This window comes from Streptomyces sp. 1114.5, assembly GCF_003635085.1.
In the GTDB taxonomy this organism is placed as follows: Bacteria; Actinomycetota; Actinomycetes; order Streptomycetales; family Streptomycetaceae; genus Kitasatospora.
Genome location: NZ_RBXE01000001.1, coordinates 230,687 through 287,715, shown reverse-complemented (window position 1 = coordinate 287,715; position 57,029 = coordinate 230,687). Strand labels below are relative to the sequence as shown.

Below are 57,029 nucleotides of genomic sequence, written 5' to 3'. Positions count from 1 at the left end.
CCGGGAGGCCGTCGCCCGGTTCGTCCGCGAGGCCCGGACGGCCGGCGGCCTCAGCAACCCGCACATCGTGACGGTGTACGACTACGGGCGGACGGCCGCCGGCTCCGGGGAGATCCCGTACCTGGTGATGGAGCTGGTCCGGGGCCGGGCGCTGTCCGAGGTGCTCAGGGGCGGGCCGCCGGACCACGCCAAGGCGCTGCGCTGGATGCGCCACGTGTGCAAGGCGCTGGACGCTGCGCACCGCTCGGGCATCGTCCACCGGGACATCAAGCCCGAGAACGTGATGATCGCGGACGAGGGGGAGCGGGCCAAGGTCCTGGACTTCGGCATCGCCCGACTGGTCACCCAGACCGTCCGGCTCACCTCCACCGGCAACGTGGTCGGCACCGTCCCCTACCTGGCGCCCGAGTGCTGGTCCGGCGGCACGGTGGACGGCCGGGCCGACCTCTACGCGCTCGGCGTCATGCTGTACGAGGTCTGCACCGGCGGGCGCCCGTTCCGCGCCGCCTCGGTCGCCGAGTACATCCACAAGCACCTGGACGAGGTCCCGGCCCGGGTGCGCAGCAAGGACCCGGCACTGGCCGACCTGGTCGCCGCGCTGCTCGCCAAGGAGCCCGGGGACCGCCCGGCCGACGCCGCCGAGGTGCTGGAGCGGCTGCGCGCCGTCCGGCCGGGGATGCTCGGCCCCGGCGACCCGACCGCGGAGCAGCTGCGCCGGCGGGCCGACCGGGCCTGGCAGTACGGCGCGGCGGGCGAACCGGCGCAGGCGGTGGAGATCCTCGCCGCGCTCGTCCCCGAATTCGCCCGGATCTGCGGCCCGGCCGACCCTCGCACCCTGCGCACCTGCCACGACCTGGCGCTCTGGCTGGCCCGGGACGGCAGCCCGGGCGCGGCCGTCGCCCTGCTGGACGAGCTGACGCAGGCGCCGGGCGCCGACCGGCAGGCCCGGGCGGACGCGCGGCGCGACCTCGGGCACTGGCAGCGGGAGGTAGCCCGGCTCGGCCCGGGCCGGCCGCGTGCCCTGAGCCTGGCGGCGCTGCTCGACGTCGGCGCGCAGGCCGGCTGAGCGGCCGCGCCGGAACGCTTGTCAACCGTGCAGCCACCCGAGCCGGGGCCCGGCCCCTGGTGGGAATCGGGAGGATTTCGCCCATCGGGACGGTCTGGTCGGCCCACCCGGGGCGTTGGTATACCTCGTTGCCGGACCCGGGAGCGGTCGCGTACCGCCCCCCGTGAGCTGCGACGAAAGGCTGGTGAAGGATCGATGAAGCTCCTGCGCGTCGGACCCGAGGGCGCCGAACGCCCGGTCGTCCTGGGCGAGGACGGCACCGCGTACGACCTCTCCGGGCGGGCCCGCGACCTCGACGGGGAGTTCCTGGCCGGGCTGGACCCGGTCGCGCTGGCCCGGGACGTGGCCGCCGGCGTCCTGCCGGTGGTGGACCTGGCCGGGCAGCGGGTGGGCGCGCCGGTGGCCCGCCCGGGCAAGGTGGTCGGCATCGGGCTCAACTACCGCGACCACGCGGCCGAGGCCGGGGCGGCGATCCCGGACGAGCCGGTGATCTTCCTCAAGCCGAGCAGCACCGTGGTCGGCCCGTACGACGAGGTGCTGGTGCCGCGCGGCGGCGAGAAGACCGACTACGAGGCCGAGCTGGGCGTGGTGATCGGCCGGACGGCCCGCTACCTGGAGGGGCCGGAGCAGGCCGCCGCGGTGATCGCCGGCTACACGATCGCCAACGACGTCACCGAGCGGGCCTTCCAGTTCGAGCGCGGCGGCCAGTGGGACAAGGGCAAGTCGGCGGAGACCTTCACCCCGCTCGGGCCCTGGCTGGTCACCGCCGACGAGGTGGCGGACCCGCAGGCCCTGGCGCTGCGGCTCTGGGTCAACGGCGAGCAGCGGCAGCACGGCAGCACCGCGGAGATGATCTTCCCGGTGTTCGAACTGGTCCGCTACGCCAGCCAGTTCATGGTGCTGGAGCCCGGCGACGTGATCGTCACCGGCACCCCGGCCGGGGTCACCCTGGGCCGCCCCGGCACGCCGTACCTCGCCCCGGGCGACGTGGTCGAGATCGAGATCGACGGCCTCGGCCGCCAGCGCCAGGTGCTCGGCAAGGCGTGACCGGCTGAGCCCCGACCCTTGGCACGGGGGTCGGGAGCCTCACCACCGCTCGTCGGGAGCCTCACCGCGGCTCCAGGACCTCCCGCAGCCGCGCGGCCCGCGGCGCGTCCGGGCCCTCCAGCGCGAGCAGCCCGGCCAGCACCTGCGCCGTCTGCGGATCGTGCAGCGCCGTCGCCGCCGCCATCGCGGTGAACTGGTCCACCAGCCAGTCGCGCAGCTCGCTCACGGGCAGCGCGCGCCCCTCGTCCAGCCAGCTCAGCGAGGCGCCCTCGACCACCGCGATCCACGAGCGCACCAGCAGCGTCAGCCGCGGCCCGGCCTCCCGCACGCCCAGGTGCCGCAGGGTCCGGCGCAGCGCCGCCCGCCGGACGTCGTCCACGATCGCCGAGGTGCGGGCCGTCTCCACCACCGAACCGCCGCGCAGCAGCGCCGAGTAGCCCGCGTCGTGCTCGGCCACGAACGCGAAGTAGCCGTCCAGCACGGCCGCCAGCTGCTCGGACGGCGTCCCGGTCAGCGGGACGGCGAAGCGGCCGGTCAGCTCCTCGGCCGCGGTGCGCAGCGCGGCCTCGTACAACTGCTGCTTGCCGCCCGCGAAGTAGCGGTAGACCAGCGGGCGGGAGGCCCCGGCGGCCTCGGCGACGTCGTCCAGGCTCACCTCCTCGGGCGGCCGGGAGGCGAACAGCTCCAGGGCGACCGCGATCAGCTGCTCGCGCCGCTGCTGGACCGGCAGCCGCCGGTAGCCGGTGCGGCGCGGGCGCAGGTCCGGTACGGCCGGGGCGGGCACCTGGTCGGCTGCCGGGGTGGGGCGGTCTTCCATGGCGGTCAGCGTAATGGGCGTCGGACGGATCGGATCCTGTCGCGTCCGAACGGATTTCCGCGGGTCGGTGCGCAGGTGTGCGGGCACGGAGCGGCGGCCGCAGCGGGCACGGACCGGGTCGGCAAGGGGGTTGCAAACCGGCCGCACCACGCCATGATGTCCGGATGGTTGAAGAACTGATCACCACCGATGGCACCACCCCGCGCCGCATCGCCGACGGCTACGTCCGCGCGCTCGCCGAACTCGACCCGCTGACCGCGGTCTACCTCGGCCTGAACCCCGAGGACGACCGACTGCCCGACCTCTCCCCGGCCGGTGCCCGGGCGATCGCCGAGCTCGGCCGCCGCACCCTGGCACAGCTCGACGAGGCCGAGCGGGCCGGCGCCGCCGACGACGAGGCCGAGCGCCGCTGCGCCCGGCTGCTGCGCGAGCGGCTGACCGCCGAGCTCGCCGTCCACGACGCGGGGGAGCACCTGCGCGCGGTGCGCAACCTGGCCTCCCCGGTGCACGACCTGCGGGAGTCCTTCACCTTGATGGCCACCGGCACCGGGGCCGAGTGGCAGATCGTCGGCCGCCGCCTGGCGAAGGTCCCGGTCGCGCTGGAGCAGTACCGGCAGACCCTGGCCGAGGGCATCGAGCGCGGCCTGCTGGCCGGCCCGCGCCAGGTGACCACGATGGTCGGGCAGATCGCCGAGTGGCTGGAAGGCGAGGTGCCGGGCGGCTGGTTCGGGCAGTTCGTCCAGGACGCGCCGGAGGCCCTGCGCGCCGAGCTGTCCGGGCACGCGGTCGCGGCCACCGCGGCGCTGGCCGAGCTGCGCGAGTGGCTGCGCGACGTGTACGGCCCGGCCGCGGCCGACACCCCCGACGCGGTGGGCCGTGAGCGCTACCGCCGCTGGGTGCGCTACTGGTCCGGCGCCGACCTGGACCTGGACGAGGCGTACGCCTGGGGCTGGGCCGAGTTCCACGACCTGCTCGCCCAGATGAGGGCCGAGGCCGAGAAGGTCCGCCCGGGCGCCGACCCGATGGCGGCGATGGCCTGGCTGGGGACCGACGGCCCCGCCGTCGAGGGCGCCGAGGGCATCCGGGAGCACCTGCAGGGCCTGATGGACCAGGCGATCCGCGACCTCCAGGGCACCCACTTCGACCTGGCCGAGCCGGTCACCCGGGTCGAGTCGAAGATCGCCCCGGCCGGCAGCGCCGCCGCGCCGTACTACACCCCGCCGTCGCTGGACTTCAACCGTCCCGGGCGGACCTGGCTGCCGCTGCTGGGCCGGGAGCGCTTCCCGCTCTGGGACCTGGTCTCGATCTGGTACCACGAGGGCGTCCCGGGCCACCACCTCCAGCTCGCGCAGTGGAACTACGTCGCCGACCGGCTCTCCACCTACCAGGTGAGCCTCGGCGGGGTCAGCGCCAACCTGGAGGGCTGGGCGCTGTACGCGGAGCGCCTGATGGACGAGCTGGGTTACCTCACCGACCCGGGCCACCGCCTCGGCTACCTCAACGCGCAGATGATGCGGGCGCTGCGGGTCATCGTCGACATCGGCATGCACGCCGGCCTGGACTTCCCGGCGGACTCCCCGTACAAGCCGGGCGAGCCGGTCAGCCCGGAGCACGCCCGCGAGTTCTTCGGGCAGTACTGCGGTCTGACCGACGACTTCCTGGACAGCGAGCTGGTCCGCTACCTGGGCATGCCCGGCCAGGCGATCGGCTACAAGCTCGGCGAACGCGCCTGGCTGCGCGGCCGGGCGGCGGCGAAGGCGGCGCACGAGGCGCGCGGCGAGGAGTTCGACCTCAAGGCCTGGCACATGGCGGCGCTCTCGCAGGGCTCGCTGGGCCTGGACGACCTGGTCGAGGAGCTGTCGGCGCTCTGATCCGCGGGTACCAGACCGGGGTCCTGGGGGGCTCGTCCCGAAGTCCCAGAACCCCGGTTCTTTTGTCCCGATAGTTCGATTTGGTGAGGTTTTTCCTTGCCATGCGATCGGGCCCGGGTATTGGCTGGAATGCGACTGCGTGACCTCTCCGTACCACTCCGGAAGGCTCGACCAGTGACCTCGCAACCCGCCACCGGTCATGAGGGCGCCGACCGCCGCCGCTGGTGGGCCCTGGCGGTCATCGCCATCGCCCAGCTCATGATCGTCCTCGACATCACCATCGTGAACATCGCTCTGCCGTCGGCCCAGAAGGACCTGGGGATCTCCGACGCCGACCGGCAGTGGATGATCACCGCCTACACGCTCGCCTTCGGCGGCCTGCTGCTGCTCGGCGGCCGTCTGGGCGACCTCTTCGGCCGAAAGCGCGTCTTCACCATCGGCCTCCTGGGCTTCGCCCTGGCCTCCGCCGTCGGCGGCGCGGCCGTCACCCCGGCCATGCTGTTCGGCGCCCGAGCCCTGCAGGGCGCGTTCGGCGCACTGCTCGCCCCCTCCGCGCTGGGGCTGCTCTCCACGACCTTCTCCAACCCCAGGGAACGCAGCACGGCCTTCGGCATCTTCGGCGCGATCGCCGGCAGCGGCGCCGCGATCGGCTTCATCACCGGCGGCGTGCTGACCGAGTACCTGAACTGGCGCTGGTGCCTGTTCGTCAACACCCCGATCGCGATCGCCACCGCCTTCGCCGCCCGCTGGGTGCTGGCCCGCGACCACGTCGCCAAGGGCCGGCGGATCAAACTCGACCTGCCGGGCGCGGTGCTCGGCTGCTCCGGTCTGCTCGCCATCGTCTTCGGCACCTCCGAGGCCGTGACCAGGGGCTGGGGCGACTGGCTGGTGCTGGGATCACTGGCGCTCGGCGTCGCGCTGCTGGCCTGCTTCGTCCTGGTCGAGAAGCACACCGACCACGCGCTGCTGCCGCTGCACATCGTCGGCGAGCGCAACCGCGGCGGCGCCGCGCTCTCGGTCGGCCTGGCCATGGTCGGCATGTTCGGCCTGTTCCTGTTCCTGACCTACTACCTCCAGGTGATCAAGCACTTCTCGCCGGTGATGTCCGGCGTCTCGTTCCTGCCGATGACCGCCGCGATCATCACCAGTTCGACGGGCTTCGCGGCCCGGCTGATGAACCGGGTGCCCTCCCGCAACCTGATCACCCCGGGCCTGCTGCTCGCCGCGGGCGGCATGGCCTGGCTGACCCAGATGAAGGTGGACAGCCCGTGGGCCGCCATGGTGCTGCCGGCCCAGCTGCTGCTCGGCTTCGGCATGGGCCTGGTGTTCATGCCGTCGATGAGCCTGGCCACCCTGGGGGTCGCCCCGAACGAGGCGGGGGCCGCGTCCGCCACCATCAACTCGGCCCAGCAGGTGGGCGGTTCCTTCGGTACGGCGCTGCTGAACACCATCGCGGCCAGCGCCACCGCGACCTACCTGTCCACCCGGCTCGCCTCCGATCCGGGGGTACAGGCCCAGGGCGCGGTGCACGGCTACGCGGTCGCCACCTGGGTCGCGATGGGCGTGCTGATCGTCGCCGCACTGGTCGCCTTCGTGATGATCGACCACCGTCCGGCGCCCGGTGAGGCCACCGCCGTCGAGGGTGGCGCCGAGGCGGCCGCGGTACGGGCCGTGGACGGCCGGCCGAGCCCGCGCGCGGCCGCCATGGCCGACGTCAAGGCCAACGTCCGGGCGGGCGGCGAAGTCCGTACGGAAGCGGGGACGGAGGGCCGCCGGCCACCGGCCGACTGACATCCGTCCCGAGGTCCCGCAGTCGACTCCGGCGCCCGCTCGACCCCTGGCTACCAGGGACCGGGCGGGCGCCGCCGTGCTGTCCGGACACACCCGGGTGACGGATTTCTCATCGACCTCCAAGCCTTCGGTAACGACCTTTCCAGGCGGAGGCGGCATAGTCGTTGACCGGACACCGCCACCGAACCCCGGCAGGAGAGACAGGCATGGGTCAGCACCGCCGCAAGAAGTCCGGCCCCCGCCGGCTGCTGGCCCCGTCACTGTTCACCGCGCTGTCCGCCGTCGTCGTGGCCGCCGTGGTCACCGGAACGCACGGGCTGGACCTGAGCGATGCGACGGCCGCCGGGAAGGCCGCCCGCAGCACCCGGGCCGCCGTCGCCCCCGGCTCGGGCCCGACCACGGCGGAACCGGCCTCGCCCGCCCCGGTGGTGGCCCCCACGCCGAGCGAGATCCCGACCGCGGCGGACACTCCGACCGACAGCCCGGCGCCGACAGCCTCCGCGGCCCCCGACACCCGCCGCGCGGCCCTCGGCACCACCGCGCCCGCTCCGGCCGGCGATCCCGAAACCGCCACCGTCGGCGCGCTGTTCACCGGCTCGGTGGGGGCGGGCAACCACTTCTGCACCGCCAGCGTGCTGCACAGCGCCACCGGCAACCTGCTGTTGACCGCCGCGCACTGCCTCAACAGCACCGACGGCGTCACCTTCGCCCCCGGCTACCGGGACGGCTCCGCCCCGTACGGCACCTGGCAGGTGACCGCGATCCACACCACCGCCGGCTGGTCCCAGAAGGGCGACGTGGACGAGGACTTCGCGATCCTGGAGACCGCCCCCAACAACGGCCGCAAGGTCGAGGACGTGGTCGGCGGCAACCGGCTGGGCGCCGACGAGCCCTTCGACGCCACCGTGCGCCTCTACGGCTACCCCGCCGACTCCGAGACGCCCAACCTCTGCACCAACACCACCGGCAGGCAGGGCTCGTACCAGCGGGTCATCGAGTGCCCCTCGTACCCGGGCGGGACCAGCGGCGGCCCCTGGATCAGCACCGCCACCGGCGACGTGGTCGGCGCCATCGGCGGCTACCAGCAGGGCGGGGACACCGACGACGTCTCCTACAGCGCCTACTTCGACCACACCATCGCGACGCTCTACATCCAGGCCGAGGCGTCCGCCTCCTGAACCCGCGGGGGCCGGAACCTCCGGGGCCGGCCCCGAACCCGCCCCCGGACATGACGAAGGCCCAGATCCGTGGATCAACTCCACTGATCTGGGCCCTGGTTACACTCTCGCAATCACTGCGTGAGTGCCCCCGGTAGGATTCGAACCTACGCACCCGCCTCCGGAGGGCGGTGCTCTATCCCCTGAGCTACGGGGGCCTGTCGGCCTGTCGGTCGCTCGCGCTTCCGACGTGAGAACACTATCAGGCTTCGGCCATGGTCCGTGCACGGGTTTCGCGCAGGGGCGTCGGGGCGCCGTGTCGGGCGGGGGAGCGGAAGTGCCCAAAGGCCGGACGGGGTGGCGGGGCCGCGGATACCCTCGGTGAGGTGTCGGGAGTGTCCGGGCGGGTCCTCGTGGTGGACGACAGCGAGGTGATCCGCCAGCTGATCAGGGTCAACCTGGAGCTCGAAGGCTTCGAGGTGGTGACCGCCGCCGACGGCGCCGAGTGCCTGGAGGTCATCCGCCGGGTGAAGCCCGACGTGGTGACGCTGGACGTGGTGATGCCGCGGCTGGACGGCCTGCGGACGGCGGCCCGGCTGCGCGCGACCCCGGACACCAGCCGGCTGCCGATCGCGATCGTGAGTGCCTGCACCCCGGCCGACCTCGACCTGGGGGACACCGTGGGGGTGGACGGCTACCTCGGCAAGCCCTTCGATCCGGCGGACCTGGTGGCCCTGGTCCGCCGGCTGATGCTGCTCGGCGGACCGTCCGCGGGATTTCGCCCTGAGCGAACAGACCGGTCCGATCGCGGCTGAGACCCCCGCCGAGCACGGCGTGGCGGCCCCCGCGGGCGTCTCAACCGGTAAACCGGGTGGCGGGCGGGCACCCCGTCTCGCCTACGCTTGGCGTCGTGACCCCCGCAGACCTTTCCCAGGCAATCCAGGCCGCAGTGAGCTCCGCCGTCGAGGCGGGCGAGCTGGCCGTCGCCGTGCCCGAGCACGTGACGGTCGAGCGGCCCAAGAACAGGGACCACGGCGACTACGCGACCAACGTGGCCCTCCAGCTCGCCAAGGCGGCCGGCAAGCCGCCGCGAGCCGTTGCCGAGGTCCTGACGGAGCGCCTGCGAGGGATCACCGGTGTCGCCAAGGTCGACATCGCCGGCCCGGGCTTCCTGAACATCACCCTGGACACCGCCACTGCCGGCGCGCTGGCGCGCACCATCGTCGAGGCGGGCGAGGCCTACGGCCGCAACGAGGCGCTCAAGGGCCTGAAGATCAACCTGGAGTTCGTCTCCGCCAACCCGACCGGCCCGATCCACATCGGCGGCGTCCGCTGGGCGGCCGTCGGCGACTCGCTGGCGCGCGTGCTGCGGGCCTCCGGCGCCGACGTCACCACCGAGTACTACCTCAACGACGCCGGCGTGCAGATCACCAAGTTCGCCGCCTCGCTGCAGGCCGCCGCGAACGGCCGCGAGGTGCCCGAGGGCGGCTACGTCGGCGAGTACATCGTCGACATCGCCAAGGCGCTCACCGACGCGGTCCCGGGCGTGCTCGACCTGCCCGAGGAGGAGCAGCTGCAGGTCTTCCGCACCGAGGGCCTCAAGCTCATGGTCGGCGAGATCCAGCGCTCGATGGACGAGTTCGGCACCCACTTCGACGTGTGGTTCTCGGAGAAGTCGCTGCACGACTCCGGCGCGGTCGAGAACGCCATCGACCGGCTGCGCGAGCAGGGCCACGTCTTCGAGGACGACGGCGCGGTCTTCCTGCGCACCACCGACTTCGGCGACGACAAGGACCGCGTCCTGATCAAGGCCGACGGCGACAAGACCTACTTCGCCGCCGACGCCGCGTACTACCTGTCCAAGCGGGACCGCGGCGCCGAGGTCGCGCTGTACATGCTGGGCGCCGACCACCACGGCTACGTCAACCGCCTCAAGGCCATCGCGGCCTGCGCGGGCGACGACCTGGACCACAACATCGAGGTCAAGATCGGCCAGTTCGTGAAGATGCTTCGCGACGGCGAAGAGGTCCGCATGTCCAAGCGGGCCGGCAACATCATCACGATCGACGACGTGGTCGAGTGGATCGGCGTGGACGCGGCCCGCTACACCCTGGCGCGCTCCTCCACGGACTCGACGATCACGCTGGACATCAACCTGCTGACCAGCCAGAGCAACGAGAACCCGGTGTTCTACGTGCAGTACGCGCACACCCGGATGTGCGGCGTGGCGCGCAAGGCCGCCGAGCTGGGCGTGGACAAGGGCACGGCCGAGCAGTTCAAACCCGAGCTGCTCGCCACCGAGTGGGAGAACGACATCCTCGGCGCCCTCGGCGAGTTCCCGCGCATCCTGGCCACGGCCGGCGAGCTGCGCGAGCCGCACCGGGTCGCGCGCTACCTGGAGGACCTCGCGGGCAAGTACCACCGCCTGTACGAGAACTGCATGTTCCTGCCCAAGGGCGACGAGGAGATGACGGACACGCACCGTGCCCGGCTGTGGCTGGTCGAGGCCACGCGCACGGTCATGGCCAACGGCCTGACGCTCCTGGGCGTGACGGCGCCCGAGCGGATGTAGGTACCACCCCCAAGCGCACCAGCAGGGGGCGGCTGACGGTCAACGGTGACCGTCGCCGCCCCTCGCCATAGGTCTCGAAGGACGAACCGGACATGAGTCGTTCCGCACACCCCGCAGGTCCCCGGCACGGGGACGTCCTGCCCGAGGGCCACTACCAGGCCCCGCCCGCCGACCTGAACGCGCTCGACCCCAAGGTCTGGTCCCGTACCGTCACCCGCGACGCCGAGGGTGTGGCCACCGTCGGCGGGATCGACGTCAAGCGCCTGGCGGCCGAGTTCGGCACCCCGGCGTACCTGCTGGACGAGGAGGACTTCCGGGCCCGGGCGCGCGCCTGGCGGGACGCCTTCGGCACCGAGGCGGACGTCTACTACGCCGGCAAGGCGTTCCTCTCCAAGGCGGTCGTGCGCTGGCTGCACGAGGAGGGCCTGAACCTCGACGTGTGCAGCACCGGCGAGTTGGCGGTGGCGCTGGCCGCCGGGATGCCGCCGGAGCGGATCGCGCTGCACGGCAACAACAAGTCGGTGGACGAGCTGGAGCACGCCGTGAAGACCGGCGTCGGGCGCATCGTGGTCGACTCGTACGAGGAGATCGAGCGCCTGGCGGCGATCGCCGCCCGTCAGGGCGTCCGCCAGCAGGTGCTGATCCGGATCACCGTCGGCGTCGAGGCGCACACCCACGAGTTCATCGCCACCGCGCACGAGGACCAGAAGTTCGGCCTGTCGCTGACCGGCGGCGCGGCCGCCGAGGCGGTGCGCCGGGTGCTCGGCCACGGCAGCCTGGAGCTGCGCGGCATCCACTCGCACATCGGCTCGCAGATCTTCGACACCGCCGGCTTCGAGGTGGCCGCCCGCCGGGTGGTCGGCCTGCTGGCGCAGATTCGGGACGAGTACGGCGTCGAGCTGCCCGAGATCGACCTCGGCGGCGGCCTCGGCATCGCGTACACCAGCGAGGACGACCCGCGCGAGCCGGCCGAGATCTCGGCCGCGCTGGCCGACATCGTCCGCCGCGAGTGCGCCGCCGCGAACCTGAACGCCCCCCGGCTGAGCGTGGAGCCGGGCCGGGCGATCGTCGGCCCGACGGCGTTCACCCTGTACGAGGTCGGCACCGTCAAGCCGCTGGAGGGTCTGCGCACCTACGTCAGCGTGGACGGCGGGATGTCCGACAACATCCGCACCGCGCTGTACGACGCCGAGTACTCGGTGGCCCTGGTGTCGCGCACCAGCGAGGCCGAGCCGATGCTGGTCAGGGTGGTCGGCAAGCACTGCGAGTCCGGCGACATCGTCGTCCGGGACGCCTTCCTGCCGGCCGACCTGGCCCCCGGCGACCTGGTCGCGGTGCCTGCCACCGGCGCCTACTGCCGCTCGATGGCGAGCAACTACAACCACGCCCTCAAGCCCCCGGTGGTCGCCGTCAAGGACGGTGCCGCGCGGGTGATCGTCCGGCGCGAGACGGAGGAGGATCTCCTGCGTCTCGATATCGGATGACGAAATTCTTGTCTCAGATCATGGAACGACCGGAGATCCGTACGGAAAGTCCCGGAGACTGGTACGGACCGAAGTTCCCGGCGGACCCGGAAAAACCCGCCGGAAACAACGAATCACGATGAATGCAGAGCGGAGTCGGATGATGCGTACGCGCCCGCTGAAGGTGGCGTTGCTGGGCTGTGGTGTGGTGGGCTCCGAGGTGGCGCGCATCATGACGACGACGGCCGACGACCTCGCCGCGCGCATCGGTGCCCCGGTGGAGCTGGCCGGGATCGCGGTACGCCGGGCCGGGCGGGTGCGCCCGGGCGTGCCCGAGCACCTGATCACCACCGACGCCGAGGCCCTGGTCACCCGGGGCGACATCGACGTGGTGGTCGAGGTCGTGGGCGGCATCGAGCCGTCCAAGTCCCTGCTCCTGTCGGCCTTCAAGCAGGGCGCCTCGGTGGTCAGCGCCAACAAGGCGCTGCTCGCCAAGGACGGCACCGAGCTGCACGCGGCGGCCGCCGAGGCCGGGGTGGACCTGTACTACGAGGCCGCGGTGGCGGGCGCCATCCCGCTGCTGCGCCCGCTGCGCGAGTCGCTGGCCGGCGACAAGGTCAACCGGGTGCTGGGCATCGTCAACGGCACCACCAACTTCATCCTCGACAAGATGGACACCACCGGCGCCGGCTACTCGGAGGCGCTGGAGGAGGCCACCGCGCTGGGCTACGCCGAGGCCGACCCGACGGCCGACGTCGAGGGCTTCGACGCCGCCGCCAAGGCCGCGATCCTGGCCGGCATCGCCTTCCACACCGAGGTGACCGCGGCGGACGTCTACCGCGAGGGCATCACCGAGGTGACGGCGGCCGACATCGCCTCCGCCAAGGAGATGGGCTGCGTGGTCAAGCTGCTCGCGATCTGCGAGCGGGCGGCCGACGGCGAGTCCGTCACCGCGCGGGTCCACCCGGCGATGATCCCGCTCTCGCACCCGCTGGCCTCCGTCCGCGAGGCGTACAACGCGGTGTTCGTCGAGGCCGAGGCGGCCGGCCGGCTGATGTTCTACGGCCCGGGCGCGGGCGGCTCGCCGACCGCCTCCGCGGTGCTCGGCGACCTGGTCGCGGTCTGCCGCAACAAACTGGCCGGCGCCACCGGCCCCGGCGACTCGGTCTACACGCAGCTGCCCGCCAAGCCGATGGACGAGGTGGTCACCCGCTACCACGTCAGCCTCGACGTGGACGACCGCGCAGGTGTGCTCGCCCAGGTCGCGTCCGTCTTCGCCGAGCACGGCGTCTCCATCGACACCGTGCGCCAGCAGGGCCGCGACGGCGACGCCTCGCTCGTCGTGGTCACCCACCGTGCCACCGACGCCGCGCTGTCGGCGACGGTCGACAAGCTCCGCGCGCTGGACAGCGTGCGGGACGTGGCCAGCATCATGCGGGTCGAAGGGGAATAAGGAACTGCCATGAACGCCGTTGCCGAGAACGTCGTCCGAGGCGCGCACACCCACCAGTGGCGCGGCCTGATCGAGGAGTACCGGGACCGCCTGCCGGTCACCGCGGCCACCCCGGTGGTCACCCTGCTGGAGGGCGGCACGCCGCTGGTCCCCGCCCAGGTGCTCTCCGAGCGCACCGGCTGCGAGGTCTACCTCAAGGTCGAGGGCGCCAACCCGACCGGTTCCTTCAAGGACCGCGGGATGACGATGGCCATTTCCAAGGCCAAGGAGGAGGGCGCCCAGGCGGTCATCTGCGCGTCCACCGGCAACACTTCGGCCTCCGCCGCGGCGTACGCGGTGCGGGCCGGGATGGTCTCCGCGGTGCTCGTCCCGCAGGGCAAGATCGCCCTCGGCAAGATGGGCCAGGCGCTGGTGCACGGCGCCCGGATCCTGCAGGTCGACGGGAACTTCGACGACTGCCTCACCCTTGCGCGTGAACTGTCCGAGAAGTACCCGGTGGCCCTGGTCAACTCGGTGAACCCGGTGCGCATCGAGGGCCAGAAGACCGCCGCCTTCGAGATCGTCGACATGCTCGGCGACGCCCCGGACATCCACGTCCTGCCGGTGGGCAACGCGGGCAACATCACCGCGTACTGGAAGGGCTACCGCGAGTATGCCGCGGACGGCCTCGCCACCCGTACCCCGCGGATGTGGGGCTTCCAGGCGTCCGGTTCGGCCCCGATCGTGGACGGCGCCCCGGTGCTCAAGCCGCAGACCATCGCCACCGCGATCCGGATCGGCAACCCGGCCTCCTGGGACTTCGCGCTCGCCGCGCGGGACGAGTCAGGCGGCCTCATCGACAAGGTGACGGACCGTCAGATCCTCGCCGCCTACCGGCTGTTGGCCTCACAGGAGGGCGTCTTCGTGGAGCCCGCCTCGGCCGCCTCGGTGGCCGGTCTGCTGGCCAAGGCGGAGGCCGGACTGGTCGACCCGGGCCAGCGGATCGTCTGCACCGTGACCGGCAACGGCCTCAAGGACCCGGACTGGGCGGTGGCCGGTGCGCCGCAGCCGCAGATCGTCCCGATCGACCCCCAGGCGGCGGCCCGCAGCCTCGGACTGCTCGACTGACGACGGGGCCTGACGCACCGACGGGCCGACCCTTTCGGGGGTCGGCCCGTCGAAGTTCTCCGGTGACACTTTTGTGTCAATTCCGCTGTGCATTCCGATCCGCTTTCACCCCGTCCTTTGACAGAGCGGGGTGTGCATTCCGGCCAGAACCGGCAACACACCAGATCGAAGGCCCGCGGGGTGTACCGCTCGGGAACCTCTCTTCGATACTCTGGCTCCGGCCGTGTGGCACATGCCCCGGGCCCGGGACCATCCGGGCCGCGCCGACGATCGTGGCAGCCCGCCCCCGACGGGGCCTGCGGCCCTTTCCCCCACCCTCGCACCGACGACGCGCTCCGCGCCGCCCGATTTCCCCAGGAGAGTCCACCGCATGGCCGGTCCTGCGTTCCGTGCCGCCGCCGTCCGCGTGCGGGTTCCCGCGACCAGCGCCAACCTCGGCCCCGGTTTCGACGCCTTCGGCCTGGCGCTCGGTCTGTACGACGACGTGGTCGTCCGGGTCGCCGACGCGGGCCTGACCGTCGACATCGCCGGCGAGGGCGCCGAGACGCTGCCGCGTGACGAGCGCCACCTGCTGGTCCGCTCGATGCGCGCCGCCTTCGACCGGCTCGGCGGCCAGCCCCGCGGCCTCGAAGTGGTCTGCGCCAACCGGATACCGCACGGCCGCGGCCTCGGCTCCTCCTCCGCCGCCATCTGCGCCGGCATCGTGGCCGCCCGCGCGGTCACCATCGGCGGCCCGTCGGCGCTGGACGACGACGCACTGCTGGCCCTCGCCTCCGAGCTGGAGGGCCACCCGGACAACGTCGCGGCCTGCCTGCGCGGCAACTTCACCATCGCGTGGACCGACGAGGAGTCGGCCAAGGCGGTCGCCCTGGAGCCCTCCGAGCAGGTCGTCCCGGTGGTGTTCGTCCCGGCCGGCGAGGTGCTCACCGAGACCGCCCGCGGCCTGCTGCCCAAGACCGTCCCGCTGGCCGACGCCGCCGTCAACGCCGGCCGCTCCGCGCTGCTGGTCGAGGCGCTGACCCGGCGGCCCGAACTGCTCTTCGCCGCCACCGAGGACCGCCTGCACCAGGACTACCGCGCCGCCGCGATGCCGGAGAGCGCCGGCTTGGTCGGCGCGCTGCGTGCGGAGGGCATCCCCGCGGTCATCTCCGGGGCCGGCCCGACCGTCCTGGCCCTCACCGACGAGGCGGGCGCCGACAAGGTGCTCTCCTTCGCCGGGCACCACGGCCACGGCGGCGACCCGGCGTTCGCCGCGCACCGGCTGGACGTCGACCGCACCGGGGCCGTCGTGCTCCCGCTGGACGCCTGACCAGCCCGTACGGGCCGCCCGTCCGGGCCCGGCGCCGGCACCACGCCGACCCGGGCCCGCCGGACACGATTGGCAAGCACAAGGCTGGGGAATGTCTCAGGGGGTCGGTAGTGTTAATCTCATTGCTGCACCAGGTGCCCTCCGGGGCTCGGTGCGCCGCGTCCCGATCCCAGCACTTCACTGTCGTGGAGTCCCGGCGATGCACGGGGCGACGATTCTCCGGGAGCCCACCGCAGCGCGTACGCAGCCTGCCTGCGCGACATGCGGCCGCATCCCGAAGCCGTGACGGCACCTGACTCCCACCCGCGGCCTCCCACCTTGAGGCCAGGACGGGCGGAGCGCGGGCCACCGTCACGCGACGGGGGCCCGGGATTCGCAGGCAGCGTGGGGGTTACGCCCTCAGGGGAGGTCGACACACGACCGGCCCACGCGCCAACTCAGCACCACCGTGCGTCAAGCACCGCACCTCGCAGCTCTCCCTCGACGGGCTCCCGCCATTCGAGGGATCACCGCCTCGGGCCGACGCAGTCGAGCGTTGGTCAGGACAGCACAACCGGTCGCCGAGCCAGACAGGCCGACGTCCGCTCCAGGGAAGGACCCTTAGTGAGCGACTCCACCGATCTGATGGGCGCGCGCCCGGACGCCGAAGCGTCGGACGCAGCCGCCGCCCCCGCTGCCCCGGCGCGGCGCCGCCGCAGCGCCGCCGCGGGCCTGGACGGCATGGTCCTGGCCGAGCTGCAGAAGCTCGCCGCGGACCTTGGCATCACCGGTACCGGACGCATGCGCAAGAGCCAGCTGATCGAGACCATCAAGGAGAAGAGCGGCGGGGACCCGCTGCTCGCCGCCGGTGGCGCCCCGGCCGCCAAGCGCACCGCCGCCAAGGCGGACGCCGAGGCCCCGGCCGAGAAGCCGGCCCGCCGCACCAAGGCCGCCGCCGCTGCCGCGCAGGCCCCGGCCGCCGCCGAGCCGCAGGCCCAGATCGAGATCCCGGTCCAGGCCGCCGCCGAGACCGCCGCGCCCGCCCGTGCCGAGCGCACCCGCCGCCGGGCCACCTCGGCGGCCGGCGCCCCCACCGCCCCGGCCGCCGCCGAGGCCGTGGCCGAGGCCGCCACCGTGACCGTCGCCGAGCCGAAGCAGGCCGAGGCCCGCCCGGCCGAGACCCGCGGCTTCGAGGGCCGCGAGGACGGCCGCGAGTCGCGCCGCGACCGCCGTGACCGTCGCGAGCGCCGCGACGGCGGCGAGCGCACCGAGCGCACCGAGCGCCCGGAGGGCGGCGAGGGCCAGGACGGCGAGAGCCGCGAGTCGCGCCGTGACCGCCGCAACCGTCGCGAGCGCACCGAGCGCCAGACCCAGCAGGGCCAGCAGCAGGGCGGCCAGGGCGACCAGCAGGGCCGCCAGGCCCCGCAGGCCCAGCAGCCGCAGGCGCAGCAGGGCGGCTACGACGACGACGAGTTCGGCGAGGGCCGTCGGGGCCGTCGCGGCCGCTACCGCGACCGCCGGGGCCGTCGCGGCCGTGACGGTTTCGAGGCCGCGCCCGGTGCCGCCGAGCCGCAGATCGGCGAGGACGACGTCCTGATCCCGGTCGCGGGCATCCTCGACATCCTCGACAACTACGCGTTCGTGCGCACCTCCGGCTACCTGCCGGGCCAGAACGACGTCTACGTCTCGCTCGCCCAGGTCCGCAAGAACGGCCTGCGCAAGGGTGACGCCATCACCGGTGCGGTGCGCCAGCCGCGCGAGGGCGAGCGCCGCGAGAAGTTCAACGCCATGGTGCGGCTGGACTCCGTCAACGGCATGGACCCGGAGAGCGGCCGCGGCCGCCCCGAGTTCAACAAGCTCACCCCGCTCTACCCGCAGGAGCGGCTGCGCCTGGAGACCGACCCGGGCGTGCTGACCACCCGGATCATCGACCTGGTGTCGCCGATCGGCAAGGGCCAGCGCGGTCTGATCGTCGCGCCGCCGAAGACCGGCAAGACGATGGTGCTGCAGGCGGTCGCCAACGCGATCACCCACAACAACCCCGAGTGCCACCTGATGGTCGTCCTGGTCGACGAGCGTCCGGAAGAGGTCACCGACATGCAGCGGTCGGTGAAGGGCGAGGTCATCTCCTCGACCTTCGACCGCCCGGCCGAGGACCACACCACCGTCGCCGAGCTGGCCATCGAGCGCGCCAAGCGCCTGGTGGAGCTGGGCCACGACGTGGTCATCCTGCTGGACTCGATCACCCGCCTGGGCCGCGCCTACAACCTGGCGGCGCCGGCCTCCGGCCGCATCCTGTCCGGTGGTGTCGACTCGACCGCGCTGTACCCGCCGAAGAAGTTCTTCGGTGCCGCGCGCAACATCGAGAACGGCGGCTCGCTGACCATCCTGGCCACCGCGCTGGTCGAGACCGGCTCGCGCATGGACGAGGTGATCTTCGAGGAGTTCAAGGGCACCGGCAACATGGAGCTCAAGCTCGACCGGAAGCTCTCGGACAAGCGCATCTTCCCGGCCGTCGACGTGGACGCCTCCAGCACCCGCAAGGAGGAGATCCTGCTCGGCAGCGAGGAGTTGGCCATCGTCTGGAAGCTGCGCCGGGTGCTGCACGCGCTCGACTCGCAGCAGGCGATCGAGCTGCTGCTGGACAAGATGAAGCAGACCAAGAGCAACGCCGAGTTCCTGATGCAGATCGCCAAGACCACCCCCGGCTCCGGCGACTGACCGTAGCCGGACGGCTGTCGAAGCACGGAACCCCGGATCGCGCGAGCGGTCCGGGGTTCCGTGCGTCCGGGCGGCTTTGTTCCAGAGTCGGGACATCTTGCGGGCGTTTGGATCATCTTGTCCGATTTACTCTGGACCGTATGGCCGAGCACAAGAGGGTTCCGAGTCGCCGCCGCAGGGTCCTGTGGACGGCCGCCTGCGCGTTCGTCGCGCTCGTCGTCCTCGGCGCCGGCGCAGCCGTCTACGCGTACGTCAGGCTCAACGGCAACATCAAGAGCGTCGACATCGACAACCGCCTCGGCGACGCCCGGCCGCCGGCCGCCACCGACGGGTCCTTCAACCTCCTGGTGCTGGGCTCCGACTCGCGGAACGGCGAGAACGGCGACCTGGCCGGCGGGAACACCGGCGACACCGCCCGCTCGGACACCGCGATGGTGGTGCACGTCAACCAGGACCACTCGCGCGCGCAGATCGTCTCGATACCGCGCGACACCCTGGTCACCCGCCCCGACTGCACCGACGCGAGCGGCAAGACCGTGCCCGGTGCCAAGCGCGCGATGTACAACAGCGCCTTCGAGAGCGGCGGCGCGGCCTGCGCGGTCAAGACCACCGAACAGCTCACCGGGCTGCGGATGGACCACTACCTGCAGATCGACTTCGCCGGCTTCGCCCGGGTCGTGGACGCGATAGGCGGGGCCACCGTGACCACCACGGTGGCCATCCACGACAAGGACAGCGGGCTCGACCTGCCGGCCGGGCAGCACCACCTGGACGGGCAGCAGGCGCTGGCCTTCGTCCGCACCCGGCACGGCGTCGGCGACGGCAGCGACCTGGGCCGGATCGAGCTGCAGAAGCAGATGGTGAAGTCGCTGCTCCAGCAGGCCGGCGGGGCGGGACTGCTCACCGACCCGGTCGAGCTGTGGTCGATCGGCGACACCATGACCAAGAGCGTCACCACCGACTCCGCGCTCGGCTCGGTGAACGCGCTGGTGGGGCTCGTCCAGGAGCTCAGGGGGATCGGGCCGGACCAGCTGAGCATGGTCACCCTGCCCGTGGAGACGGCCCCCAGCGACCCGAACCGGGTCGTCGCGCAGCAGCCGCAGGCCGACCAGGTCTGGGCCGCGCTCAAGGCCGACCAGGCCTTCCCGCAGACGGTCGTCTCGGCGCAGCCGGAGAATCCCGCCCAGGCCGCCCCCACGGCCTCCCCTGCGGCCGCGCCGGGGGCCTCCGGGGCGACCTCCGCGGCGACTTCCGGGAAGACCGCGAGCAAGCCCACCCCGAAGGCCACTCCCAAGGCCACCCCGAGCGCCGGCGCCGTGCGCTGAGCGGGCCCGGAATATCCCGGAACGGGACCCGGTTTGGGAAGATGCGGCCGGTCCTGGCAGACTGGTACGTCGGTCCCGGTTCACGTGCGGCACTCCAGCCGCCGACCCGGTGCCCTCCCGAAACCTAGGAGAACCCCTTGAAGCCCAACGTTCACCCCGAGTACGTGGTCACCCGCGTGACCTGCACCTGCGGCGCCGAGTTCACCACCCGGTCCACCGAGACCAGCGGCGAGATCCGCGCCGAGGTCTGCTCGCAGTGCCACCCGTTCTACACCGGCAAGCAGAAGATCCTCGACACCGGTGGCCGCGTGGCCCGCTTCGAGGCCCGCTTCGGCAAGCAGCACAGCGCGAAGGCCTAGCGCTCACTCGGCGCCGGTTCCCGGTGCCCCCGTACTCGTTGTCGGGGGCGCTCGGGGGCCGGCGCCGTTCGCGTCCCCCCGCACGGTCCCGCGCCGTACGCCTCCCAGCCCCGTACGTCCCCTCCTCCGCACGATCCGAGCCCCCGGGAAGAAGGCCACCCCATGTTCGAGGCAGTCGAAGAGCTCCTCGTCGAGCACGCCGACCTCGAAACGAGGCTGGCCGACCCGTCCGTCCACGCCGACCAGAACAACGCCCGCAAGCTGGCCAAGCGCTACGCCGAGCTGACCCCGATCACCCGGGTCTACCGGCAGTGGCGGCAGGCCGGCGAGGACATCGAGGCCGCGCGCGAACTCGCCGCCGAGGACCCGGAGTTCCTCGCCGAGGTGAAGGACTCCGAGGCGCGCCGGGACGAGCTCACCGAGCAGCTGCGGCTGCTGCTGGTCCCGCGCGACCCGAGCGACGACAAGGACGTCATCCTGGAGATCAAGGCGGGTGAGGGCGGCGAGGAGTCCGCGCTGTTCGCCGGCGACCTGCTCCGGATGTACCTGCGCTTCGCGGAGCGGATCGGCTGGAAGACCGAGCTGATCGACTCCAACGAGTCCGACCTCGGCGGCTACAAGGACGTCTCGGTCGCGGTCAAGACCAAGGGCAACGCCGAGCCCGGCCAGGGCGTCTGGGCCCGGCTGAAGTACGAGGGCGGCGTGCACCGCGTGCAGCGCGTCCCCGCCACCGAGTCCCAGGGCCGCATCCACACCTCCGCGGCGGGCGTGCTGGTCACCCCCGAGGCGGAGGAGGTCGAGGTCGAGATCCTGGCCAACGACCTGCGGATCGACGTCTACCGCTCCTCCGGCCCCGGCGGCCAGTCGGTCAACACCACCGACTCCGCGGTCCGGATCACCCACCTGCCGACCGGTATCGTGGCGTCCTGCCAGAACGAGAAGAGCCAGCTGCAGAACAAGGAGCAGGCGATGCGCATCCTGCGTTCGCGGCTGCTGGCCGCCGCGCAGGAGGAGGCCGAGCGCGAGGCCTCGGACGCGCGCCGCAGCCAGGTCCGCACGGTGGACCGCTCCGAGCGGATCCGGACGTACAACTACCCCGAGAACCGCATCTCGGACCACCGCACGGGCTTCAAGGCGTACAACCTGGACCAGGTCCTGGACGGCGACCTGAACGCGGTGATCCAGTCCTGCGTCGACAAGGACGCGGCGGCCAAGCTCGCCGCGGCCCAAGAGAACTGAGACCGGCGCGCACCAGCCCACGGGCAGTCCCGAGCCGGAGCGCAGAAAACGAGGTCGTACGGATGAACCTGCTGCTCGCCGAGGTGGCCCAGGCCACCCAGCGGTTGGCCGCGGCCGGCGTGCCGTCGCCGCGCTTCGACGCGGAGGAACTCGCCGCCTACGTCCACAACGTCAAGCGCAGCCAGCTGCACACGGTGAAGGACGCCGACTTCGACGCCCGCTACTGGGAGGCCGTCTCCCGCCGCGAGGCGCGCGAACCGCTCCAGCACATCACCGGGCGGGCGTTCTTCCGCTACCTCGAACTGGCGGTCGGCCCCGGGGTGTTCGTGCCCCGGCCGGAGACCGAGACGGTCGTCGAGTGGGCCATAGACGCGGTGCGCGACATGGACGTGGCCGAGCCGCTGGTGGTGGACCTGTGCTCCGGCTCCGGCGCCATCGCCCTCGCCCTGGCGCAGGAGCTGCCGCGCTCCACCGTGCACGCCTTCGAACTGGACGAGGGCGCGCTGCAGTACACCCGGCGCAACATCGAGGCCAGCCCGGACCGCGCCCGCGTCACCCTGCACGCCGGCGACGCCACCAAGGCCTTCGAGGACGACCGCTCCTGGGACGGCCGCTTCGACCTGGTCATCTCCAACCCGCCGTACATCCCGCTCACCGAGTGGGAGTACGTCGCGCCGGAGGCCCGCGACCACGACCCGCAGATGTCGCTGTTCTCCGGCGAGGACGGCCTGGACACCATCCGCGGCATCGAGCGGGTCGCCGCGCGGCTGCTGCGCCCGGGCGGCGCGGTGGTCATCGAGCACGCCGACCAGCAGGGCGGCCAGGTGCCGTGGATCTTCAACGAGGAACGCGGCTGGACGGACACCGCCGACCACCGCGACCTGAACAACCGGCCGCGCTTCACCACGGCCCGCAGGGTCGGGTCGTGAAGACCGTCGTGACCGCCGTGAGCCACTTCGGAAGGGGACCGAACCGATGAGCCGCCGCTACGACTGTGCCGATTCCGGGGACCGCGCCACCGGCCTGCGCGAGGCCGCCTCGGCCGTCCGCCGCGGCGAACTCGTCGTGCTGCCCACCGACACCCTGTACGGGGTCGGCGCGGACGCCTTCTCCCCGGAGGCCGTCGGCGAGCTGATGGGCGCCCGCGGGCGCGGCCGCAACACGCCCTCGCCCGTCCTGGTCGGCTCGCCGACCACCCTGCACGGCCTGGTCACCGACTTCTCCGAGCAGGCCTGGGAGCTGGTCGACGCCTTCTGGCCCGGCGGGCTCACCCTGGTCGCCCGGCACCAGCCCTCGCTGCGCTGGGACCTCGGCGAGACCCGCGGCACCGTCGCCGTCCGGATGCCGCTGCACCCGGTCGCCATCGAGTTGCTGAACGCCACCGGCCCGATGGCCGTCTCCAGCGCCAACCGGATCGGCGGGGCGTCCCCGCTGACCTGCGACGAGGCGCAGAACCAGCTCGGCGACGCGGTCTCGGTCTACCTGGACGGCGGGGCGGCCGACCACAGCGCGGCCTCGTCCATCGTCGACGTCACCGGCAAGGTCCCGATCCTGCTGCGGGCCGGCGCGATCAGCGTCGAGCAGCTGAGGGAGGTCGTACCCGACCTGGAGGCCGGCAGTTGACGCCCACCGCCTCGCTCCATGCCGGGCCCGGCATAGCGCCGTACCTGAGCGTGGGCCCCAGGCCGCTGGACCACTTCCGGATCCTGTTCGTCTGCACCGGGAACATCTGCCGCTCGCCGATCGCCGAGCGGCTCACCCGGCGTGAGCTGGACACCCGGCTGAGCCCCCGGGTGGCCGGGCGGATCCTGGTGGAGAGCGCCGGCACCTGGGGCCACGTCGGCGCGCCGATGGAGGACCACGCGGCGACCGTGCTCGACGAGTACGGCGCCGACAGCGGCGGCTTCACCGGCCGCGAGCTGCTGGACGAGCACGTGGTCGAGGCCGACCTGGTGCTCACCGCGACGCTGGACCACCGCGCCCAGGTGATCTCGATGGGCCACGAGGCGGGGCTGCGCACCTTCACGCTGAAGGAGTTCACCCGGCTGGTGCGGACGATAGACCCGGGCACGCTGCCCGACCCCCGGCGCGGCGCCGACGTCACCGAGCGGGCCCGCGCCCTGGTCCGGGCGGCCGCCGCGCTGCGCGGCTGGCTGCTGGCGGCCACCCCGGAGTCGGACGAGGTGGACGACCCGTACGGGGCCCCGATCGGCATGTTCCGCAACTGCGGCGAGGAGATATTCCACGCGGTCGACCCGGTGGTCACCGCGCTCACGGGCGTCCCCGCCCACCGCTGACGCACGCGAACGGCCTGTTCGGCGGGCCGGGCGGCGGTGGCGGTCCTAGGCTGGATCCACCCCACCCGCAGCGCCCGGGAGTCCCGCCATGACCGTCACCGATGCCGCGACCGGCCCGACCGCGACCAGGGGGCGCCCCTGGGCGTCCGAGGCCCTGCACCGGGCCGATCCGCAGCTCGCCGACCTGCTGGCCGCGGAGGCCGAGCGGCGGGCCGAGACGATCCAGCTGCTGGCGGGGGAGAACCTCACCACCCCCGCCGTGCTGGCGGCCCTCACCGGCCCGCTGATCGACAAGTACGCCGAGGGCTACCCGGGCCGCCGGCACCACACCGGCTGCTCGCTGGCGGACGCCGCCGAGCTGCTGGCGATCGACCGGGCCCGCGAGCTGTTCGCCGCCCCGCACGCCAACGTCCAGCCCCGGTCGGTGACTTCGGCGATGCTGGCGGCGTACGCGGCGGTGCTGCGGCCCGGCGACGGGGTGCTGGCGATGTCGCTGGAGCACGGCGGCCACCTCAGCTGTGGCTCGCGTGCCAACTTCTCCGGCCGCTGGTTCGCCTTCACCGGTTACGGCGTGCGCGAGGCCGACGGGCTGATCGACCTGGACCAGGTGCGCGAACTGGCCCGGCTGCACCGGCCGAAGGCCATCGTGGCGGGCTCGATCTCCTACCCCCGGCACCCGGACTGGGCGGCCTTCCGGGAGATCGCCGACGAGGTGGACGCCTATCTGATCGCCTCCGCCGCGCAGACCACCGGCCTGGTCGCGGCCGGTGTGGCGCCCTCGCCGGTGCCGTACGCGGACGTGACGGTGGCGGCCACCCACAAGCTGCTGCGCGGGCCGCGCGGCGGTCTGCTGCTGTGCACCGCGGAGCTGGCCGAGCGGATCGACCGGGCGGTGTTCCCGTTCAGCCAGGGCGGCGCGGCGATGAACGAGGTGGCCGGCAAGGCGGTCGCCCTCGCGGAGGCCTCGACGCCCGCCTACCGGGCGTACGCGCAGCGGACGGTGTCCGGGGCGCAGGTACTGGCCGAGGGGCTTGCAGAGGCCGGAATGCGCCCCCTGACGGGTGGTACCGACACCCACCTGGTGACGGCCGACGTGAGCCCGCTGGGCGTCAGCGGCGCGGAGGCCGAGCGGCGCTGCGCGGCGGCGGGGCTGCTGCTCGGCAAGTGCGCGCTGCCGTACGACCCGGCGCCGCCCTCCGAGGCCTCCGGGATCCGGCTGGGCACGGGCACGGTGACCAGCCAGGGGATGGGCGCGGCGGAGCTGTCCGAGATCGCCGGACTGATCGCGCGGGTGCTCGACGGCGGCGCCGTGGCCCCGGCGGCGGCGCGGGTGCGGGAGCTGGCGCAGGCCTTCGCCGACCGGGCCTGAGCGGCGCCCGTCCACGGCCATCCCGATCTCCTACCCGGGAGTGCGAACCGCGATGCACGTCCCCGGCGTCCGACTCAATAAGGTGTGTGCCGTGGCGACGCACCTCGAACCCCGGGAAGGCAGGGGAGTACCTTCGGTACTTCCCCGTTCGACAGTGATGCAGGAGGCCAGTGGTGCGTGAGTATCTGCTGGTGCTGTTCTGCACCGCCGCGGTCACCTACCTGCTGACCGGCCCGGTCCGGAAGTTCGCCATCGCGGCCGGCGCCATGCCGCCGGTGCGCGCCCGCGACGTGCACCGCGAGCCCACGCCGCGGCTCGGCGGCATCGCGATGTTCGGCGGACTGTGCGCGGGCATCCTGGTCGCCTCGCAACTCGACAACCTGAGCAAGGTGTTCACCCAGGGCACCGACATCCGCGCGCTGCTGTCCGGCGCCGGGATCATGTTCCTGCTGGGGGTGCTCGACGACAAGTGGGGCGTGGACGCGCTGGTGAAGCTCGGCGGCCAGATGATCGCCGCCGGTGTGATGGTCTGGCAGGGCGTCACGGTGATCACCCTCCCGGTGCCCGGCGTCGGCGCGGTCGCGGTGAGCCCGACCCAGGGCATGGTCATCTCGGTCACCCTGGTCGTCGTCATGGTCAACGCGGTGAACTTCATCGACGGTCTGGACGGCCTGGCCGGCGGCATGGTCTGCATCGCCGCGATGGCGTTCTTCCTGTACAGCTACCGGCTCTGGTACGGCTACGCGATCACCGACGCGGCCCCCGCCGTGCTGTTCAGCGTGCTACTGATCGGCATGTGCCTGGGCTTCCTGGCGCACAACATGCACCCCGCGCGGATCTTCATGGGCGACTCCGGCTCGATGATGCTGGGCCTGATGCTGGCCGTGGCCGCGATCTCCATCACCGGCCGCGTCGACCCGGACCTGATCAACAACGAGACCGGTTCGCAGACCGCCACCGTGCACGCCCTGGTGCCGATCTACATCCCGCTGCTGCTGCCGCTGACGGTCATCGCGCTGCCGCTGGCCGACCTGCTGCTCGCGGTGGTGCGCCGCACCTGGGCCGGCCAGTCGCCGTTCGCCGCCGACAAGCGGCACCTGCACCACCGGCTGCTGCAGGTCGGGCACTCGCACAGCCGGGCCGTGCTGATCATGTACTTCTGGGCCGCGCTGATCGCCTTCGGCACGGTGGCCTTCTCGGTGACCAACACCGGCCGCACCGTGGTCCTGACGCTCGCCGGGCTCTGCCTGGTCGGCCTGGTGGTGCTGCTCACCCCGCGGTTCCGGCCGCGCGCCCCGCGGGCGGTGCAGTCCTTCGTCCCGCCGCGCTACCGCCGTCAGTCCTCCGGCCCGATGGCTGAACTCTCGGCGAAGGACAAGCAACTCCTGGGTGAAGCCAGCCGGGAGGGTTCCACCGAGCGGGCCGACCACGGACCGACCGGCGGCCGTCGCTGACGGGTGAGTTGACGATCCGTCAGATGGCTTCACCCGTACGGCGGATCCGCTGCGCCGTCGGTGTGACAGGTGCCACACATTCATGGTAAAGCTCTCATCAAATAGTTTGTGATACCGTTCACGAGTACCGAGAACACGCCGAAAGAACCTGACAGGTGGATGACTTCCGTCCCTGTCGGTCTCCCTCGACGGGCTCGTCGCTCCTGCGGACGGCCCCAACGGCGATGCCTCGGTCCGGTGTCACCCGCCACCGCCCGTGCCCGTCCCCCGCCACATCGACATGCCGCCGGAGCTGCCGACATGCCGTCCAACGACGCCCGGATCCTCCGAGGCGCCGCGATTCCCACTGCGGTCGCCGGGATCATCGCCATGGCGATCTCCTATGCCGTCGCCCAGGGGAAGGGGCTGCTCGGCGCCCTGTTCGGCGCGGTGCTCGTGATGGCCTTCTTCAGCTTCGGCCAGGTCGCGCTCGACCGGCTGACCAGGTCGAACCCGCAGATGATGATGGCCGCGGGGCTGCTCGTCTACACCACGCAGATCCTGCTGGTCGGCATCGTGCTCGCGGTGTTCAAGAACACCGAACTGTTCAACCGACAGGCGTTCGCCTTCACGCTGCTCGGCTGCGCCCTGATCTGGACGGGCTTCCAGGTGCGCGGCGCGCTCAAGGCCAAGACCTTCTACGTCGACACCGACGCCTCGGAAAACAAGGACGACAAGCCCTCCGACAAGGGGCGTCAACAGTGACGAGGCCTCACTGTCCCCCCAACGAGGGGGGCGGTGTTTATGCCGCACTGACGGGCTGCTATCGTCCGTCGCAACAACGGAGTACGGGAAGAGGCCTGGTCTGTCCGAGTAGCGGACGGATCGCCCCCCGGATCCGCGCAGTCTTCGATGATCCCGCTGTGGTGCAGTCCACTGCCGCGCGGGGTCGGCGAGAAACCCATCAAGTTCCAGTGCCGCTCCGTGGCCTCAGGCCACGCCGACACACCGAGGTTGCCGTATCCATGCGTCACGACGAAGGAGTCCGTGGTGAGTTCTGACCTCACGTCCCTCGCCTCAGGCAGTTGCCACTTCGGGGATGCTGGCTGCGGCTTCCCGGCCCCGGGTCTGAACGAGTTCGACTTCAAGCCGATCTTCCAGATCGGCAGCTTCTACTTCAACAAGCCGATGCTGCTGTCGATGATCGTCGCAGTGCTGGTGGTCGTCTTCTTCTGGGCCTCGTTCGCCAAGCCCCGCCTGGTCCCCGGCAAGCTCCAGCTGGTCGGCGAGATCGGCTACGACTTCGTCAAGCGCTCCATCGTGCTGGAGACGATCGGCAAGAAGGGCGAGAAGTACGTCCCGATGCTGGTCTCGATGTTCTTCTTCATCTGGTTGATGAACATCATGTCGATCATCCCGTTCGCACAGTTCCCCGTGACGGCGGCGATCGCGTTCCCGGCCGGCCTCGCCGGCGTCGTGTGGATCACCTACATGACGCTGACCTTCAAGAAGCACGGCTTCGTCGGCGGTCTGAAGAACCTCTGCTGGCCGTCGGGCATCCCCGGCTGGGTCATGTTCATCCTGGTGCCGATCGAGTTCTTCTCGAACATCTTCGTGCGCCCCTTCACGCTCGCGGTCCGAGCCTTCGCGAACATGTTCGCCGGCCACCTGCTGATCGTGATGTTCTCCATCGCCTCCTGGTACCTGCTCAGCCCGACCCTGGGCGCGCTCTACGGCTCGGCCTCGTTCGTCGTCGCCGTCGGCCTGACCGCCTTCGAGCTGCTGGTCCAGTTCCTGCAGGCCTACATCTTCGTGATGCTGGCCAGCAGCTACATCGCCGGTGCCCTGGAAGAGGCGCACTGAGCCCCGAGGCCCTGGCCTCCCGTGAACCACCATCCGGATCGCCCGGTGGCCAATCACCACCGGTTCACCACCCCTTGCAAAGGACACAACTGCAATGACCATGATCGCTGAGGGCGTCGTCGGTTCCATCGCTTCCGTCGGTTACGGCCTTGCCGCCATCGGCCCCGGCATCGGCGTCGGTCTGATCTTCGGTAACGGTGTCCAGGCCATGGCCCGTCAGCCCGAGGCTGCCGGCCTGATCCGCTCGAACATGTTCATCGGCTTCGCGCTGACCGAGGCGCTCGCGCTCATCGGCATCGTCATGCCGTTCGTGTTCGGCACCGGCAAGTAATTCCGGCGTAGCCCCTTTCTGAGGAAGGTCCAGATATGACCATCGCGGCTTCGCTCGCGGCCGAGGAGCAGATGAACCCGCTCCTCCCCGCGTGGCCCGAGATCATCATCGGCCTGCTCTGCTTCTTCATCGTCTTCGGGCTGCTCGGCAAGAAGCTCCTCCCCAGCATCGAGAAGGTGCTGTCGGAGCGCCGGGACGCCATCGAGGGCGGCATGGAGCGCGCCGAGGCCGCTCAGGCCGAGGCCCAGGCCCTGCTTGAGCAGTACCGCGCCGAGCTCGCCGAGGCGCGCCACGAGGCTGCCCGCATCGTCGAGCAGGCTCGCGAGCAGGGTGCCGCCCAGCTCGCCGAGATGCGCGAGGAGGGCCAGCGTCAGCGCGAGGCCATCGTCGCGGCCGGTCACGCCCAGATCGAGGCGGACAAGAAGCAGGCGACTGCCGCCCTGCGCCAGGACGTGGGCTCGCTGGCCACCCAGCTGGCGTCCCGCATCGTGGGTGAGTCCCTTGAGGAGCACACCCGCCAGAGCGGCGTCGTCGACCGCTTCCTGGACGAGCTGGAGGCCAAGGCCGCCGTTGCTCAGGGTGCGGCCAAGTGATCGGCGCCAGCCGCGAAGCGCTCGCCGCCGGCCGGCAGAACCTGGAGAGCCTGACCGACTCCACCTCGGTGGACGCGGCCAAGCTCGCCGAGGAGCTCACCGCCGTCACGGCCGTCCTGGACCGTGAGGTGTCGCTGCGCCGCGTCCTGACCGACCCCTCGCGGTCGGGCCAGGACAAGGCCCAGCTGGTCACCTCGCTGCTGACCGGTCAGGTCTCCGGCGAGGCCGTCGACCTGGTCTCCGGGCTGGTCCGCTCCCGCTGGTCGGGCTCGCGCGACCTGGTGGACGCGACCGAGGAGCTCGCCGCGTACGCCGAGATCATCGCCGCGGACAAGGCCGGCGCCCTCGACGACGTCGAGGACGAGCTGTTCCGCTTCGGCCGGGTGGTGAGCGGCTCGCACGAGCTGCGCTCCGCGCTGACCGAGCCGAAGGCCGGCGCCGTCGCCAAGGCGGAGCTGATCAAGAAGCTGCTCGGCGGCCGCGCCAACGCGGGCACCGTCCGGCTGGTCACCGCCCTCGTGAATGCGCCGCGTGGCCGTAGCCTTGAGCAGGGCCTGGAGTCCTACTCCAAGCTCGCCGCCGCGCGCCGCGGCCGGGTGGTGGCCCTGGTCACCACCGCGGTTCCGCTGTCGGACACCCAGAAGGAGCGCCTGACCGGTGCTCTGGGCCGGATGTACGGCCGCCAGGTCCACCTGAACATCGACGTCGACCCCGAGGTCGTCGGCGGCGTGCGGGTGCAGATCGGCGACGAGATCATCGACGGCACCGTGTCGAGCCGCCTCGAAGGCGCTCGCCAGTCGCTCGAAGGCTGAGCAACCGAGCAGCACATCCGACCCTCGGTCGGGAAACCGGCTCCCCAAGGAGCCGGCAAAACGTACGGCCGGTTCATACGACCCGGCCGAGAGTCGAGTACTTGCGGCCCTCAATGGCGGGCCGAGGATCGCAAACTAGGAGAGCAGGGAAGCCTGATGGCGGAGCTTACGATCCGTCCGGAGGAGATCCGGGACGCGCTGGCCGACTTTGTCCAGTCGTACCAGCCGGACGCCGCTTCTGTGGAAGAGGTCGGCACGGTCACTGACGCGGCGGACGGTATCGCGCATGTCGAGGGCCTGCCCTCGGTCATGGCGAACGAGCTGCTGAAGTTCGAGGACGGGACGCTCGGCCTCGCGCTGAACCTCGACACCCGCGAGATCGGTGTCGTCGTCCTGGGTGAGTTCGGCGGCATCGAAGAGGGCCAGACCGTGCGCCGCACCGGCGAGGTCCTCTCGGTTCCGGTCGGCGACGGCTACCTCGGCCGCGTCGTGGACCCGCTGGGCAACCCGATCGACGGCCTCGGCGAGATCGCGGCCACCGGCCGTCGCGCCCTGGAGCTGCAGGCCCCCGGCGTCATGGCCCGCAAGTCGGTCAAGCAGCCGCTGCAGACCGGCATCAAGGCCATCGACGCGATGACCCCGATCGGCCGCGGCCAGCGCCAGCTGATCATCGGTGACCGCCAGACCGGTAAGACCGCGGTGGCCGTCGACACGATCATCAACCAGCGCGACAACTGGCGCTCGGGCGACCCGGAGAAGCAGGTCCGCTGCATCTACGTCGCCGTGGGCCAGAAGGGCTCCACCATCGCGTCCGTCCGCGGCGCCCTGGAGGAGGCCGGCGCGCTGGAGTACACCACCATCGTGGCCGCTCCCGCCTCCGACCCGGCCGGCTTCAAGTACCTCGCCCCGTACACCGGTTCGGCCATCGGCCAGGAGTGGATGTACGACGGCAAGCACGTCCTGATCATCTTCGACGACCTGTCGAAGCAGGCCGAGGCCTACCGCTCCGTCTCCCTGCTGCTGCGCCGCCCGCCGGGCCGCGAGGCGTACCCGGGTGACGTCTTCTACCTGCACTCCCGTCTGCTGGAGCGCTGCGCCAAGCTGAACGACGCCCTGGGCGGCGGCTCGATGACCGGTCTGCCGATCATCGAGACCAAGGCCAACGACGTCTCGGCGTACATCCCGACCAACGTCATCTCCATCACCGACGGCCAGTGCTTCCTGGAGTCCGACCTGTTCAACGCCGGCATCCGCCCGGCCGTGAACGTCGGTATCTCGGTCTCCCGCGTCGGTGGCTCCGCCCAGATCAAGGCCATGCGCTCGGTCGCCGGCCGTCTGCGCCTGGACCTCGCCCAGTACCGTGAGCTGGAGGCCTTCGCCGCCTTCGGTTCCGACCTGGACGCGGCCTCCAAGGCCCAGCTGGAGCGCGGTGCGCGCATGGTCGAGCTGCTGAAGCAGGGCCAGTACCAGCCGTTCCCGGTCGAGGAGCAGGTCGTCTCCATCTGGGCCGGCACCACCGGCAAGATGGACGACGTCCCGGTCGCCGAGATCCGCCGCTTCGAGCGCGAGTTCCTGGACCACGTCCGCCTGCAGCACAAGGACCTGCTGGCCGGCATCGTCGAGACCGGTCTGCTGGCCGACGGCACCGTCGACGCGCTGACCACCGCGATCGAGGCCTTCAAGCAGGGTTACCAGACCGCTGACGGCAAGCTGCTCTCCGAGCAGGCCTGAGTCCGGTAGCGAGGGAAAGGACGTAACGACCCATGGGAGCACAGCTTCGGGTCTACAAGCGCCGGATCCGCTCTGTCACCGCGACGAAGAAGATCACCAAGGCGATGGAGATGATCTCCGCGTCGCGCATCGTCAAGGCGCAGCGCGCGGTGGCCGCCTCCACTCCGTACGCCGATGAGCTCACCCGGGCGGTGACGGCGGTGGCCACCCGGTCCAACGCCAAGCACCCGCTCACCACCGAGAACCCGAACGCCTCGCGCGCCGCCGTGCTTCTGATCACGGCGGACCGCGGCCTGGCGGGCGGCTACTCGACCAACGCCATCAAGGCCGCGCTGACGCTCACCGAGCGCCTGCGCGCCGAGGGCAAGGACGTGGTGACGTACATCATCGGCCGCAAGGGTGTCTCGTACTACACCTTCCGCAACCTCGCGATCACCGCGTCGTGGACGGGCTTCTCGGACAAGCCCACCTACGGCGACGCGAAGACCGTGGCGGCCGACCTGATCGAGGCCTTCACGGCCGAGACCGGCGGTGTGGACGAGCTCCACCTGATCTCGACCGAGTTCGTGTCGATGCTGACGCAGAACGCGGTGGAGGCCCGGCTGCTGCCGCTGACGCTGGACGAGGTCCAGCTCAGCGACCAGACGCCGGCCAAGGCGGAGATCTTCCCGCTCTACGACTTCGAGCCGTCGGCGGAGGGCGTCCTGGACGCGCTGCTGCCGCGGTACGTCGAGAGCCGGATCTACAACGCGCTGCTGCAGTCGGCCGCTTCCGAGCACGCCGCCCGCCGCCGCGCGATGAAGAGCGCGACGGACAACGCCGGCGAGCTCATCAAGTCGCTCACGCGGCTTGCCAACTCGGCCCGTCAGGCCGAGATCACCCAGGAAATCAGCGAGATCGTCGGCGGCGCCAACGCCCTCGCCGACGCTAGCCGCGGGAGCGAATGAGTATGACCACCACTGTTGAGCCGACCACGGCGACGGGCCGCGTCGCGCGGGTCATCGGCCCGGTCGTCGACGTGGAGTTCCCCGTCGACGCGATTCCGGAGATGTTCAACGCCCTTCACGTCGAGGTGGACAACCCCGACGGCTCGGGCAAGAAGACCCTGACCCTTGAGGTCGCCCAGCACCTCGGCGACGGCATGGTCCGCGGCATCTCGATGCAGCCGACCGACGGCCTGGTCCGCGGTTCGCAGGTCACCGACACCGGTGCCGCGATCTCCGTGCCGGTCGGCCAGATCACCAAGGGCAAGGTGTTCAACGCCCTCGGTGACGTGCTGAACGTCGACCAGAAGGAGTTCGACCAGCAGGTCGAGGTCCGCTGGCCGATCCACCGCAAGGCCCCCGAGTTCAAGGACCTTGAGTCCAAGACCGAGATGTTCGAGACCGGCATCAAGGTCATCGACCTGCTCACCCCGTACGTCCAGGGTGGCAAGATCGGTCTGTTCGGTGGTGCCGGTGTCGGCAAGACCGTTCTGATCCAGGAAATGATCTACCGCGTCGCCGAGAACTTCGGTGGTGTGTCGGTGTTCGCCGGTGTCGGCGAGCGCACCCGTGAGGGCAACGACCTCATCGACGAGATGGTCGACTCGGGCGTTCTGGACAAGACCGCGCTGGTCTTCGGCCAGATGGACGAGCCGCCGGGCACCCGTCTGCGCGTCGCGCTCTCCGCGCTGACCATGGCGGAGTACTTCCGTGACGTCGAGAAGCAGGACGTGCTCCTCTTCATCGACAACATCTTCCGGTTCACCCAGGCCGGTTCCGAGGTGTCGACCCTGCTCGGCCGCATGCCCTCCGCAGTGGGCTACCAGCCGAACCTGGCCGACGAGATGGGCCTCCTGCAGGAGCGCATCACCTCGACCCGCGGTCACTCGATCACCTCGATGCAGGCGATCTACGTCCCCGCGGACGACCTGACCGACCCGGCGCCGGCCACCACCTTCGCCCACCTGGACGCGACCACCGTTCTGTCGCGCCCGATCTCGGAGAAGGGCATCTACCCGGCCGTCGACCCGCTGGACTCCACGTCCCGCATCCTCGACCCGCGGTACATCGCGCAGACCCACTACGACACGGCCATCCGTATCAAGGGGATCCTGCAGAAGTACAAGGACCTCCAGGACATCATCGCGATCCTCGGTATCGACGAGCTGTCCGAAGAGGACAAGATCACGGTTCACCGTGCCCGTCGCATCGAGCGCTTCCTTTCGCAGAACACCTACGTGGCGAAGCAGTTCACCGGTGTCGAGGGTTCGACCGTGCCGCTGTCGGAGACCATCGAGGCCTTCAACGCGATCGCGGACGGCAAGTACGACTCCGTCCCGGAGCAGGCCTTCTTCATGTGCGGTGGCATCGAGGACCTGGAGAAGAACGCCGCCGAGCTGGCGAAGAAGTAGTCGCGGCCGGTAGCAGCTGAGTGACCGTGAGGGGTGGGCCCCAGCCCTGGGACCCACCCCTCGCGTCGCATCGGCTGTGATTCCGGTCAAATCCGTGCCGCCGGTTTCATGCCGGAGGCGCGGGGCCGTTATTCTTACCGAAACTCCCGAGTAATCGGGCGTTGCATGAGCCTAGGAGCCCACGTTGGCTGAGCTGCACGTCGAGCTGGTCGCAGCCGACCGCAAGGTGTGGTCCGGCGCGGCCACCATCGTCGTCGCCCGTACGGCCTCCGGTGACACCGGCATCATGCCGGGCCACACCCCGGTGCTGAGCGTGCTGGAGACCGGTCCGGTCACCATCCGCACGGTGGACGGCGGCACCGTGATCGCCGCGGTGCACGGCGGCTTCATCTCCTTCGCCGACAACAAGCTGTCTCTGCTCGCGGAGATCGCCGAGCTGGCGGACGAGATCGACGTCGCGCGTGCCGAGCGCGCACTGGAGAAGGCCCAGTCGGACCTGGACGCGCACGCCGAGCGGCGTGCCGAGGTCCGGCTGTTCGCGGCGCGCGGCCTCAAGGCCCACGTCTGAGTGTGCCGGACCCCGGCTTGGCGGGGTCGACCGACGGTCCCGGGGACGCGCGAGCGTGACCCCGGGACTGTCGTCGTAGTTGGTAGGTCAGCGCGGTCGCTTGATACGACCGCTACGGGGAACGCGGGTAGCGAGGAGGTAGGTGAGCATGGTCCTCGCGCTTGTGGTGTGTGCGGCGGTCGTGGCCCTGGGTGTGATCGGCCTGATGGCCTTCGCCGTGCGCCGCCGCCTGATCCAGCGGGTGGGCGGCACGTTCGACTGCAGTTACCGGCTCAAAATGCCCGCGGACGCCTCGACGCAGCCCGACCTCGACGAGAACGGCAAACCCACCTCCGCCCCGGTCCCCCCGACCGACGGCAAGGGGTGGGTTTTCGGTATCGGCCGGTACAGCGGCGACTCGATCGAGTGGTTCCGGGTCTTCTCGTACGCCCCGCGCCCGCGCAAGGTGCTGCCGCGCCGGGAGATCGAGGTGCTCGGCCGGCGCTACCCGGAGGGCCAGGAGGAGCTGGCGCTGCTCTCCGGCTCGGTGGTGCTGCGCTGCCTGCACAACGGGGCGCCGCTGGAGCTGGCGATGAGCGAGGACGCACTGACCGGCTTCCTCGCCTGGCTGGAGGCGGCCCCGCCCGGGCAGAGGGTTAACGTCGCCTAACCCGCCGGGCTAGGGTGGCCGCATGGTCAATCTGACGCGCATCTACACCCGTACCGGCGACGACGGCACCACCGCGCTCGGCGACATGAGCCGGACCACCAAGACCGATCCGCGGCTGATCGCGTACGCCGACGCCAACGAGGCGAACGCGGCGATCGGGGTGGCCCTCGCGGTCGGGGCGCTGCCGGAGGACGTGGCGGCGGTGCTGGTCCGGGTCCAGAACGACCTGTTCGACGTCGGCGCCGACCTGTCCACCCCGGTGGTCGAGGACCCGAAGTACCCGCCGCTGCGGGTGCTGCAGTCCTACGTCGACCGGCTGGAGGGGGACTGCGACCACTACCTGGAGCAGGTGGAGAAGCTGCGCAGCTTCATCCTGCCCGGCGGCACGGCCGGCGCGGCCCACCTGCACCTGGCCTGCACGGTGGTGCGGCGGGCCGAGCGCTCCACCTGGGCGGCGATCGCGGAGCACGGCGACACCGTCAACCCGCTGACCGCGAAGTACCTCAACCGGCTCTCCGACCTGCTGTTCATCCTGGCCCGGGTGGCCAACAAGGAGCGCGGGGACGTGCTCTGGGTGCCGGGCGAGAACCGCTAGAGCCGGTCGGCCGGGGCCTTCTCCTCGGCCACCACGCGGCCGTTCTCGACCCGGACGCCCTCCGGCGCCTCCTTGGGCCAGAGCGAGAAGCAGCCGGCCACGACCAGGTTGACCACGGCCGCGATGCCGAGCTTCCAGTACCACTGGGCGAAGGTGGCGTAGTGGGCCGAGCCCGCGGAGAGCGGGACGAGCAGGGTGATCAGGCTCAGCGTGATCGCGGCGGAGACGACGGTGCGGCCGGCGACCTGCCACTCGTACCTGGTCCGCTCCGGGCCGTACTTCGGCGAGGGCAGCGGCTTGGGGCCGCCGGCGAAGCGGTGCGGGAAGTGCCGGTCGGCCCAGCGGACCAGCGAGGGGCCGTAGCCGACCGAGAAGCCGGCGTAGCTCGCGGCGAGCGCGTGCACCCAGCTCGCCTCGGCGCCGCCGCGCAGGTTGAGCACGGTGAGCGCGTACAGGGCGAGGTCGACGGCGGGGAGGCCGAGCAGCAGCACGGTGCTGGTGCGCTGCCACCGCAGCAGGTAGCGGGCGGAGAGGGCGAGGCCGAGCACGATCCACCAGGAGATCTCGGCCGCGACGATGAGGGTGACGATCACGTTCTGCTCCAGGGCGTTCGGCGGTGCCTCCAGCCTCGTGCGCGGGTGCGCCCGTGTCGTCGTCGTGCAGTGCTGTCCGGGCCTGCACCTTTCGATGTAGCGGCCTCCTCCGTGGACCCGAGCCGGGTGGGCCGCCGGGAATGGTGGGATGGGGACGTGCTCCTACCGTCCGTCCCCCCGCGCCGGCTCGACCGGCTGATCGCCCTGGCCGGGCTGCTCGGCGGCGCCGTGCTGATCGCCTTCAAGGTGTACGACCGGGCCGACCGCCTGCCGCTGTGGGCGGTGGCGCTGCCGATGCTGGTGATGGCGGGGCTGGAACTGGTCCGGCGGACCCGGCCGGTGCTCGCGGTGACGGTGGGCGGGCTGGCCTTCGCGGCCAGCGTGTTCTCCGGCAGCCTGCTGGCGACGATGATCATGTACACCGATCTGCTGTACGCGGCGGTGCTCTACGGCACCCGGCGGATGTCGCGGGTGCTGCACCTGACCGGCGGCGCGACCGTGCTGGTGCTCTCCGGCCTGGCCTGGTACGCGGGCGGCACCGCGGCCGGACTGCTGATCGTGGTGGTCGGCTCGCTGGTGTTCCTGGCCCCGGTGTGGACCGGCGACCTGGTGCGCAAGCACCGGCAGGAGGCGGAGACCGAGCGGCTGCGGGCCGAACAGACCGCGCTGCTCTCGGAGCTCGACCGCCGGGAGGCGGTGGGCGCCGAACGGGCGCGGATGGCACGGGAGTTGCACGACGTGGTGGCCAACCACCTGTCGGCGATCGCGATCCACGCCACCGGCGCGCAGTCCGTCGCCCGGCGGCGGAGCCTGCCCGAGGACGACCCGCTGGTGGAGGTGCTGGCGGTGATCCGGGAGAACAGCGTCCAGGGATTGGCCGAAATGCGTCGCATGATCGGACTGCTCCGGGACAGTGGCGGGGGAGAGGTCGACGAGTCTTACGCGGCGCCCGACCTGGCCGCGGTGGACGCCCTGCTGGCCAAGGCCCGGGCGGCCGGCCGGGACGTCGGGCTGGACTTCGAGCTGGCCGAGCACGGTGAGCGCGGGCAGCTGCCGGTGCCGGTCGGGCTGGCCGCGTACCGGATCGTCCAGGAGTCGCTGACCAATGCGCTCAAGCACGCCGCGCCCGGACTGGTCCGGCTGCGGCTGGAGTTCGGGCCCGAGGACCTGCGGATCGCCGTCGACAGCCCGTACCGGGACGAGCCCGGCCGCGGACTGCCCGGCGCCCGGGCCGGATTGGTGGGCATGGCGGAGCGGGCCGGACTGCTCGGCGGCAGCTTCGAGGCCGGGCCGAAGGACGGGTACTGGAGCGTGCGCGCGGTGCTGCCGCGGGCGCAGGAGAGCGAGGGGCGGGCATGACGATCCGGGTGCTGGTGGCCGAGGACCAGGCGGCGGTACGGGCGGCGCTGGTGATGATCCTGCGCGCCGAGCCGGAGTTCGAGGTGGTCGGGCAGGCCGCCGACGGCGAGGAGGCCGTCCGGCTCGCGCTGGAGCTGCGGCCGGACGTGGTGCTGATGGACGTGCAGATGCCCCGGCTGGACGGCGTCTCGGCGACCCGCGAGGTGGTCGCCGCCGGGGCCGCCCAGGTGCTCGTGCTGACCACCTTCGATCTGGACGAGTACGTCTACGGGGCGTTGCGCGCGGGTGCGGCCGGGTTCCTGCTCAAGGACCTGGAGGCGGACACCCTGGTCGAGGGCATCCGGACGGTGGCGCGCGGGGACGGCATGCTGGCGCCCTCGGTGACCAGGCGGCTGATCGGGGCCTTCGCCCGCCCGGAGCGGCAGGTCGGGCCGGAGGCCCGGGAGGCGGTGGCCGGGCTGACCGGCCGCGAGCGGGAGGTGCTGGCCTGCCTCGGGACGGGGATGTCCAACGGGGAGATCGCGGCCCGGCTGGAGATGGCCGAGGCGACCACCAAGACGCATGTCAGCCGGATCCTGGCGAAGCTGCGGCTGCGCAGCCGGGTGCAGGCGGCGATCCTCGCCCAGGACCTCGGACTGACCATCTGACCGTCCGACCGTCCGACCCTCCGATCGGCTACTTGGGCGGCTGACCAGGTCGGTTGCAGATCACACTCTCGATTGCTATTGCGGGCGGGATCCGGGCACTAGAGTCCCGGGGACGAGCGATGCGGCTCTCCGGCGGTCACCCCTGCCCTGAGCCGCCTTCAGGGCCCGCCCGCGAGGCGGCGACGGCATCGGGAGACCCAGCCATGAGCAACGCGTCCAGCAAGCAGATCGCCGTGATCGGTGCCGGCCTGATGGGTGCCGGCATCGCCCAGGTCTCCGCCCAGGCCGGCCACCCGGTGGTGCTGCGGGACGTCACCGAGGAGGCGCTGCAGCGCGGCCTCGCGGGTATCCGCGCCTCCTACGAGAAGTTCGTCGCCAAGGGCAGGCTGAGCGCCGAGGACGCCGAGGCCGCGCTGGGCCGGATCACCACCACCACCGACCTGGGCGCCGTCGCCGAGGCCGACATCGTGGTCGAGGCCGTGTTCGAGCAGCTGGAGGTCAAGGAGGCCGTCTTCCGCGAGCTCGACAAGCTCGCCAAGGACGGCGCGGTGCTGGCTTCCAACACCTCCGCCATCCCGATCACCCGGATCGCCGCCGCCACCCGGCGCCCGGAGTCGGTCGTCGGCGTCCACTTCTTCTCGCCGGTCCCGATGATGAAGCTGGTCGAGCTGGTCCGCGGCTACAAGACCAGCGACGAGACGCTGGCCACCGTCCGCGCCTACGCCGAGGGCATCGGCAAGGAGGTCGTGGTGGTCAACCGCGACGTCGCCGGCTTCGTCACCACCCGCCTGATCACCGCGCTGGTCGTCGAGGCCGCCAAGCTGTACGAGTCGGGCGTCGCCACCGCCGAGGACATCGACACCGCCTGCCGCCTCGGCTTCGGCCACGCGATGGGCCCGCTGGAGACCGCCGACCTGACCGGCGTGGACATCCTGCTGCACGCCGCCCGCAACATCTACACCGAGACCCAGGACGAGAAGTTCGCCGCCCCGGAGCTCATGGCCCGCATGGTCACCGCCGGCGACCTGGGCCGCAAGAGCGGCCGCGGCTTCTACCCGTACGAGGGCAAGTAGCCGACGGGGGCGAACGACCGGGCGGGCCGTGCGATCGGAGCATCGTGCGGCCCGCTCCACCGAGGGCGGGTGAGTTTCCTCACGCCGGGTGCCGCAGACGGGTGATTTGGGCGGTAATCGAGCGTAGGTGTGGAGGCTTCCTGCGTATATTCCCTCGGACGAGTGAAGTTGCTTCAGATCCGGCCGGAACCAGCAACCTGCGGAGCCGGTACACCGTCAGATGAGGGAACCCGGCATTCCGACCGGGTCCGGGTGTCAGGGCCACGGCCCGCCCGGAACGCCCCCGCTCCCGCACCCGGTACGGCCGGGGCGGACCCGCCCCGCACAGGCCGTCCAGGCGAAGGAGGAGAGCATGCGCATCACCGGCGACCACAGGGCGCTGGCCATCGAAGGCCGCCTCGACGTGCGCACCGCTGCCGACGCGCGGGCCCGACTGCACCAGGCCGTGGACGGCGGCTTCGGCGACCTCGTACTCGACCTCGCCCGGCTGGAGTTCTGGGACGCCACCGGCCTCGGCGTGATCATGGGCACCCACCGGCGGGCCGGCCGGATCGGCCGGCGCCTGGTGCTGCGCTCAGTCCCGGCCCAGCTCCAGCGGCTGCTGGTCGCCACCAAGCTGCACCGCATCCTCGCCGTGGACGGCGGCATCGCCGAGGCGCACGGAGTCGCGCTGTAACGTTCCTGGTCAGCGCCGCCCACCGGCCTCCGGCCCCGATCCGCCCTGCACGGGCGGGCCCGGATGTGCGAGAGTCTGCCCGTCAGAAGACGGCGACAGGCCCCGAGACCGCCCGCGGCCGCGACCGGGACGTCAGCCGGTCGGTGCGGAGCGCCGGCGGCCGAGCACGATGCGGAGCAGAACGTGGCACAGCCATCCGGGGAGTTCCGGCAGGAGGCGGTCCGCACCCGCGGCGGTGAACTGGTCTCCGGCGCCCTGCTGGTGGGGGTCGGCGCCCCGGAGGGCTCGGAGGCCCGGCCCTGCCCCGAGGAGTGGCGGCCCCGCCCGCGCCGGATCGGACGCAGCGAGCCCGCCCGCGGCCCGGTCGGCGGCGTCGGCCGGGCCGTCGGCCCGCTCGCGCTCGGCGCCGGACCCGCCGACCTGCCGCTGCTGGACCGCGAGGCCGACATCGCCGAACTGCTCGGCCTGCTCGCCGAGGGCCGCTCGATACGCCTGGTCGGCCAGGCCGGCTCGGGCCGCAGCGCGCTGCTGTCGGCCGTCGCCGAGGCCGCCGCCGACCTCGCCCCCGGCGGAGTCGTCCAGCTCTGCGGCCACCGCCGCACCGCCGCCGACCTGCTCCAGGACCTCTTCGCCGCCACCCACCACGCCCCCGGCTTCCGGCCCGACCCGGCGCAGCTGGCCGCCCACCTCGCCGAGGTCGCCGCGGTCGTCGTGATCGACGAGGCCGAGCCCTCCGGCGCCGAACTGGAGCACCTGCTCGCCACCGCCCCCGGCTCCGCCTTCCTGGTGTCCGTCGCCCCGGGCAGCCCGCCGCCGGCGGCCGGCTCCCGGATGCAGGACCACCTCGTCGCCGGGCTCTCCCGCTCCGCCTGCCTCGCCCTCACCGGCCGGCTGGCCGGACGGCCGCTGGACGTCGCCGAGAAGGCCTGGGCGGTGGACCTCTGGTTCGAGTCCGAGGGCCTGCCGCTGCGCTTCGTCCAGGCCGCCGCCCTGCTGCGCCAGCGGGACGTCTCGGTGGACGCGCTGGTCGCCGCCGAGGACGACCGGATGGACGTCTTCGGCGCGGTCGAGGAGCCCGTCCGCGACGCCGACCCGGCGATCCGCGAGGACGCGTTGCGCCGCACCGTCCCGCTGCCCTCCGTCGCCGAGACCGCCTCGCCCGCCGTCCGCCTCGCCGAGGGGCTGAGCGAGCCCGCGCGGGCCGTGCTGCGGCTCGCCGTCGCGCTCGGCGGCGAGTGCCCCACCGCGCCGCACCTGCCCGCGCTGATCGACGTCGGCCAGGGCGAGGCCGCCCTCGCCGAACTCGCCGACGCCGGGCTGGCGGTGTCCATCGGCGGGCACCACCGGCTGACCGCCGGCGCGCTCGAACTGCTCGCCCCGCACTGGCCGCCGCTCGGCTGCGTCGACGGCGCCGCCCAGCATTTCGCCTGGTGGGTCGGGCACAGCTCGGTGACGCTGGAGCAGATCGCCGCCGAGGCCGAGGTACTGATCGGCGTCCTGCTCGCCGACCGGGACGCCGGACGCCACGAGGCGGTGGTCAAGCTCGCCCGCGCGGCGGCGCCGGCACTGGCGCTGGCGCTGCGCTGGGGCGCCTGGGAGCGGGTGCTGCAGCTCGGCCTGGAGGCGGCCCGCCGGGCCGGCTCGCCGATCGACCAGGCCTGGTTCCATCACGAGGCGGCCGTGCACGCGTTCTGTGTCCAGCAGCCGTCCCGGGCCGTCGCGGAGCTGGAGACGGCACTGACTCTGCGGGCGACCGTGGGGGAGCAGCGCGGGGTCGCCTCCGCGCGCCGGATGCTCGACCTGCTGCGCGCCGACGGACGGCAGCTGCCGCCCGCCGCGCCCGCCGCGGCGCCCAGCCGGCCGGTCATCCGCAAGATCGCGGCCCGGGTGCCGGCCCGGCTGAAGTCCAGCCGGCGGCGCCGGGTGGTCGTGGTCTCCACGGCCGTCCTGACCCTCGGGGTGCTCGGGACGGCGGTGGCGATGAGCTTCAGCGGGCCGCAGGACCGTACCGACAAGGACCCGCACAGTGGCCGGCTGGACGACGGCAGCGCCCAGGACGCGCCGTTCCCGCAGCCCTCCGGCAGCGGCACCGGCCCGGCTGCGCCCGGCACGGTGCCGGGCAGCCCGGCGGCGCAGAGCGGCAGCGCGGAGCCCTCGGCGAGCGGCAGCGCGTCGCGTTCGCCGAGCGCCACGGCGTCGAAGAAGCCGAGCTCCTCGCCGGGGGCGACCGAGTCGCAGGCCCCGCAGCAGCCGCAGCCGCCCGCACCGGGCCAGCCGCAGCCGCCGGCGCCGCAGCCGGGGCAGCCTCAGCCGACCTGGCCGCAGCCGACGAAGACGGCGCCGAGCCAGTCCACGAGTCCGGTGCCGACCCCGAGCAACCCGACGACGTCGCCCTCCGCGACGCCGACGACCCCGAGCGGGACGGCCACCCCGACCTCCGGGACCTGACCGGTCAGAACAGCTTGAGCTTGTCGTCGTCGATGCCGCGCAGCTCGTCGTAGTCCAGGACCACGCAGCCGATGCCCCGGTCGGTGGCCAGCACGCGGGCCTGGGGCTTGATCTCCTGCGCGGCGAAGACGCCCTTGACCGGGGCCAACAGCGGGTCCCGGTTGAGGAGTTCGAGGTAGCGGGTGAGCTGCTCGACGCCGTCGATCTCACCGCGGCGCTTGATCTCGACGGCCACCGTGGCGCCGTCGGAGTCGCGGCAGAGGATGTCGACCGGGCCGATCGCGGTCGGGTACTCGCGGCGGATGAGCGACCAGCCGGCGCCGAGCACCTCCATCCGGTCCGCGAGCAGCTCCTGCAGGTGCGCCTCGACGCCGTCCTTGATCAGGCCCGGGTCCACCCCGAGTTCGTGGGAGGAGTCGTGCAGCACCTCCTCCAGCGTGATGATGAGCTTCTCGCCGGCCTTGTTCTCCACCGTCCAGACCCCGTCGGCCTCCTTCAGGGCGCACGGCGGGGACATCCAGTTGAGCGGCTTGTAGGCGCGGTCGTCGGCGTGGATGCTGACGCTGCCGTCGGCCTTGACCAGGATGAGCCTGGTGGCGGAGGGCAGATGGGCGGAGAGCCGACCGGCATAGTCGACTGAGCAGCGGGCAATTACGAGACGCACGGTCGACCACGCTAGCCCACCGGGGCCAGTTGATGCGATTCCGCGACGACGGGGTGAAGAAAGCGCGAACCCCGCGAACATGGAGGTTCAGCGGTTCCGCTCCCTCCGTCGGGGTCTGGCGCCCATCCCCTCGGGTCGCTACGGTGTGTGACGGCACGCTTGCGGGATCGTTGTCAACGGGGACGGAGACTTCAGATGAACGATCCGACAGGATCCGGCCAATCTGGTTCACCACGGCGTAATTCCGAAGCAATCCACAGGAACGACCGGCCTGTTCCGCCGTTGACTGCCACGCTGTTCTGAGCGCTGTCGGTGTTCGGGACGTCACGTCCCGTGCCGCAGCGGCTGGTCGCGAAGGTGCCGGAAACGCCTGTCCCACGGCGTTCCGGACACCCCACACGATGTCGCCCACCCTCACCTGAGCTTGGACTACGCACGACCACCCGGGCGCCGCGCGGGTGGACCGCGAGAGGAGAATCCATGTCGCTCGACGTCTCACCGGCCCTGCTGGAGAAGGCTGAGCGGGGCGAGGTCGACGAGCGGGAATTCGTCGACTGCGTCCGCGTCTCCCTGCCCTACGCCTGGGACCTGATCAGCTCGCTGGTCGCCCAGGCGAAGGTCGACGGCACCGACTTCGCCGACAACCACGTGCCGCCGCCCAGCGAGCAGGCCCGTGGCCAGCTGCTGCGCGCCCTGGCCAGCGACGCCATCCGGGGCGCCCTGCAGCGCCACTTCGGGGTGCAGCTGGCCTTCCAGAACTGTCACCGGGTGGCGGTGTTCCTGCCGTCGGAGGCCAACGAAGCGCGGTACACGCGCTTCACCTCCGTCCGGGAGCAGCTGCTCAACCAGTCCGAGGAACTGCGGGACTGCTGAACGGCGGTACCACCGCCACGGCGCCGGCCGCCCCCGTCCCCCGGTTGCGGGGGAGGGGGCGGCGGCGTTGCGGTCGCCCCGGTCGCCATCGCCCCGGTCGCGGTCACGCCAGTTGCGGCAGCACCTCGGAGCCGAGCCGGGCGATGTTGTGCAGGGTCGCGTCCTGGTCGCCGCTGCCCTCGGCGAGCAGCGTGAAGCGGCGGATACCGGTCCGCTCGGCGGTGGCCAGCAGCCGGTCGGCGCACTGCCGCGGGGTGCCCACCGCGTGCAGGTCGCAGAGGAGTTCGGTGTACTGGCGCGCGTCACGCATCTTGCGCTCGCGGCCGTCCACGGTGCGGTGCGCGCCCAGCCCGAGGTCGAACCAGCCGGGCATCGCGTTCAGCAGGGTGGAGCGGGCCGCCGCGGCGCGGTCGTCGACCTGCGCCACCCCGGCGGCGACGTGCCGCCGGCTCACCCGGCGCAGCTGTTCCTCGCTGCGCCCGGCGGCCAGCCAGGCGGTGCGGTACAGCTCCAGCATCCGCAGCTTGTCCTCGTCCCCGGAGTGCATGCCGAGCAGCATCGGCAGGCCGCGCTCGGCGGCCAGCCTGACCCCGCCGGGGGAGGTGCAGGCGACCACCACGGGCGGACCGGCCACCGGCCGTCCGGTGACGGTGAGCTCCTCGCCGAGGCCGTCCTCGTCCTGGCGCTGGCGCGGGAAGCGCACCGTGCCGGGACGCTCGCCGAGGCCGAGCCAGCTGCTCAGGGCGGGCCGCCGCACCGGTTCGGTGGCCCGTGGGACCACCGCCACCTCGGGGAAGGAGAACTGGGGGCCGTCCGCGCCCACCCGGGAGCCGCGCAGCCAGCGCAGCAGCAGGTCCAGCCGCTCCGGGAAGCCGTGCTCGAAGGCGTCCACACCGTCGCCGAACACGTCCAGGTCGATCCACGGCCCGCCGCGGCCGACCCCGAGCGTGAAGCGGCCACCGGAGGTGAGGTGCAGCAGCGCGGCCTGCTCGCCGAGGGCCACCGGGTGGCGGGTGGAGAGCACGCTGACCGCGGTGCCGACGCCGATCCTGCGGGTACGGCCGAGCAGCAGCCCGGCCAGCGTGGCGGCGTCCGGGCAGACCCCGTACGGCACGAAGTGGTGCTCGGCCAGCCAGACGCTGTCCAGGCCTGCGCGTTCGGCCTCGACGGCGGAGTGGACGGTGCGCTCCAGCGCCTCGCCGTGGCTCTGCCCGGGGAACTGCGCGGACAGCAGGAACAGGCCGACCCGCACCGGCGCGGTGTCGGCCGGCCGCGCCCCGGCGCGCTGGGCCGTGGGCAGTGGCTCGCCCGCGACGGCCGTCACCGGAGGGACGGAGGTCAGCGACGGCCCGGACGCGGGCGGCCGGACCCCGACGGGTCGACGGGTCTCGGCACGGGCACTGGTCTTGGTCATCCTTGGGCCTCCTCGGGTGCGCGCAGGGTCTGCGGGCCCCGCCTCTCCCCCTGTGGGTATCCGATGTCATGTGCCAATGGCACGCGGAGACCCGAATTTCCCCGATGATCGGGTGGATCTCGGCAAAAACACCGGAGCGTCCGACGGAGCCGTGATAGTGGCCGAACGGGAGGCCGTGCGGCCGTAGGCTGGAACGACCGAGAGCCCCCGGAAGAGAGGCAGTCCGCCGTGTCGCCGCGCCGTAACCGGATCAAGAGCGCCGCCCCCCAGGAGAGCGTCGAGCCGACCGCCCCGCTCGGCGGTTCGCTGCGCCGCACGGAGAGCTATCAGGGCGACGACTGGGTGGTCCAGACGGTCGCCGGGACGTCCGGACGGTCCTACCGCTGCCCGGGCTGCGACCAGGAGATCCCGCCGGGCATGGGCCACGTGGTGGCCTGGCCGATGCACGGCGCGGGGGTGGACGACCGGCGGCACTGGCACCGGGCCTGCTGGGGAGCGCGGGAGCGCCGGGCCTCCAACGTGCTGCGAGGCCGCGGCGCTCCGCGGTACTGACGGCCTGTTACCGACTCCCTTACGCGTCCCGCTTCTTGAGCACCAGCGCGCCGCCGGCCAGGGCTGCGGCCGTCCAGGCGAGGCAGATCAGGAAGCCGGGCCACGGCCCGTAGGGCTGGCCGTGCTGCTCGTACACCAGCAGCATCCGCGAGCCCGCGTAGTCGGGGAAGTAGTGGGCCAGGGTCTTGACCTTCGGCACCGCCGAGAGGATCGGCGAGAGCAGGAAGAAGAACGGCACCAGCACGCCGAGTGCCAGCGTCTGGTTGTGCAGCATGGTGGTGACGCCCGCCGAGAACAGGCAGAGCATCGTCAGGTACAGCGCGGCGCCGAAGACCGCGCGCAGCACGTGCGGTTCGCCGAGGGTGGTGGAGTGCGAGCCGAGCAGCGCCTGGCCGACGAAGAAGGTGACGAAGGCCGTCACCAGCGAGACCACCAGGGCGAGCGCGCCGAGCACCGCGGCCTTGCCGCCGAGCAGGGTCGCGCGCTGGGGGACGGCGGCCAGGGTGACCCGGATCATGCCGCTGCTGTACTCGTTGCCGATCGCCAGCACGCCGAAGACGATGATGGCGAGCTCGCCGAGCATGATGCCGGCGAAGGCCGTGCCGGTGGCGTCGAACGGGGTCTGCTCGTTGCGGCGGAACTCGGTGAAGTTGTTGTTGGTGAGCAGGGACAGCAGCGCGCCGATGCCGACGGTGACGACGAAGGTCAGCGCGAGCGTCCAGACCGTCGAGCGGACGCTGCGGATCTTCGTCCACTCGGAGCGCAGGATCGCCGGGAAGGACGCCATCTCAGTTCTCCTCCTGCCGTGCCGCGGCGGTCTGCCGGGCGCCGTCCGCCTTCCAGCCGGCGCCCCAGACGCCGGCCGCGCCGGCCGCGTCCCGGCCCGGTCCGTCGCCCGCGTGGTACTCCACCGAGTCGGCCGTCATCTGCATGAACGCCTCCTCCAACGAGGCCTGTTGCGGGCTGAGTTCGTGCAGCACCACGCCGTTGGCCGCGGCCAGTTCGCCGAGCCGGGCGAGGTCGCCGTCGACCACCTCCCAGGAGCCGTCCGGGCCCGCTTCGTACCGCAGGCCTGCGGCGGCCAGGACGTCGAGGAGCCGTTCCGGCTCGGGGCTGCGCAGCCGTACGGCGGAGCGGGAGTTGCGCCGGATGAACTCCGGCATCGGCAGGTCGGCGAGCAGCCGGCCCCGGCCGATGACCACCAGGTGGTCGGCGGTGACGGCCATCTCGCTCATCAGGTGGGAGGAGACGAAGACCGTCCGGCCCTCGCCGGCGAGGCGCTTCATCAGGTTGCGGATCCAGAGGATGCCCTCCGGGTCCAGGCCGTTGACGGGCTCGTCGAACATGACGATCTCCGGGTCGCCGAGCAGGGCCGAGGCGATGCCCAGGCGCTGGCCCATGCCGAGCGAGAAGCCGCGGGCCCGCTTGCGGGCGACCGGGGTGAGGCCGACCAGGGCGAGCACCTCGTCCACCCGGCGCTCCGGGATGCGGTTGCTCTGGGCGAGCCAGAGCAGGTGGTCGCGGGCGGTGCGGCCGGGGTGGACGGCCTTGGCCTCCAGCAGTGCGCCGATGTACTTGAGCGGCTCGCTGAGCTGCCCGTAGCGCCTGCCGTCGATGGTGACCCGGCCGCCGGTGGGGCGGTCGAGGTCGAGGATCATGCGCATGGTGGTGGACTTGCCGGCGCCGTTGGGACCGAGGAAGCCGGTCACCACGCCCCGGGGCACGGTGAAGCTGAGCCGGTCCACCGCGAGCGTCTTGCCGTAACGTTTCGTCAGGTCGTGCAACTCGATCATTCGCGCTCCCTTGCTCCTTGGCAGGTTAGGACAAAGCGGATATCGCGGCCCGCTGAGTGGGCCCGCCGGGCGTGCCGGAATACGGTGGGCGCATGACCGAGCTCCCCTCCGCAGTGTCCGTCCGCGAGAGCGGTACCGGAACACCCCTAGTGCTGCTGCACGCCTACCCGTTGAACGCCTCCATGTGGTCGTCCCAGCTGGACACGCTGCCCGGTCCGACCGGGGCCGGGGCCCGGGTGCTCGCCCCCGACCAGCGAGGGTTCGGCGGCACCGAGCTGGGCTCCGACGAGCCCTCGCTGGACCACGTCGCGGACGACCTCGCACTGCTGCTGGACGCCGCCGGGATCGAGCGCGCCGTGGTCGTCGGGCTCTCCATGGGCGGCTACGCGGCGCTGGCCCTCGCCCGCCGCCACCCCGGGCGGCTGTCCGGCCTGCTGCTGGCCAACACCCGCGCCACCGCCGACCCGGACACCGTCCGGGCCAACCGGGAGCGGATCGCGGCCGCCGTCACCGCGCGGGACAGTGTGCAGCTGCTGCTGGACGAGCGGGTCGCGGCCGGGCAGCTCGGGCCCGACTCGCAGCACCTCGTGGAGCGGGTGCAGACGATGGTCGCCGCCGCCTCGCCGGCCGCCGTGGCCTGGGCCCAGCGGGCCATGGCGGCCCGCCCGGACTCGCTGGACGTGCTGGCCGGGCTCCGGGTGCCGGTCGCGGTGGTGACGGGCGCCGAGGACTCCCTGGTGGCGCCGGAGGAGGCCGAACGGATGCTGCGGGCCCGCCCGGACGCCGAACTGACCGTCATCCCCGGAGTGGGCCATCTGAGCGCCCTGGAGGCGCCCGAGGCCTTCGACACGGCCGTCCGCGCCCTGCTGGACCGGGTGGCGGCCGGATGAGCCAGGAGAGCCAGGACGCGGCCGCCTGGGACTTCTCGGCACTGGAGGTGACCGGCCGGATGCCGGTGACCAACCGGGGCGAGGGGCTGCTCGAACTGACCCTCGAACCGCTCGGCGAGGACTACTGGATGCGCCCGGGGGAGACCTTCACCGTCACCTCGTACGGCGACCACGGATCCGGGCACCCCTTCGAGGTGCAGTACTGGCCCGACTCGGTGTCGGTCTGGTGCACCTCCTGGTTCGGCACCGTCTCGGACGACGAGGGCAACCAGCTCAGCAGCGGGCACCAGCGGCCGGACGGGGCCTACCCGAGGTAGTGACGGGCGATAAGCCCGCAGGCCCTCACCCGGGAGGGTGAGGGCCTGCGGTACTGCGGTGCTGCGGGGTCACTGCGCACGAGACAGGGGCACGTGCGGCCGGGACGTCAGCGCGACTGCTGGGCGGGCACGCCCATGGTGTCGTCGTTCGGCAGCGAGGCGGCGGCCACGGCCGCGCCGGTCAGCGTCGCCAGCATCTCGCGGACGTTGGTCAGCTGGGCGTTGATGCTGTCGCGGCGGTTGGTGAGCGCCGCCAGCTCGCGCTCGGATTCGCTGCGGATGCGGTCCGCCTTGGCGTTGGCGTCCGCCACGATGTCCTCGGACTGGCGCTGGGCCGTCTCGACGGTCTGGCGGGCACGGCGCTCGGCGTCGGTGCGCAGCTTCTCGGCCTCCAGGCGCAGCTGCTCGGCCCGGTGCTCGATCTCGGCCAGGCGCTTCTCGGCCTTGGCCTGACGGGCGGCCAGGTCCCGCTCGGACTGCTCGCGGCGCTTGGCCAGGTTGGTCTCGAACTCCAGCGCGGCCTGGGCGGCCTTGGTGCGGGTCTCCTCGAAGAGGGCGTCCGCCTCCTCGCGCTTGTTCTGGGCGTCCTTGTTGGCCTCGGCGCGCAGCTGGGCGGCGTCGCTCTTGGCCTTGTCGACGATCCGCAGGCCCTCGTCCTCCGCCTTGGCCTTGCGGTCCTTGGCGTAGTTCTCGGCCTCGGTGCGGACCTGCTGGGCGGCGGCCTCGGCGAGCTCGCGGTGCTGCTCGGCGGCGCGGTGCGCCTCGTCGCGCAGGTCCTTGGCCTCCTCCTCGGCCAGTCGCAGGATCTTCTCGACCCGGGCACCGAGGCCGGCGTACGAGGGCTCCTGCTCGACCACGGCCGCCTGGGCGGTCTGGGTCTCCAGGTGGAGCTCCTCGATGCGCTTCTCCAGCGCGCTGATCCGGGTCAGGGCACTGTCACGGTCGGCCACCAGCTTGGTGATCCGCTCGTCGACCTGGGCACGCTCGTACCCACGGCGCACCAGGTCGAAGCCGTGAGGGGAGTGACTGTCGCTCATGGGGTTCTGGGCTTCCTGTCGTCAAACCGCTGAGGTGGTTGAGGGAATCCTGACACGGTACCGGAGTGTCGACGGCGAAATGCCGTTGTCCCGCGGACAATGTCCGCTCAATCGGGTGGTGAGCTCTTGGAGCGATTGCCACCCGATCGGGGGGAGCCAACTCCGGCACCGGCCTTGGCACCCCCGTCCTTCTTGGTGTTGCTTCCCCCGTTGGCCTGAGTGACCGGTGACGGTGCCTCGAATGCCTCCAGCGCGGACAGCACGTCCTGGACCCTGGAGATCTCGGTGTTGATGTCCTTGCGGCGGCGCACCAGCTCGTCCAGCTCGCGCCGGCCCTCGTCGGTGACCCGCTTCGCCTCCGCCTTCGCCTCGGCGAGCAGCCGCTCCGCCTCCGCCTTCGCCAGCTCGACCTGTTCGTCCGCGGCCCGGTCCGCGTCCAGCAGCCGCTTCTCCGCCTCGGCGGACGCCTTCTCCAGCCGCTCCTCCGCCTCGGCCTCGGAGGACCGCAGCTTCGCCTCGGCCTTCTCGATGAGCGCCTCGGCGCGGTCGGTGGAGTTGGCGAGCTTGGTCTCCGCCTCCTTCAGCAGGCCCTCCGCCTTGCGGACGGCCGAGAGCCGGACCTTGCTGGCCTCCGCGGACGCCTCCGAGGTGAGCTCGTTCGCGCGGTCCTCGGCGGCGGCGACCAGGGCGGCGGCGCGCTCCTCGGCCTCGGCGACGGTGGCCACCGCCTGCTCCTCGGCCTCGGTCAGCTGCTCCTGGGCGGCCGTCACCAGCGCGTCCACCCGCTCGCCGGCCGACTTCATGGCCGCCGCGTTCTCCTTGCGGGCGCGCTCGTGCAGCGCCTCCACCTCGGCGTCGGTGCGCTCGCGCAGCTCCTCGGCGCGCTCGCGGATCGCGGTGGCGTCCCGGCGGGCCTCGGCGAGCAGGGCGTCGGCGTCGGAGCGGCCCTTCTCCACCTCGGCCTGGCCGGCCGCCTCGCCGGCGGCGACCAGCCGGTCGGCCTCCTTGCGGGCGGCGGCGACCATCGCGTCGGCCTGTTCCTCGGCGGCGGCGGTGGTGGCCAGCGCGGTGGTCTGGGCGTCCTCGCCGAGCGCCTCGGCGTCCGCGAAGGCCTTCTCCAGAACGGAGTTGGCCTGCTCGCGGGTGGCCCGGTCGAACTGCTCGGCGGCCTCCCTGATCTCCGCGTCGAAGGCGTCGGCGCGGGCGTGGGTGGCGCTGTCGTACTCGTCGGCCAGGGTGCGGGTGGCGAGCGCGTACTCCTCGGCCTCGGCGCGCAGGCCGGCGGCCAGCTCCTCGGCCTCGGCGACCGTACGGGCGGCCTGGGCCTCGGCGTCGGCCACCGTACGGGCGGCCTGCGCCTCGGCCTCGGCGCGCAGCTGCTCGGCGGCCTCCCGAGCGGTGCGCAGCTCGGTCTCGGCGTCCGCGCGCAGCTGCTCGTCGTAGGCCAGGGCCTCGGTGCGCCGGCGGTCGAGCTCGGCCTCGGCGGCCTCGCGGTCGGCGGCCAGCTCCAGCTCGGTCTGCTCGCGCAGGGCGGCGGTCTCCGCCTCGGTGCGGGCGCGCAGGTCGGCGCTGTAGGCGTCGGCGGCGGCGCGCTGTTCGGCGGTCTCGCGGTCGGCGAGCTCGCGCTGCTCGGTGGTCTCGCGCTCGGCCAGCTCGCGCAGGTCGGTGGCGTAGGCCTCGGCAGCCGCGCGCTGCTCGGCGGTCTCGCGCTCGGCCAGCTCGCGCAGGTCGGCAGCGGCCTGCTCGGCGGCCTCGCGGAGCTCGTCGGCCTGCTGCTCGGCGGCGGCCTTGAGCCCGGCGATCTGCTCGGCGGCGGCCTCGTGCATGCCGGCCACCGACTGGCGGACCTCGGCGGCCTCCTCCTCGGCGACGGCGATCAGCTCGGCACCCTCGGCCTTGGCGGCGGCGATCAGCTCCGCGCGGTCGGCCTGGGCCTGCTCCAGCTCGGCGCCGGCCTCGGCGCGGATGTCGTCGGCGGTGGCGCGGGCCTCGGACAGCTCGCGGCCGGCCTCGGCCCGGACGGTCTCGGCCTGCTCGTTGGCCAGCGCCAGCTCGGCGGCGGCCTTCTCGCGGACGGCCTTGGCGTCCTTGGCGGCCTCGGCCCGGCGCTGCTCGGCGGTGGCCTCGGCGCGCTCCAGCAGCCGGTCGGCGGCCTCGTGCTGCTCGGTGGCGTAGGCGTCGGCGGCCTGGCGGACCTCGGCGGCGTGCCGTTCGGCGGCTTCGCGCTGCTCGGTGGTCTCGCGCTCGGCCAGGGCCCGCAGCTCGGCGGTCTCGGTGGCCGTACGCTCGGTCAGCTCGGCGGCGGCCTGTTCGGCCTCGGTGCGGACGCGGTCCGCGTAGGCCTCGGCGGCTTCGCGCTGCTGGGTGGTCTCGGTGGCGGTGCGTTCGGTGAGCTCGGCGGCGGCCTGTTCGGCCTCGGTGCGGACGCGGTCGGCGTAGGCCTCGGCGTTCTCGCGCTGCTGGGTGGTCTCGCGCTGGGTCAGGGCCCGCAGTTCGGCGGTCTCAACGGCCGTACGCTCGGTCAGCTCGGCGGCGGCCTGCTCGGCCTGCTCGCGGGCGGCCCGGGCGGCGGCCAGCTGCTCGGCGGTCTCCGCGCGCTCCCGGTCCAGCCCGGCGGACGCCTCCTCGCGTTCGCGGCGGCTCTCCTCGCGCAGCGCCTCCGCGATCGCCTCGGCCTCGGCCCGGGTCCGGGCGGCCTCGGTGTCGGCCCCGGTGCGCACCCGCTCGGCGTCCGCCACCGCGGCGTCCCGGACGGCGGTCGCCTCGGCCTGTGCGTCGGCGGTCAGGGCCTCCGCCGCGGCGGTTGCCTCGGCGCGGACCCGCTGGTCGAACTCCGTTGCCTCGCGCCGCAGTTCGGCGGTCTCGCGCTCGGCGGCGGTGCGGTTCTCGGCGGCCGCGGCCTTGGCGGCGGAGAGCGCGTCCTGGCTCTGCTGCTCGGCGGCGGCGGTGATCTTCGCGGCCTCGGTACGGGCCCGGGCCAGGGTCTGCTCGGCCCGGCCCTGGGTCTCGGCAGCCTGCTCCTGGGCCTGCTCGCGCAGCCGCTCGATCTCGCCGGCCGCGCCCGCGCGCAGCTCGTCCGCGTCGGCCTTGGCCTTGGTGAGCAGTTCCTCGGCGTTCTTCGCCGACTCCTCGATCTGCAGCACGGCCTGGCGGCGGGCGTCACTGCGGACCCGGTCGGCCTCGGCGGCGGACTGGGCGCGCAGCTCCTCGGCCTCGGCCCGCAGCCGGGCCGCCTCGTCCTGCATCTGCTCGATCCGCTCGCGGATCGCGGCGGCGTCGTCCAGCGCGGCGTTCTGGGCCTGCTCGACCGCGGCCTGGGCCTGCTCGCGCAGCCGCTGCGCCTCGGCGGCGGCCTCGGCGCGGATCCGCTCGGCCTCGGCGGCGGCCTCGCTGCGGGTGGTCTCGGCGTCCTGGTTGGCCCGGCCGAGCACCTCCTCGGCGGTCTTGGCGGCCTTGGCGAGGTGGACGGTGGCGTCCTTGGCGCCGGCTGCCCGGCCCTGCTCCTCGGCCTCGCCGCGCAGCTGCTGCGCCTCGGCCTCGGCCTGCGCGCGCAGCGCGGCGATGTCCCGCTCGGCCTGGGCGCGAAGTTCGGCGATCGCGGCCTCGGCCTCGGCGCGCAGCTCGGTGGCGACCGACTCGGCGGTGGCCCGCAGCCGCTCGCTCTCCTCGGCGGCGGCGGCCTTGGCGGCGTCCGCCTCGGCCTGCTTGGTGGCCGCCATGGTGCGTACGGCCTCGGCCTCGGCGCGGATCGCGTCGGCCTCCTTGGTGGCCTGGGCCACCATCCGGGCGACCTCGGCCCGGGCGGTCTGGGAACGCTGCTCGTTGGCGGCCTCGCCGTCGGCGACCTTGCGCTCGGCGGCGGCCTCGGCGTCGGCCTGGAGCTGTTCGGCGGCCTGCTCGGCCTGTGCGCGCAGGGCGGCCGCCTCGTGGCGGGTGCGCTCGGCCTCGGCGATCGCCTCGGCGCGCAGCCGCTCTATCTCGGCCTTGGCGGCGGCGAGCTGCTGCTCGGCCCTGGCCTGCTCGGCGGCGGCCTGCTCCTTGAGCCGACTGATCTCGGCGTGCGCGACGGTCAGCTGCTGCTCGGCGGCGACGTGCGCGGCGGCCAGCTCCTGCTGGGCCTGGCCGCGGGCGGCGTCCACGTCCGCGGCGGCCTGGGCACCGGCCTGCTGGGCCTGCTCGGAGGCGGCGCGCAGCAGGCGCTCGGCGTCGTTCTGGGCCCGCTGGAGGGCGGCCTCGGCGGCGGCCTGGGCCTCGCCGCGGGCGGCGTCCACGTCGGCGGCGGTCTGGGCGCGGGCCTGGTCGGCGAGGGCGACGGCCTCGGCGCGGGCGGCGGCGACCATCCGCTCGGCCTCGGCGCGGGCGTCCTGCAGCAGGCGCTGGGCCTCCTGCTCGCTGCCGGCCCGGGTCTGTTCGGCCCAGCCGTTGACGTGCTGTTCGGCGGTGCGGCGCAGCTCGGCGAGCTCGTCCTCCAGCTGGCGGCGGCGGGCGCTGAGCTCGGCCTCCAGACGGGCGGTGCGCTCGGCGGCCTCGGCCATGATCCGCTGGGTGGCGGCCTGGGAGTCGCGCAGCTGGCGCTCGGCGTCGGCGCGCAGCTGCTGGGCCTGCATCTCGGCGGTGCGGAGCATCTGCTCGGCCTGGCCGGAGACGGCGTCGAAGGCGCGCGGCTGGGCGAGCATCCGGCGGGACTCGTGCAGCTTCGCCCGCAGCACCTCCACCTGGTAGGCGAGGTCCTCGGCATGCTCGACTGCCTTGTCCCGCTCCTTCCGAGTCCGACCCATCTCGGCCTCGAACTGGGAGAGGTGATCGTCAGCCTCGTAGCGGTCGTTGCCCCGCACTCCGCGGTCCCATCCATCTCCTGGTCGCGTCCTCGACCCGGCCGGTCCCGGGCTCCCGATCTTCCGGGGGCCGGTCCGACTGGTCCTTGCATCCGCGGCTGCCGGACGGCCCCTGCCAAGCCGGGGCCACCCGTCGCGGTCGTCGGAGTCCGGGGCGCGGAAGCGCGGGGGTACCGCGTTCCCCCGTCCGGGTGGACTCCTGGGCGAACTCTTGCCTTGTGGAGAATGGTGACAGATCCGTCTAGCGACTGTTCAGCCGTGCCCGCGTAATGGACTCCCCTTGCGACGGGCCGACCGCCGGCGGGCGGACAGGCCAGTCTTCGGCCGTGCCCGTCGCCTCCGTCCCCCGGAGTCTTCGCGCACTTGGGCATTGTAGTGGGAGCGCACTGCGGGGGAATGGCCGCAGGGGGGTTTTCCGGCTGTCCCGGCCAGGTTACTGACGGGTCATGACCGACGGGCCGTCGGGCGCCGCCGGGGCGGGCGGCACCCGGGGGGCCGGTTCGGGGACGATCAGTGCTCCTCGCCGGTGCTCTGCGCGGAGTCGTCGGTGCCGTGCCCGGCGTCGTGGGCGTTCTGCGCGGAGGTGACCAGCTCGGTCAGCACGCCGCCGCAGTCCTTCGGGTGCAGGAAGGTGATCCGCGAACCCATCGAGCCGATCCGCGGCTCGTCGTAGAGGACCCGGATGCCCTTGCCGCGGATGGCCTCGGCGTCGCCGTCCACGTCCGCGGTGCCGAAGGCGATGTGGTGCACGCCCTCGCCGTTCTTCTCCAGCCACTTGGCGACGGTGGAGTCCGGCCGGGTCGGCTCCAGCAGCTGGAGGTACGAGGCGCCGCCGTCGTCCGTCCCGTTGATCCTGAGCATGGCCTCGCGGATGCCCTGCTCCTCGTTGACCTCGGAGTGGAAGACCTCGAAGCCGTAGGTGGCGCGGTAGAACTCGACCGTCTTGTCGAGGTCTCGACAGGCGATGCCGATGTGGTCGATACGGGTCAGCACGGCGACCTCCGGGAGTCGGGAGCAGGTGGCACCCAGTGCAGCGCATGGCCCGCGGCCCACGCCAGTGCCGGACGTGCGAGCCTGCTCACACGGACGGGGTTCACCCGGACCGCGTCGGCGCGGTGTTGACTGGATGGTGCCAGTGCGCTCGATCACACCGTCGCTCCGGTGACGGGCGGGTAACAGGTCAGTACATTGAGCGGCATCCTCACCTGGCCACGACGTGCGAAGGGGCCCGTCCCATGACCAACACCACCTCTGTGATCGTCGCCGGTGCGCGGACCCCGATGGGTCGCCTGCTCGGTTCCCTCAAGGGCTTCTCCGGTGCGGAGCTCGGCGGCGTCGCCATCAAGGCCGCCCTGGAGCGGGCCGGAATCACCGGGGAGCAGGTCCAGTACGTGATCATGGGCCAGGTGCTGCAGGCCGGCGCCGGCCAGATCCCGGCCCGCCAGGCGGCCGTCAAGGCCGGCATCCCGATGAACGTGCCGGCGCTGACCGTCAACAAGGTCTGCCTCTCCGGCCTCGACGCCATCGCGCTCGCCGACCAGCTGATCCGCGCCGGCGAGTTCGACATCGTGGTGGCCGGCGGCCAGGAGTCGATGACCAACGCCCCGCACCTGCTGCCCAAGTCCCGCGAGGGCTTCAAGTACGGCGCGGTCGGGATGCTGGACGCGATGGCGTACGACGGCCTCACCGACGCCTACGAGAACATCCCGATGGGCGAGTCCACGGACAAGCACAACATCCGCCTGGGCATCCCGCGCGAGGCGCAGGACGAGATCGCCGCCATCTCCCACCAGCGGGCCGCCAAGGCGCAGGCCGACGGCGTCTTCGAGGCCGAGATCGTCCCGGTCGCCATCCCGCAGCGCAAGGGCGAGCCGGTCCTGTTCAGCCAGGACGAGGGCATCCGCGCGGACACCACCGTCGAGGGCCTGGCCAAGCTGCGCCCGGCC

Annotated in this window: 50 protein-coding genes and 1 tRNA gene (2 of these 51 running past the window's edge); 41 read left to right on the top strand and 10 right to left on the bottom strand. The window is 72.5% G+C overall.

Annotation, left to right across the window (positions count from 1 at the left end; translation table 11 throughout):
• Together BX285_RS01200 and BX285_RS01195 are read left to right on the top strand one after the other, a co-directional pair.
• On the top strand, positions 1 to 1,066 hold the 3' portion of the coding sequence (locus BX285_RS01200) for a serine/threonine-protein kinase (protein ID WP_097236254.1). 146 nt of this gene lie to the left of the window's left edge; the window shows 1,066 of its 1,212 coding nt (coding positions 147–1,212); the start codon falls outside the window, past its left edge; it ends in the stop codon at positions 1,064 to 1,066.
• Positions 1,067 to 1,261: 195 nt separating this feature from the next.
• Positions 1,262 to 2,113 (top strand): fumarylacetoacetate hydrolase family protein, encoded by an 852-nt coding sequence (locus tag BX285_RS01195; protein WP_121174238.1) that lies wholly within the window; start codon positions 1,262 to 1,264, stop codon positions 2,111 to 2,113.
• 61 nt (positions 2,114 to 2,174) lie between these two features.
• Here the strand turns inward: BX285_RS01195 and BX285_RS01190 are convergent, their stop codons facing one another.
• Complete coding sequence (locus BX285_RS01190; RefSeq protein WP_097236252.1) at positions 2,175 to 2,930, bottom strand: TetR/AcrR family transcriptional regulator; 756 nt, start codon at positions 2,928 to 2,930, stop codon at positions 2,175 to 2,177.
• 164 nt (positions 2,931 to 3,094) lie between these two features.
• Between BX285_RS01190 and BX285_RS01185 the strand changes: the two genes are divergently transcribed.
• The 3 genes from BX285_RS01185 (at position 3,095) to BX285_RS01175 (ending at position 7,770) form a co-directional block, all read left to right on the top strand.
• Positions 3,095 to 4,801 carry a DUF885 domain-containing protein gene (locus BX285_RS01185; protein WP_121174237.1) on the top strand — a complete coding sequence of 569 codons (1,707 nt, stop codon included), beginning with the start codon at positions 3,095 to 3,097 and terminating at the stop codon, positions 4,799 to 4,801.
• A gap of 129 nt (positions 4,802 to 4,930) precedes the next feature.
• Positions 4,931 to 6,592, top strand: a complete 1,662-nt coding sequence (locus BX285_RS01180) for an MFS transporter (protein ID WP_097236250.1) — start codon at positions 4,931 to 4,933, stop codon at positions 6,590 to 6,592.
• A gap of 206 nt (positions 6,593 to 6,798) precedes the next feature.
• Positions 6,799 to 7,770, top strand: coding sequence for a serine protease (locus BX285_RS01175; protein WP_097236249.1), 972 nt, complete (start codon positions 6,799 to 6,801; stop codon positions 7,768 to 7,770).
• A 125-nt stretch (positions 7,771 to 7,895) separates the two neighbouring features.
• On the opposite strand, the gene BX285_RS01170 is transcribed toward BX285_RS01175, so the two are convergent.
• Positions 7,896 to 7,967, bottom strand: a tRNA-Arg gene (locus BX285_RS01170).
• 177 nt (positions 7,968 to 8,144) lie between these two features.
• On the opposite strand from BX285_RS01170, the gene BX285_RS01165 reads away from it, so the two are divergent.
• The 26 genes from BX285_RS01165 to BX285_RS01040 all read left to right on the top strand — a co-directional run bounded on the left by BX285_RS01165 (position 8,145) and on the right by BX285_RS01040 (position 35,912).
• Positions 8,145 to 8,564, top strand: coding sequence for a response regulator (locus tag BX285_RS01165; protein WP_097236248.1), 420 nt, complete (start codon positions 8,145 to 8,147; stop codon positions 8,562 to 8,564).
• 95 nt (positions 8,565 to 8,659) lie between these two features.
• Positions 8,660 to 10,321, top strand: a complete 1,662-nt coding sequence (argS, locus tag BX285_RS01160; RefSeq protein ID WP_097236247.1) for an arginine--tRNA ligase — start codon at positions 8,660 to 8,662, stop codon at positions 10,319 to 10,321.
• 92 nt (positions 10,322 to 10,413) lie between these two features.
• Positions 10,414 to 11,805, top strand: a complete 1,392-nt coding sequence (lysA, locus tag BX285_RS01155; protein ID WP_097236246.1) for a diaminopimelate decarboxylase — start codon at positions 10,414 to 10,416, stop codon at positions 11,803 to 11,805.
• A gap of 139 nt (positions 11,806 to 11,944) precedes the next feature.
• Positions 11,945 to 13,237, top strand: coding sequence for a homoserine dehydrogenase (locus tag BX285_RS01150; protein WP_097236245.1), 1,293 nt, complete (start codon positions 11,945 to 11,947; stop codon positions 13,235 to 13,237).
• A gap of 9 nt (positions 13,238 to 13,246) precedes the next feature.
• A complete protein-coding gene (thrC, locus tag BX285_RS01145) occupies positions 13,247 to 14,344 on the top strand; it encodes a threonine synthase (protein ID WP_097236244.1) in 1,098 nt (365 codons plus the stop codon).
• 370 nt (positions 14,345 to 14,714) lie between these two features.
• A complete protein-coding gene (thrB, locus tag BX285_RS01140) occupies positions 14,715 to 15,653 on the top strand; it encodes a homoserine kinase (RefSeq protein WP_097236243.1) in 939 nt (312 codons plus the stop codon).
• A 603-nt stretch (positions 15,654 to 16,256) separates the two neighbouring features.
• A complete protein-coding gene (gene rho, locus BX285_RS01135; RefSeq protein WP_121174236.1) occupies positions 16,257 to 18,353 on the top strand; it encodes a transcription termination factor Rho in 2,097 nt (698 codons plus the stop codon).
• 140 nt (positions 18,354 to 18,493) lie between these two features.
• Positions 18,494 to 19,678 carry an LCP family protein gene (locus tag BX285_RS01130; protein WP_121174235.1) on the top strand — a complete coding sequence of 395 codons (1,185 nt, stop codon included), beginning with the start codon at positions 18,494 to 18,496 and terminating at the stop codon, positions 19,676 to 19,678.
• A 137-nt stretch (positions 19,679 to 19,815) separates the two neighbouring features.
• Entirely contained in the window at positions 19,816 to 20,037 is a 222-nt protein-coding gene (rpmE, locus tag BX285_RS01125; protein ID WP_030057539.1) for a 50S ribosomal protein L31, read from the top strand.
• A gap of 162 nt (positions 20,038 to 20,199) precedes the next feature.
• Positions 20,200 to 21,276 (top strand): peptide chain release factor 1, encoded by a 1,077-nt coding sequence (prfA, locus tag BX285_RS01120; RefSeq protein WP_097236240.1) that lies wholly within the window; start codon positions 20,200 to 20,202, stop codon positions 21,274 to 21,276.
• A gap of 62 nt (positions 21,277 to 21,338) precedes the next feature.
• On the top strand, positions 21,339 to 22,205 hold the full coding sequence (gene prmC / locus BX285_RS01115) for a peptide chain release factor N(5)-glutamine methyltransferase (protein ID WP_097236239.1): 867 nt from the start codon (positions 21,339 to 21,341) through the stop codon (positions 22,203 to 22,205).
• 46 nt (positions 22,206 to 22,251) lie between these two features.
• On the top strand, positions 22,252 to 22,899 hold the full coding sequence (locus tag BX285_RS01110) for an L-threonylcarbamoyladenylate synthase (protein ID WP_097236238.1): 648 nt from the start codon (positions 22,252 to 22,254) through the stop codon (positions 22,897 to 22,899).
• Between the two features lie 32 nt (positions 22,900 to 22,931).
• Positions 22,932 to 23,573 carry a protein-tyrosine-phosphatase gene (locus BX285_RS01105; protein ID WP_097240003.1) on the top strand — a complete coding sequence of 214 codons (642 nt, stop codon included), beginning with the start codon at positions 22,932 to 22,934 and terminating at the stop codon, positions 23,571 to 23,573.
• A gap of 88 nt (positions 23,574 to 23,661) precedes the next feature.
• Entirely contained in the window at positions 23,662 to 24,942 is a 1,281-nt protein-coding gene (gene glyA, locus BX285_RS01100) for a serine hydroxymethyltransferase (protein WP_097236237.1), read from the top strand.
• A gap of 173 nt (positions 24,943 to 25,115) precedes the next feature.
• Positions 25,116 to 26,396, top strand: a complete 1,281-nt coding sequence (locus BX285_RS01095; RefSeq protein ID WP_121177141.1) for an MraY family glycosyltransferase — start codon at positions 25,116 to 25,118, stop codon at positions 26,394 to 26,396.
• A gap of 300 nt (positions 26,397 to 26,696) precedes the next feature.
• Entirely contained in the window at positions 26,697 to 27,140 is a 444-nt protein-coding gene (locus tag BX285_RS01090) for a hypothetical protein (RefSeq protein ID WP_121174234.1), read from the top strand.
• Positions 27,141 to 27,425: 285 nt separating this feature from the next.
• Complete coding sequence (gene atpB / locus BX285_RS01085) at positions 27,426 to 28,238, top strand: F0F1 ATP synthase subunit A (protein WP_259470399.1); 813 nt, start codon at positions 27,426 to 27,428, stop codon at positions 28,236 to 28,238.
• A gap of 94 nt (positions 28,239 to 28,332) precedes the next feature.
• A complete protein-coding gene (gene atpE / locus BX285_RS01080; RefSeq protein WP_097236234.1) occupies positions 28,333 to 28,569 on the top strand; it encodes an ATP synthase F0 subunit C in 237 nt (78 codons plus the stop codon).
• Between the two features lie 35 nt (positions 28,570 to 28,604).
• Positions 28,605 to 29,162: a F0F1 ATP synthase subunit B gene (locus tag BX285_RS01075; RefSeq protein WP_097236233.1), complete on the top strand. Its 558-nt coding sequence runs from the start codon at positions 28,605 to 28,607 to the stop codon at positions 29,160 to 29,162.
• Positions 29,159 to 29,974, top strand: a complete 816-nt coding sequence (locus BX285_RS01070) for a F0F1 ATP synthase subunit delta (RefSeq protein ID WP_097236232.1) — start codon at positions 29,159 to 29,161, stop codon at positions 29,972 to 29,974. Before BX285_RS01075 ends, BX285_RS01070 begins: the two co-directional genes overlap by 4 nt.
• A gap of 156 nt (positions 29,975 to 30,130) precedes the next feature.
• Entirely contained in the window at positions 30,131 to 31,705 is a 1,575-nt protein-coding gene (gene atpA / locus BX285_RS01065; RefSeq protein WP_097236231.1) for a F0F1 ATP synthase subunit alpha, read from the top strand.
• Between the two features lie 32 nt (positions 31,706 to 31,737).
• Positions 31,738 to 32,652, top strand: a complete 915-nt coding sequence (locus BX285_RS01060; RefSeq protein WP_121174232.1) for a F0F1 ATP synthase subunit gamma — start codon at positions 31,738 to 31,740, stop codon at positions 32,650 to 32,652.
• 2 nt (positions 32,653 to 32,654) lie between these two features.
• Positions 32,655 to 34,100, top strand: coding sequence for a F0F1 ATP synthase subunit beta (atpD, locus tag BX285_RS01055; protein WP_097236229.1), 1,446 nt, complete (start codon positions 32,655 to 32,657; stop codon positions 34,098 to 34,100).
• A 184-nt stretch (positions 34,101 to 34,284) separates the two neighbouring features.
• Positions 34,285 to 34,668: a F0F1 ATP synthase subunit epsilon gene (locus BX285_RS01050; RefSeq protein ID WP_097236228.1), complete on the top strand. Its 384-nt coding sequence runs from the start codon at positions 34,285 to 34,287 to the stop codon at positions 34,666 to 34,668.
• 148 nt (positions 34,669 to 34,816) lie between these two features.
• Positions 34,817 to 35,317 (top strand): DUF2550 domain-containing protein, encoded by a 501-nt coding sequence (locus BX285_RS01045; RefSeq protein ID WP_030057523.1) that lies wholly within the window; start codon positions 34,817 to 34,819, stop codon positions 35,315 to 35,317.
• A 22-nt stretch (positions 35,318 to 35,339) separates the two neighbouring features.
• Positions 35,340 to 35,912 carry a cob(I)yrinic acid a,c-diamide adenosyltransferase gene (locus BX285_RS01040; protein WP_121174231.1) on the top strand — a complete coding sequence of 191 codons (573 nt, stop codon included), beginning with the start codon at positions 35,340 to 35,342 and terminating at the stop codon, positions 35,910 to 35,912.
• Here the strand turns inward: BX285_RS01040 and BX285_RS01035 are convergent.
• Positions 35,909 to 36,505, bottom strand: coding sequence for a hypothetical protein (locus tag BX285_RS01035; protein ID WP_183106971.1), 597 nt, complete (start codon positions 36,503 to 36,505; stop codon positions 35,909 to 35,911). The two genes, BX285_RS01040 and BX285_RS01035, sit on opposite strands and share 4 nt — an antisense overlap.
• A gap of 156 nt (positions 36,506 to 36,661) precedes the next feature.
• On the opposite strand from BX285_RS01035, the gene BX285_RS01030 reads away from it, so the two are divergent.
• The 5 genes from BX285_RS01030 to BX285_RS01010 all read left to right on the top strand — a co-directional run bounded on the left by BX285_RS01030 (position 36,662) and on the right by BX285_RS01010 (position 42,708).
• A complete protein-coding gene (locus BX285_RS01030) occupies positions 36,662 to 37,864 on the top strand; it encodes a sensor histidine kinase (protein WP_259470398.1) in 1,203 nt (400 codons plus the stop codon).
• The gene (locus tag BX285_RS01025; protein ID WP_097236225.1) at positions 37,861 to 38,511 is read left to right on the top strand and encodes a response regulator transcription factor; all 651 of its coding nucleotides are present in this window, start codon (positions 37,861 to 37,863) and stop codon (positions 38,509 to 38,511) included. Before BX285_RS01030 ends, BX285_RS01025 begins: the two co-directional genes overlap by 4 nt.
• A gap of 203 nt (positions 38,512 to 38,714) precedes the next feature.
• Positions 38,715 to 39,584 carry a 3-hydroxyacyl-CoA dehydrogenase family protein gene (locus BX285_RS01020; protein WP_097236224.1) on the top strand — a complete coding sequence of 290 codons (870 nt, stop codon included), beginning with the start codon at positions 38,715 to 38,717 and terminating at the stop codon, positions 39,582 to 39,584.
• Positions 39,585 to 39,936: 352 nt separating this feature from the next.
• Complete coding sequence (locus BX285_RS01015) at positions 39,937 to 40,260, top strand: STAS domain-containing protein (RefSeq protein WP_097236223.1); 324 nt, start codon at positions 39,937 to 39,939, stop codon at positions 40,258 to 40,260.
• A gap of 183 nt (positions 40,261 to 40,443) precedes the next feature.
• On the top strand, positions 40,444 to 42,708 hold the full coding sequence (locus BX285_RS01010) for an ATP-binding protein (RefSeq protein ID WP_121174230.1): 2,265 nt from the start codon (positions 40,444 to 40,446) through the stop codon (positions 42,706 to 42,708).
• A gap of 4 nt (positions 42,709 to 42,712) precedes the next feature.
• On the opposite strand, the gene nucS is transcribed toward BX285_RS01010, so the two are convergent.
• Complete coding sequence (gene nucS / locus BX285_RS01005; protein ID WP_030057515.1) at positions 42,713 to 43,372, bottom strand: endonuclease NucS; 660 nt, start codon at positions 43,370 to 43,372, stop codon at positions 42,713 to 42,715.
• 480 nt (positions 43,373 to 43,852) lie between these two features.
• Between nucS and BX285_RS01000 the strand changes: the two genes are divergently transcribed.
• The gene (locus tag BX285_RS01000) at positions 43,853 to 44,245 is read left to right on the top strand and encodes an SCO5389 family protein (protein ID WP_097236221.1); all 393 of its coding nucleotides are present in this window, start codon (positions 43,853 to 43,855) and stop codon (positions 44,243 to 44,245) included.
• A 103-nt stretch (positions 44,246 to 44,348) separates the two neighbouring features.
• On the opposite strand, the gene BX285_RS00995 is transcribed toward BX285_RS01000, so the two are convergent.
• Positions 44,349 to 45,497: an LLM class flavin-dependent oxidoreductase gene (locus BX285_RS00995; protein WP_121177138.1), complete on the bottom strand. Its 1,149-nt coding sequence runs from the start codon at positions 45,495 to 45,497 to the stop codon at positions 44,349 to 44,351.
• A 390-nt stretch (positions 45,498 to 45,887) separates the two neighbouring features.
• On the opposite strand from BX285_RS00995, the gene BX285_RS00990 reads away from it, so the two are divergent.
• Positions 45,888 to 46,211, top strand: coding sequence for an ATP/GTP-binding protein (locus BX285_RS00990; RefSeq protein WP_121174229.1), 324 nt, complete (start codon positions 45,888 to 45,890; stop codon positions 46,209 to 46,211).
• Between the two features lie 19 nt (positions 46,212 to 46,230).
• On the opposite strand, the gene BX285_RS00985 is transcribed toward BX285_RS00990, so the two are convergent.
• Positions 46,231 to 46,998, bottom strand: a complete 768-nt coding sequence (locus BX285_RS00985; RefSeq protein ID WP_097236219.1) for an ABC transporter permease subunit — start codon at positions 46,996 to 46,998, stop codon at positions 46,231 to 46,233.
• A 1-nt stretch (position 46,999) separates the two neighbouring features.
• Positions 47,000 to 48,004, bottom strand: a complete 1,005-nt coding sequence (locus BX285_RS00980) for an ABC transporter ATP-binding protein (RefSeq protein WP_097236218.1) — start codon at positions 48,002 to 48,004, stop codon at positions 47,000 to 47,002.
• A 92-nt stretch (positions 48,005 to 48,096) separates the two neighbouring features.
• On the opposite strand from BX285_RS00980, the gene BX285_RS00975 reads away from it, so the two are divergent.
• Positions 48,097 to 48,894, top strand: coding sequence for an alpha/beta fold hydrolase (locus BX285_RS00975; RefSeq protein ID WP_097236217.1), 798 nt, complete (start codon positions 48,097 to 48,099; stop codon positions 48,892 to 48,894).
• Positions 48,891 to 49,211 (top strand): hypothetical protein, encoded by a 321-nt coding sequence (locus BX285_RS00970; RefSeq protein ID WP_097236216.1) that lies wholly within the window; start codon positions 48,891 to 48,893, stop codon positions 49,209 to 49,211. The genes BX285_RS00975 and BX285_RS00970 overlap by 4 nt, the downstream gene beginning before the upstream one ends.
• Before the next feature lie 107 nt (positions 49,212 to 49,318).
• Here the strand turns inward: BX285_RS00970 and BX285_RS00965 are convergent, their stop codons facing one another.
• The 3 genes from BX285_RS00965 to mce form a co-directional block, all read right to left on the bottom strand.
• Positions 49,319 to 50,248 (bottom strand): cellulose-binding protein, encoded by a 930-nt coding sequence (locus BX285_RS00965; protein WP_030057505.1) that lies wholly within the window; start codon positions 50,246 to 50,248, stop codon positions 49,319 to 49,321.
• Between the two features lie 107 nt (positions 50,249 to 50,355).
• On the bottom strand, positions 50,356 to 55,026 hold the full coding sequence (locus BX285_RS00960) for a hypothetical protein (RefSeq protein ID WP_147465093.1): 4,671 nt from the start codon (positions 55,024 to 55,026) through the stop codon (positions 50,356 to 50,358).
• A 567-nt stretch (positions 55,027 to 55,593) separates the two neighbouring features.
• Positions 55,594 to 56,076: a methylmalonyl-CoA epimerase gene (mce, locus tag BX285_RS00955; RefSeq protein WP_257032412.1), complete on the bottom strand. Its 483-nt coding sequence runs from the start codon at positions 56,074 to 56,076 to the stop codon at positions 55,594 to 55,596.
• Positions 56,077 to 56,318: 242 nt separating this feature from the next.
• Between mce and BX285_RS00950 the strand changes: the two genes are divergently transcribed.
• Positions 56,319 to 57,029: the 5' portion of an acetyl-CoA C-acetyltransferase gene (locus BX285_RS00950; RefSeq protein ID WP_121174227.1), read on the top strand. Its footprint extends 483 nt past the window's final position; only the first 711 of its 1,194 coding nucleotides appear in the window; its start codon is at positions 56,319 to 56,321; its stop codon lies beyond the right edge, outside the window.

Bases quoted from the DNA above. Each gene is read 5' to 3' on its own strand.
- BX285_RS01195 (WP_121174238.1), top strand. From the start codon at position 1,262: ATGAAGCTCCTGCGCGTCGGACCCGAGGGCGCCGAACGCCCGGTCGTC.
- BX285_RS01190 (WP_097236252.1), bottom strand. From the start codon at position 2,930: ATGGAAGACCGCCCCACCCCGGCAGCCGACCAGGTGCCCGCCCCGGCC.
- BX285_RS01185 (WP_121174237.1), top strand. From the start codon at position 3,095: ATGGTTGAAGAACTGATCACCACCGATGGCACCACCCCGCGCCGCATC.
- BX285_RS01180 (WP_097236250.1), top strand. From the start codon at position 4,931: ATGCGACTGCGTGACCTCTCCGTACCACTCCGGAAGGCTCGACCAGTG.
- BX285_RS01175 (WP_097236249.1), top strand. From the start codon at position 6,799: ATGGGTCAGCACCGCCGCAAGAAGTCCGGCCCCCGCCGGCTGCTGGCC.
- lysA (WP_097236246.1), top strand. From the start codon at position 10,414: ATGAGTCGTTCCGCACACCCCGCAGGTCCCCGGCACGGGGACGTCCTG.
- BX285_RS01150 (WP_097236245.1), top strand. From the start codon at position 11,945: ATGATGCGTACGCGCCCGCTGAAGGTGGCGTTGCTGGGCTGTGGTGTG.
- thrC (WP_097236244.1), top strand. From the start codon at position 13,247: ATGAACGCCGTTGCCGAGAACGTCGTCCGAGGCGCGCACACCCACCAG.
- thrB (WP_097236243.1), top strand. From the start codon at position 14,715: ATGGCCGGTCCTGCGTTCCGTGCCGCCGCCGTCCGCGTGCGGGTTCCC.
- BX285_RS01130 (WP_121174235.1), top strand. From the start codon at position 18,494: ATGGCCGAGCACAAGAGGGTTCCGAGTCGCCGCCGCAGGGTCCTGTGG.
- prfA (WP_097236240.1), top strand. From the start codon at position 20,200: ATGTTCGAGGCAGTCGAAGAGCTCCTCGTCGAGCACGCCGACCTCGAA.
- prmC (WP_097236239.1), top strand. From the start codon at position 21,339: ATGAACCTGCTGCTCGCCGAGGTGGCCCAGGCCACCCAGCGGTTGGCC.
- BX285_RS01110 (WP_097236238.1), top strand. From the start codon at position 22,252: ATGAGCCGCCGCTACGACTGTGCCGATTCCGGGGACCGCGCCACCGGC.
- glyA (WP_097236237.1), top strand. From the start codon at position 23,662: ATGACCGTCACCGATGCCGCGACCGGCCCGACCGCGACCAGGGGGCGC.
- BX285_RS01090 (WP_121174234.1), top strand. From the start codon at position 26,697: ATGCCGTCCAACGACGCCCGGATCCTCCGAGGCGCCGCGATTCCCACT.
- atpE (WP_097236234.1), top strand. From the start codon at position 28,333: ATGACCATGATCGCTGAGGGCGTCGTCGGTTCCATCGCTTCCGTCGGT.
- BX285_RS01075 (WP_097236233.1), top strand. From the start codon at position 28,605: ATGACCATCGCGGCTTCGCTCGCGGCCGAGGAGCAGATGAACCCGCTC.
- atpA (WP_097236231.1), top strand. From the start codon at position 30,131: ATGGCGGAGCTTACGATCCGTCCGGAGGAGATCCGGGACGCGCTGGCC.
- BX285_RS01060 (WP_121174232.1), top strand. From the start codon at position 31,738: ATGGGAGCACAGCTTCGGGTCTACAAGCGCCGGATCCGCTCTGTCACC.
- atpD (WP_097236229.1), top strand. From the start codon at position 32,655: ATGACCACCACTGTTGAGCCGACCACGGCGACGGGCCGCGTCGCGCGG.
- BX285_RS01045 (WP_030057523.1), top strand. From the start codon at position 34,817: ATGGTCCTCGCGCTTGTGGTGTGTGCGGCGGTCGTGGCCCTGGGTGTG.
- BX285_RS01040 (WP_121174231.1), top strand. From the start codon at position 35,340: ATGGTCAATCTGACGCGCATCTACACCCGTACCGGCGACGACGGCACC.
- BX285_RS01025 (WP_097236225.1), top strand. From the start codon at position 37,861: ATGACGATCCGGGTGCTGGTGGCCGAGGACCAGGCGGCGGTACGGGCG.
- BX285_RS01020 (WP_097236224.1), top strand. From the start codon at position 38,715: ATGAGCAACGCGTCCAGCAAGCAGATCGCCGTGATCGGTGCCGGCCTG.
- BX285_RS01015 (WP_097236223.1), top strand. From the start codon at position 39,937: ATGCGCATCACCGGCGACCACAGGGCGCTGGCCATCGAAGGCCGCCTC.
- BX285_RS01000 (WP_097236221.1), top strand. From the start codon at position 43,853: ATGTCGCTCGACGTCTCACCGGCCCTGCTGGAGAAGGCTGAGCGGGGC.
- BX285_RS00985 (WP_097236219.1), bottom strand. From the start codon at position 46,998: ATGGCGTCCTTCCCGGCGATCCTGCGCTCCGAGTGGACGAAGATCCGC.
- BX285_RS00980 (WP_097236218.1), bottom strand. From the start codon at position 48,004: ATGATCGAGTTGCACGACCTGACGAAACGTTACGGCAAGACGCTCGCG.
- BX285_RS00975 (WP_097236217.1), top strand. From the start codon at position 48,097: ATGACCGAGCTCCCCTCCGCAGTGTCCGTCCGCGAGAGCGGTACCGGA.
- BX285_RS00970 (WP_097236216.1), top strand. From the start codon at position 48,891: ATGAGCCAGGAGAGCCAGGACGCGGCCGCCTGGGACTTCTCGGCACTG.
- BX285_RS00965 (WP_030057505.1), bottom strand. From the start codon at position 50,248: ATGAGCGACAGTCACTCCCCTCACGGCTTCGACCTGGTGCGCCGTGGG.
- BX285_RS00960 (WP_147465093.1), bottom strand. From the start codon at position 55,026: ATGGGTCGGACTCGGAAGGAGCGGGACAAGGCAGTCGAGCATGCCGAG.